This window comes from Cellvibrio sp. GW822-FHT04B05 (assembly GCF_058800985.1).
Genome location: NZ_JBXAMU010000001.1, coordinates 1,225,364 through 1,283,034, shown reverse-complemented (window position 1 = coordinate 1,283,034; position 57,671 = coordinate 1,225,364). Strand labels below are relative to the sequence as shown.

The window sequence follows — 57,671 nt, the reverse complement described above, 5'->3', positions numbered from 1 at the left end:
TAATAAAGCAGTTTGATAAAACAGCTGTACATCTTCCGACGGCAATTGTTGGGCGAGTTGCATAATCCGCTCGCGATCACCGTGGCTGTTATCCACCGCTTCCGGCAATGCCTGGGCAATCGCAATGCGATGCAACACCGCCAACATTTCAGCGAGTGCACTGGCATAATCCGGCGCTTGCTCGGACATCTGCTCTACCGCTGCCAATACCGCCCTTCCATCCAGTGAAACCAAGGCGGTGACGATATCGTAAACCGCTGTCTGGTCAATCGTGCCGAGCATGGTGCTAACTTCGGCCTCGGTAATCTTGCCCGAACCATAGGCAATGGCCTGGTCAGTCAAGCTCATCGCATCGCGCATACTGCCATCGGCTGCGCGCCCCAAATGCCAGAGCGCCGCTTCTTCAAACGGCACCAACTCCTCGTTCAACACAAACTTCAAATGCTGGACGATGCGCTCGGGATTCATATTTTTGAGATTGAACTGCAAGCAGCGCGACAAAATCGTCATCGGCAGTTTTTGCGGATCAGTAGTCGCCAGCAAAAACTTCACATGTGGTGGTGGCTCCTCCAGGGTTTTTAGCAAGGCATTGAAACTGCTGTTGGAGAGCATGTGCACTTCGTCGATCAGGTAGACCTTGTAGCGGCCCCGAGTGGGCGCGTACTGGACGTTTTCCAGCAGCTCGCGGGTATCTTCTACTTTGGTGCGCGAGGCAGCATCTACTTCGATCAAATCAACAAAACGGCCTTCGGCAATTTCGCGGCAACTGGCACATTGGCCGCAAGGTTCGGAGCTGACGCCGGTTTCGCAGTTCAGGCATTTGGCCAGAATACGGGCGATGGTGGTTTTACCCACGCCGCGGGTGCCGGTAAAAAGATAAGCATGATGCAAACGATTGTGGTCCAGCGCGTTGATCAATGCCTGCAGGACATGCTCCTGCCCGACCATTTCGCGAAACACACGCGGACGCCACTTGCGTGCCAGGACTTGATAGCTCATGCCGATTGCTGCTCTCTATTCAAAGAATGGGGCTGTTTGCAAAAAACAGGGCGCGATTATAGCGACCAATACCGGAAATAGACACCAACCCGAATAGCGTAAACGGGAATGAATAGAAGCAAAAACAGACAAGTTTGGTAAGGAAAGAGCGTGGAAGTAAAGCGAAAAGATTGGAGGCGACCTAACCAGCCACACCCCGGCACATAACTTACTGCTACCGTTGCTCCCTTCCGGGCCTGGCGGGGTTTACAGATCGTCATTGCGAGGGGACCGGCTAGATCACCATTACAGCTTGCTAATCTCATCAGCCCAAGTGGAAGCGGCCAGCGCAAGAGGCGCGCATTATCATCAGTTTGCACTGCCAATGCAAGGCACAATTTTTCTGGTCATGATTTAACCGGAAGAGAGCAATGTCTTGTTATTGAAAGATTTTATTAGCATGGCGCCCATTGCAATTCCTTTTTCCGCCACTATCAACTAGGCTTCAAACAGTATTTTTCTTCATGACAAAAACCACAACAACCCAATCCCATCGTTCAGGAGCATTTCTATGGCAACAGTGACCCTCAAAGGAAACCCTTTTAACACTAACGGCAACTTGCCAGCGTCGGGCAGCAAAGCTCCTGAATTCAAATTGGTAAAGACAGATTTATCAGAAGTTTCCTCAGCGGATCTGGTGGGCAAGCGTGTAGTACTGAATATTTTCCCCAGCGTTGATACCCCTACCTGCGCCCAGTCAGTCCGTACTTTCAACGCGCAAGCCAGCGCATTGAATAACACTGTTGTTGTGTGCGCATCACAAGATCTACCTTTTGCATTGGCTCGCTTCTGCGGCGCAGAAGGTTTGGACAAAGTGATCCCTGCCTCTGCATTTCGCTCCAGCTTCGCAGCAGACTACGGCGTAAAACTGGTAGATGGTCCGCTGACTGGTTTAACCGCACGCGCGGTGGTTGTGTTGGATGAAGAAGGTAAAGTGTTGCACACCGAATTGGTGAGCGAAGTTGCCCATGAGCCTAACTATGATGCAGCATTAAAAGCGCTGGCTTAATCGTCAACCGATTTAAAATTGATCCAGAAAACGCTAGCTCTTTGCTGGCGTTTTTATTTAACACGGATTAACTACCAACGCTTGTTGCCATACAAAAAGCGCTATCAATAAAGCACTTAATTACCAATCGCTCTGAAAAATTCGCTATTTTCCTTTGCTTCCGCCTGCCCCACTCTTTAGACGCTGCCTATACTCAACCGTAAGGTTTGGAAAGTGGCCAGCGTTAATACAATGGAGCCGATTCAGGATGTCACTGCAGGAACATACCAGAAGTAACCAACCCAATTACATCAAGGATCTGCTCGATGCAGTGCCCGCTGGAATTATTGTTACGCGCCACAACGGCCGTATTAATTATCTGAATGCGGAAGCGGAAGGTTTGTTTGGTTACTCACGCAATGAGCTCATCGGCCAAAGCATCGATTTGCTCCTGCCGGATCGCTTCAGTCATAACCACGCACAATTGCGCCAAAGCTATATTGACCAACCCTCCACACGCTACATGGGCGCCGGGCGCGACCTTTACGGCAAACGCAAAGACAACACCGAGTTCCCGTTAGAAATCGGTTTACGCTCGCTCGTTGCCGATGGCGAACAATTAATCGTGGCTACCATCGTCAATATTTCCCGTCGCAAACAATTGGAGGAACGCCTGGTAAAAATTATCGATGCCTCCCCCTACGGGCAATTATTGGTGGATGAGCGCGGAATCATCCAACTGATTAATCCCAGCTTGCTAAAACTGTTTGGTTACCACAAAGAAGAACTGCTCGGTAAATCGATGGATATTCTGCTGCCCGAGCGCTACCGCGAAGGCCACGAAAAATTACGCATTGGCTATTTACAAAAACCAAGCCTGCGTGCGATGGGTTTGGGCCGTGATTTAACCGGTCGCCACAAAAGCGGGACCGAAATTCCCATCGAAATTGGTTTAAGTCCGGTGGAAAGTGATACCGGCAATTTAACCCTCGCGGTAGTCACCGATATTTCCGAACGCAAACGGCTGGAATTGAATCTCAAACAAGCCAACGCCCACCTGGAAGAATTCACTTATGTTGCCTCGCACGATTTAAAATCGCCACTGCGTGGCATTAGCGATTTGGTGGAGTGGATTAACGAAGACTTGAACAATGTCGCGCCCGCACCAGTGATCAAAAATATTGAGCGCATCAAAGTGCGCATCGGGCGTATGGAGCGATTGATTGATGACTTATTACTCTACGCCCGCGCAGGCAAACGTGCGAAAGAATCCGCCGCTGTCGACGTGCGCGCACTTATTACCGATATTATCGAGATGCACCCTATCCCGCCCGGCTTTCAAATCCGGCAAGACATCAGCATTAATGAAATTAACGCGGCAAAAATTCCGCTTGAAACTGTATTGCGCAATTTATTCAACAACGCATTAAAACATCACAGTGGTTCCGACCCGACAATCACCATCAGTGCCGAAGCGAGCGGCAGTTATTGTTTATTCAAAGTAATCGACAACGGGCCCGGCATTCCTAAAGCGGCACAGGAACGGGTATTTCGCCTATTCCAAACCCTTGGCAACAACGAGACCAGTGGGAGCGGAATCGGTTTGGCATTAGCCAAACGGCTTACCGAAAGCCACGGCGGACAAATTGAACTGATCAGTAATAGTGATAACCGAGGCTGCAGCTTTCATGTGTGGTGGCCGCGATTTGCGAGGAAAGATATCGATGAATAACCCAGCCAAAGTCAATATTTTATTGGTCGATGACGACGACGTAGCCGCAGAATCCGTCGTGCGCAGCCTGCGCAAAAACACCATCGACTTCCCTATTACACTGGCGCGCGATGGAATCGAAGCACTGGAAATATTGCGCAGCTCACATACCGACCTGAGCATTCAAAAACCCTATCTCATTTTGTTGGATTTAAATATGCCGCGCATGGATGGTTTTGAGTTTTTACAGGAAATTCGCAGCGATAAAAACTTGCACGACTCAATTGTCTTTGTATTGACCACTTCGGATTTCGACTCCGACAAAACCCGCGCCTACAACGAAAATATCGCCGGTTACATGGTTAAATCGGCGGTCGGCCCACAATTCGCCAAGTTGGCCGCGCTACTCGACAATTATCGCACTACTGTGGCATTACCAATTTGATCAAGTGCATAAAAGGGACAGGCGATGGTACTTGAAAATGTATCGGACAAATCGATCAATCTTCTCCTGGTGGAAGATGATGATGTAGACCTTGAAAAAATCTTGCGCTTACTCAAACAAACCCTGCTCAAATTAACTATTGTAGAAGCCAACTCTGCCGCTCAAACCCTGGCATTAATCAATCAACAACAATTTGATTGTGCGATTCTCGACTATCAACTCAAAGATGCGATGGGCTCGGAATTAATCACCAAAATCCAGGACCACAGAAGCGCTCCCACACCTATTATTATGATCAGCGGCAATAGCGATGAGCGCATCATTGCTGATGTGATGCGCGATGGCGTGTTTGATTATTTACCCAAACGCCATCTGGATGCCGAACAACTGGTTAACACCCTGCAAGCCGGCTTGCACTGGGCAGAGTCAGAGCGATTGTTAAAAGAAGATCGCATACGCTTCAACCAACTTGCCGAAGGCCTGCCGCAACTCACCTGGACCTGCCTACCCAATGGTTCATGTGATTTTTTAAATCGCCGCTGGTGCGAATACACCGGCATTAGTGAATATGAACAACTGGGTTACGGCTGGTTGCAACAAGTCCATCCCGATGACCACGACAACCTCATGCAATCCTGGTTGAAGGCAGTGAATACGGGCGACGAAATGTATGGCGTCTTTCGCATTCGTCGCCACGATGGTGAATACCGTTGGTTTGACTCGCGCGCGACGCCACAAAAAGATGATGATGGTGAAATTATTCGCTGGCTGGGCAGCAACACCGACATCACGGATATTGAATTAACCCGGCAAGCACTGAGCAATAGCGAACAACTTTTTCACACTGCATTTGATTATGCACCGCTTGGGATGATGATGGTCAGCGTGGATGGTACCACTATCCAGGCCAATCCCGCCTTGCGGCAACTGTTGGGCTACGATTGTGATGCCACTACTATTTTCATGCCTAAGCTACTTGATTTGGTTCATGCCGAAGATGCGAATATCATGCAATTCCAATTGGAAAAGCTACGCAGTGAAAAATTAGCTTTTGCACAATATGAAATACGACTGCTTGCAAAAGATAACCACACAGTACCGGCGCTGATCAGTTTGGCATTTATCAATAAATCCGCTGGTGAGCCTTGCTACCTTTTGCAGATTTATGATCTCTCTGAACGCAAACGCTACGAATCACAACTGATTAAACTTGCGCATTACGATCAACTCACCGGTTTGGGCAATCGTGCAAAGCTGCATGAGGAAATTGAATTCCTGATCCAGAAATCGCGCCGCAACTCTGCACCTTTTGCCGTTCTGTTTGGCGATCTGGATCACTTCAAACAAATTAACGATGGTTTGGGCCATGAGGCGGGGGATCAATTATTAAAAATGGTAGCGCGCCGCTTGCAAAAAACCTTGCGCCACGAAGATAGTATCTGCCGATTGGGCGGTGACGAATTTGTCGTGCTTTTACAAGAGGTAACCAGGTTTGAAGCGGTTGTTACCGTCGCTGAAAAGTTGATTAAAAAAATCAACAAACCCATTCGCCTGGGCGCCAATAAAGTGCATGTGGGCATAAGCTTTGGCATTGCACTTTATCCAACCGACGGCGACGATGCAAAAACCCTGCTGCGCAATGCCGACAGTGCACTCTATGACGCAAAAGCCAAAGGGCGCGGTTGCAGTCAACTTTATCGCAAAGAATTAACCGAATATGTCCACAACCGTTTGCGCCTGGACAATGATTTACGCAAAGCCATTAATAACAATGAATTTGAACTTTATTACCAGCCCATTATTAATTTGCAAACCAATCACATTGCCTCAGCAGAAGCCTTGTTGCGTTGGCGTCACCCCACACGCGGCATGGTTCCGCCAAACGAATTTATTCCTTATGCCCAGGAAAATGGCCTGATCCTTCCAATTGGCGATTGGGTGATCAAACAAGCTTGTGCTGACGCTGCCGAATGGCATAGCGCCGGATTTCCGCTCACTGTGTCCATTAACGTTTCGGTCAGGCAATTTGAACAGAACAATTTGCTTGACCTATTTTCTGCCGCATTGAAAGAATACCGGATTCCGGCCGATAAGCTGGTAGTAGAAATTACTGAGCAAATGTTTCTGGAAAATACCGAAAATAATCTGAAACAAATCAGCGAACTTAAAAGTATTGGCATCCGCATTTCGCTGGATGACTTTGGCGTTGGCTACTCATCACTCAGCTATATTGTGCGTTTTGCACCCCAGTATTTAAAAATTGACCGCTCTTTTGTCAGCCGGATAGGCGAGGCAAAAGAACATGATGAAATGGTGAATGCGATTATCGGCTTGGGTAAAATTATTCCGATGAAAATCGTCGGCGAAGGGATAGAAGAAGAAAGTCAGCGCGATTTTTTATCCAGCCGCGGCTGCAACCTGGGACAAGGCTATTTATTTTCACGCCCGGTACCACAGGAAAAATTACTGGATTTGTTGCGCAACAGCAAAACCTAGTTAACTTGCACAACACCTTGCAAATTATTAAGGCAATGCGTTTTTGCCAAGTGTAAAAAATCCTGCACAAAGGGTGTCATTAATTGTTCTTCACGTACAGCGGCGTAAAGTGTAGGCCAAATACCTTTGGCACCCGCCGAACGCACATTGATTAATCCCTGCGCTACATATTCTGCCAATACCCAATTAGGCAGCGCACATACACCGCGACCACTCGCCACCAACTGTACCATCATCAAGGTTAATTCTGATGTGCGTACCGTTTGAGGTTCAATACCGGCCGGTTCCAAAAACTGTTTGAACACATCCAGGCGATCGCGCGCCACCGGATAGGTAATCAGCACTTGATCGGCGAGATCATCGGGCTGCAAAAATTGCTTTTCGGACAATGCATGATTATTAGCAATAGCGATGTGCATTTCGTAACCAAACAGCGGTACATATTCAACGCCCTTGATCGCTTGCGGATCAGAGGTGATCACCAAATCAATATCACCTTGCGCTAATGCAGGCAGAGGCTCAAAGGTAAAACCACCGGAAAAATCCAGCTCAATTCCCGGCCATTGGTTGCGGTAAATATCAATGGTGGGCATTAACCAGTTAAAACAACTGTGGCACTCAATCGCCATATACAGGCGCCCCGCTTCACCGTGCACTAATTTTTTTACATCGCGCTCGGCTTCGCTGACTTTGGCAATTACTTCATCGGCCAATAATAGAATCCGCTTACCTGCCTCGCTAAACCGTAATGGGCGACTTTTGCGGATAAACAGCTCACACTCAAGACGCGATTCCAACTCTTTAAGCTGATGGGAAAGCGCTGATTGGGTGAGGAATAGGCGCTCAGATGCCTCAACCAAACTGCCCGTTTCACGCAGTGCGATCAGTGTTTTCAGGTGGCGGATTTCAATCATAGCGATGTGCTCATGTAGGTTGGGCAGCCATGCCCAACACCGAATAACCCGACCTTGGACATGTTGGGCATGACTGCCTAACCTACATCATAACATTAATAATTTTCACCTTTTAGCTGAAAATTATCAGTTTTATTCATGTTAATGATTCCACAAAATGATTTCATGCGGATCCTTGCATGGATTCCGGCTGATTAACCGATTTAATGGGATTTATGCGATGACTTCTCCAGTGACTTTTCCGACGGCCTTACCGGTAACTACACACATTGCACAAGAGACGCTTAAGGTTTAACCCCTGCTCAAGGATGAGTTTTTTATTATTTTCCTGTTGGTAAATTACCACGTCCACTGCCATACCACACTGGCTTCACGGCCCCGACCGGGTACACCGCCAGCCACACCGGCCCCTTGCGGCGGAGTTGCGTAGTTGGTATCCAATGCATTTTTGATCGCCATCGCGATGCTGGTGGAGCGATTGATGCTATAGCGCAATTGGCTATTACCGTACCAATAAGAATCCAGCGTTTCGCGCTGGCTACCCAATAAATACTGACGCTCGCTGCGGTACACCGCAGACAGATTCCAATTCCATTTACCGCGTTGGTAATTAGCACCCAATGAGCTCAGCTCAGCGGCTTCACGAAAGGCATTAGCGGGCAGGTTATTCAGGCTGGAATAATTACCACGCAGCATCCATTGCGGATTCACTTGCCAATCGAGCCTTATTCCTCCACCCTTGCCTGCTTCATCAGCACCGTTGATATAAGTGCGCGTGCTGCCGATAAGGCCAACGCTGATCGGGTTTTGGTAGGCGTTGTGATAGGCGCTGGTACTCAGGGTAAGCTGGCTCCATGTCGCCACCCATAACAGTTCCCAACTTTTTACCACTTCGTTATCCAGTCCGGGGTTGCTCACCAATGCTGCACTATTGATTAAATGCGTCTCGCCAAATCCGGGGGCGCGAAAGGCTTCGCCATAAAGCAGCTTGAGTGTGTGTCGGTCATTGAGTTGATGCACCACCGCCAAACGAGGGCTGGTATGGCCGCCGATAGTGTCGTAATGATCATACCTCACCCCGCCAACCAAGCGGGTATCTGCCGTCAGGTTGTACAACCACTGACTGTAAAGGCCACTGATATCCCGTTGCGCGTCCAAGCCCACTTGGGTGGGATGGTTAAAATCCCCGTAATACCGGATGGGATATTCGCGCCGGGCAAATTGCGCTAAATCATAATTGGCATTGGATCGCGCATCCGTCTGGCGTTCGCGCAGCCAATCACCACCCAGTTGCCAGCTCAACTGCTCGCTGATATCCAGATCATTAGCCAGATGAAGCCGAAAGGAATCGCTCGCCAGTGATGCTTTCGTCAGCATGGGTTCATCACTCGCCGGTTGGCTGATGCCGCGCAATGCACCTGCCGGTTGGAGCATGGCATGGAATTGCTGTGCTGCTTTTTGATAACTAAAAGAGGCGCTCACTTTCCAATAATCAGCCGGAATAAAATCCTGCTCTATCCGAAAATGTTGCGACGCCTGCCGGGAGTAATTAAAACCATTGCGGATTCTTTCCAGGGTATAAAAATCCTCGCCGCGGATATCCGATAGAAAAGCATCTACCCGCGTATGGCGATAGTGGATATTCCAATCAATGACGGCTTCCGCTCGCGGGTCGCGCGTATCCACGTTCCCAATCCGGTACTGCTGTCCCTGGTCTTGCGCAAAATGTGCATAAAGATTGGTTTCCCAATCACCGGAGCGGTGGGCGAGATTAAGGTCAGCCTTCCCCCGTTGCAGCTCACCCACACCCAGGCTCAACCGATTTTGTTGGCGACGACTGATAATATTGATCACCCCGGTAAACGCTCCCGAACCGTAAATCGCCGAGGCCGGTCCGCGAATAATTTCGAGACGTTCAATATTGGCGAGCGGAAATAAAGTCAGGGTGCTGTCGGCTCCACCCGAGCGAGGATCGGAAAAGACGCGGCCATCAACGACGAGCAACACTTCACGCGCACGGCCACCCTGCCGGCGGCCACGCACACTGTAGGTGTAATTGACTGCATTATCAGCGTTGCGATGCGTCTGAAAACCGGGCACCTGATCCAATAACTCATGCAAGTAATCCAAGCCCAACACGTCCAACTGTTCACGGGTATAGACACTTGTGGATGAGGGAACCGTTTTTATCGAATCCTGGCGCAGGGTCGCACCGGTAATGCTCACTTGGAGCAGTTGCTCCAAATCCATTTCCAGTAAAGTAGATTCATCTGCCTTCAGCGGAAATGAAACGCTGATCAGGGCAAAAGAGGATAAAAGCCAGGCGGTAAATGTCTGCATCATGTCGCTATATTAAATTTACTCAGAACTAAAAACGCCATTCAACTTCCGCACTGAACTCGCGGCCTCGATTAGGAATGCCGTCGGGTTTATTAAGGCTTTGGGCGGGTGTTGCAATGTCTTCATCGATAATATTTTTTACTTGTAACCGCAGTTTGTAGCGCGGATTAAATTGATATTGCCACTGGGTATTCAGCATCCAGAAATCATCCAGCGTTTGTTCTGTTGTATTGGTGATGGGCGTCCGGCGTTCATCCTGATAAAAACCGAGCAAATTCCAATTCCATTTTTCTGCAGCGTAATTCACTTCAAACGATGCAGTCTGCTCCGCTTCGCGAAAAGCGCTATCGGGCACATTCATGTGCGTAAAAGTAGAACGTAATGACCAATGGATTGATAAATCCTGTGTCCATTCGATTTCCACACCGTGACTTTTTTCGCCATCGCCATTGCGATAAGTACGGGCGGCGCCGATAAATACCGATTCAATCGGATGTTCGTAACGGTTTTGAAATAACCCGACACTGAGGCTGGTCGCTTGCCAATTCCCCATCAGGATCAGATCCCAGGTTTTGACAATTTCATGGGTCAGGTCGGGATTGCCAAACAGCAATGGATTATTGATTAATCCGGTTTCAGCGAGAGTCGGCGCGCGAAACGCTTCTCCATAGAGCAACTTCAAACTGTAGGTATTATTCAGTTGCTCCACCACCCCCAAACGCGGGCTGACACGGCCGGTGAAATCGGAGTATTCATCGTAGCGACCACCGAGTACAAGGCGGGTTGAATCGCGCAGGCTCAACAAATACTGTACATAAACGCCGATGTTGGTGAGCGATTCTTCGGTTCCTAACGGGAATAGCTTGCCTTCATCACCATAAAAAGTAACCGGGAATTGTGCATTGCTAAGCTGGATCAAATCAAAATTGCCGAGGGCTCGCGCTTCTGTTTCTTTATGCCGCGCCCATTGCATACCCCATTGGGCGCTGGATCGCGCATTGATAGACCAATCGTTGGCGAAAGTAAAACGCCAACTGTCACCCGCCTGGGTCGCATCCCCCCAAAAAGGTTCTGAACTACTGGGACGGCTAATAGGCCGCAAGGCGCCGGGGCCGGTGACGAATAAATTAAAATCGTAGCTAAATTGCTGATAGCTCAAGGTGGCTTGTGATTTGGTATCGGGAAGCCACTCGAAACCCTGTTCGATTGATATATGCATCAGCTCGCGCTCGTTGGCGTTGTAGCCGTTGGCGATATTATCGGACTGATAGAAGTCGTGGCTCCTGGCACGGTTGTAAGAAAAATCGATGCGGGTTTTATCGTCCTTGAGCGAGAGATCAGCCGCAACTTGCTCACGCGGATCACTGGTTTGGGTGGGCTGGCCACTAAAGGTATCGGTAACCGAGAATTGCTCACCATTATCTTTATACGCGTGCACAAACACATCGGCCTGCCAATCACCAATTGATTGATTCCAAAAACCTTCGAGTTGCCGGCGATCCTGCGAACCCGCAGTGAGCGCGAGGGATTTTTGCTGCTTGCGCGTCACAATATTGATGACGCCGGTAAAGGCCGAGCTGCCGTAGAGTGCCGAACCCGGCCCACGGATTACCTCAAGCCGCTCGATACGCGACAGCGGGTAAAGTGGCAAGGTGATATCCGGGCTGCCAGCGCGGGGATCGTTCACCACTTTGCCGTCGATCAGCAACAGCACCTCAAGAGATTGCTGGGCGGTGCGCCTGCCGCGCGCGCTGTAGGTGTAGGCAAGCCCGGAACTGGCGTTGCGGTCGAATTGGAAACCAGGCACCAGATTAAGTAATTCGTAAAGGTAATTCATGCCCAGCCGGTCGATATGATCACGGGTAAAAACAGATACGGCAGCAGGAACGGTTTTAAGGGTTTCTTCGGTGAGGGTGGAGCCGGTAACAGGAACATTGAGCAGTTGTTCGAGGCTTAATTCGAGATAAGCGAGATCATCTGCTCGGCTCCCGGCGGAGAGCAGGCATAGCAATGTAACCCCATAGCACAGGGTTCGGCGCTGACGCAGGTGACCTGTGTTCCTGACCATAGCTAAATCCCTCTGTTTCTGAAGATTAGTAGATGAAGCCGGTTGCTACCAGCGCCAATCCACACCCAGACTTAACTCCCGACCACGGTTGGGAATACCGGCCGCGATGGTATTGCCTTGTGTCGGCGTAAAATAAGTTTCATCGAGCACATTCTTCGCCTGGATACTAATCCCCCACTCCGGGCTCAACTGATAGCCCAATTTACTGTTGACCAACCAGACACTCGCCAGTGTATTGCGCGTGGTGGCCGGGGCGAGCGTTTCGCGCTCATCCTGATAAACCGCCGTCATATTCCAGTTCCAGCGCTGGTATTTATAGTTGAGCATCAAGGACGCCAGTTGATCCGCCTCACGCAGGGCAGAATCCGGCAACTCGGTAAAATGGGTGTAGGTGATGCGCGCGATCCAGGCATCACTCAACTGTTGGCTGGCTTCAAAACTGATGCCGCCGCTGCGCTCGCTATCACTGTTGATGTAAGTCCGCGTAGAGCCGAGCAAGCCGGCGATAATCGGTTGATCGTAACGGCTGTAAAAACCGTTAAGACTAAAGCTGCTGCGCTGCCAATTTCCCATCCAGATAAGGTCCCAGGTTTTGACTAACTCGTGTTTCAAATCGGGATTGCCTACTATACGAGTGTTATTGATCAACCCGGTCTCACTCAAGGTAGGTGCACGGAACGCCTCACCGTAAAGGAGTTTAAGGGTGTGGTTGCCAGTCAGTTGCTGCACTATGCCCAAACGGGGGCTGAGGTGCTCGGCAATGTCTTGATAATCGTCATAGCGCAACCCCAGCGTCAGGTTGGTGCCGCTTTTTAGTTGATGCAAATACTGCCCGTATACGCCCATTGATTGCTGCGACTCTTCCCTGCCAATGGCGACCAGTTGTAAATCATCGCCGTAGTAGCGGATCGGAAAATCGCGCGCGACATAGTGGGCCAAATCGTAATTGGTGCGCGCCTTGGCGTAGATCTCTGCATCTTCGCGCACTTCAATCCCGAACTGGCTGCTCGAATGGTCATTGATACTCCAGTCATTCGCCAGCGCCAGCCGATAGGTTTCCCCTTTGATTTGTGCCCTGACTAAAAAAGGCTCATCGCTGGGCGGTATGCTTTGCGATCGGAGCACCCGGTAATCAGCCACTTCCGTGTGCACGCGCTGATAGCCATAACTGTAAGCAAAAGTGAGTGTGGATTTAATTTCAGGCAGCAGATTGAAACCCTGCTCCAGGCTTAGTTGGCTAAAGCCTTGACCATTATTGTTGAAGGCATTGCGCACCCGCTCCAGCGAATAAAAATCATCGGAATCGGTATGGTTGTCCGTTATCCGCAACTGCGTGAATTTATAACGCACTCCCAGATCGAGGTTGGTACTTTGCACTGGATCGCCGCTGGCGATTGGTTGGGTGGAATACAGATCATGCAACCCGAAGGTTTGACCAGCATCTTTATGGGCGTGAGCGTAAAAGGACGTTGCCCAATCGCCGCTTTCCTGTCCCCAAAGGACATCAATTCCTCGCCGCTGTTCAGACCCTGCCGTTACCTGCACTTCTGCCACGCGCTTGCGGGTGATCACATTTATCACGCCGGTAAATGCGCTGGAGCCGTAAAGTGCTGAGCCGGGTCCGCGAATAACTTCCACCCGCTCGATTTGCGCGACAGGAAAAAGCGGGATCACGGCATCGCTACTGCCGGTGCGGGGATTGGAAAAAAGCCGCCCATCAACCAGCACTAAAATCTCGCGCGCCTGCGAACTGTTGCGACGGCCACGCGCACTGTAGGTGTAATTAACGGCGTTATCACCCACCCGGCTCACTTGATATGCCGGTACCAGAGTGAGCAATTCGTGGAGATAATCCACCCCCATAACGGCGATCTGCTCATGGGTAAAAACGCTCACTGCCGAGGGCACGGTTGTAAGTGCTTCATCGCGTAAAGTCGAACCGGTGACACTGACTTGTAACAGCTGTTCCAGATCCATCTCCAAATAATCAGCCGCTGCAGAGGCTTCGCCAAATAAGCTCGATAAAGAGCCGATCAACAATAGGTATGGAGTTTTTCTACCGCCTTGCTTCATTCGGTCGCCAGCCATTGTTGTAACCAAGCCTCAAACTGCGCAGGTGGTAAGGGTTTGGAAAAGTGGTAACCCTGCATCAAACGACAACCCTGGCTTGCCAATAACGCGTACTCTTCGGCGGTTTCCACGCCCTCGGCAATGGTCTCCATGCCGAGCGATTCCGCCAAACGGATAATGGACGTGACAATTGCGAGGGAGGCGCTGTCGGACTGCATATCGCGCACAAAGGATTGGTCGATCTTGAGGATGTTGGCCGGCAACCGGCGCAAATAATTGAGGCAGGAAAATCCGGTACCGAAGTCGTCGATGGCGATGCGATAACCCAAATCGCGGAATGCCTGTAGCACCTGGATCGACACCTCCATATCGCTCATCAACATGGATTCAGTCAGCTCCAGTTCGAGCGAACTGGGCTTGGTGCCCGCATCAGCCAGCAAACTTTGCACCTCGGCCAAAAAACCGGCCTGATGGAATTGCAATGCGGAGATATTGACGCTGATAACGAGGTCGGCAAAACCGGCTTGCTGCCACGCATTGACTTGCCGTGCGGCTTCGGCAATTACCCAGGAGCCGAGCGGGATAATCAACCCGATTTCTTCCGCCAGCGGAATAAAATGGTTGGGTGGCACCAATCCGCGTTCGGGGTGGCGCCAGCGCACCAACGCCTCGGCGCCATAGAGGGTTTTGCTGCCCGCCACAATTTGCGGCTGGTAATGCAATTCAAACTGGCCGTGCTCCAACGCCGAGCGCAAATCGTATTCCAACTTCAATCGATCAAGCGTACGCGCGTTCAATACCGGTGTGTAGAACTGGTAATTGTTGCGCCCTTTTTCTTTCGCCAAATACATGGCCGCGTCGGCGTTTTTAATCAGGGTGCTGGGGTTGTCGCCATCGTCCGGATAAACCGCAATGCCGATGCTCGGACTTAAATGCAGCGGCATATCTTCAAGGCTGTAAGGGAGTAATAATTCTTCGCGCAATTTAATGGCGACTTCTGCCAAACTCCGCTCGTCGCGCACACGCGGTAACAGCACCACAAATTCATCACCGCCCAAACGCGCGACTGTATCGTCGGTGCGGATGGCGGCACTTAAGCGCGCTGCAGTTTGACGCAAAATTTGGTCGCCTGCGGCATGGCCAAGTGAATCGTTAATGTTTTTAAACCGATCCAGATCGATAAATAACAGGCCGACTTTTTCGTTGCGCCGTTTGGCGGTATTAATCGCCATTTCCAACCGGTCATTCAGCAGTGCGCGATTGGGCAGCTCGGTCAAACTATCGTGATGCGCAAGAAAATCAATTCGCTCGCGGGATTTTTTGCGCTCGGAAATATCGCTGAAAATAGCGATGTAATTTTCCGGTTGCCCTTCACTGTTCAGTACCTGGCTAATGGAATACCAGGTGGGAAACTTCTCGCCGTTTTTGCGTTTATTAATTAATTCGCCCTGCCAGTAACCGCGCTCTTTTAAAACAGATACCAGATTGCGGAAGAAACTGTGTGAATGCAGTTGGGTGCCGATTTTAATGGTATCGACTCCCAGCACTTCCTCCTCGGTAAAACCCATGATTTTTTCGTAGGTTTTATTAACCAAAATAATGTTCAGGTTGGCATCGGTAATCAAGATCGCTTCGTTGCTGCCTTCAAATACCTTGCCCCACAAACGCAGTTCCGCTTCCTGTTGTTTGCGCTGGGTAATATCGCGGATCACCATCACCACTTCTTCTTGCTCGCGCAGGATCACCCGCGCTTCCCACGTGCGTGTTTTTTTTGCGGTCTGTGACCAATCGAACTCGACCAGTTGTTCGCCTTTACCGGCAAACACGCGGCGGATATGCGGCGCAAGAATCCGGTACACCGGGCCGGGCAAATGTCCCTCGCCAGTGATGGAATCATAAACCACCCACTCTTCCATCTCATTCACATAAGCGCCAACTTGCATATCGATCACATGACCATCGCGGTCAATGCGCATGATGATGTCGGGAATACCGGCGAGCAGTGCGCGGGTTTTGCCTTCGCTTATACTCACATCGTGAAACGCTTGGTTCGCGCGCAAAATAAATTGGATGCGGTACGGCAGCGTGCCCCAGCTGACGGGCTTGGTAATAAAGTCGGTCGCGCCTGATTCATAGGCTTGGTGGATAGAGTTAATGTCGTCCAGTCCCGTCACCATCGCGATAGGTAAATCGCGGCCGCGGGGATGCGCTAAAAATTCGCGGCAGAGTGCATAACCATCACCGTCCGGCAGGAGCACATCAAGCAGAATAATATCGGGCGTCTGTTCAGCAAAACGCGCACGCGCACTGGCGCAATCGGCCGCTTCCACGACTCGATAACCTGCACGCTCCAGAGTGATACAAGTGGTCAAACGCGCGGCTTCATCGTCTTCGACTACCAGCACCAGGGTGTTCAAATCATCCTCTTGGGGAGCAATACCTGTGGGTTTCAATTCTTTCACGCGCCTTGCTCCCCTCGCTCCAGCTCAACCAGCCCCTGCAGCGATAACTCGTAGAGTGTTTGGATACTTTGCATGTGTTGTTCGACTTGCTCCAAATTTCCCTGGCGCGCCCGTGCCTCGCATTCGCGACAGGCTGCCGCTAACTCCACCAGCCCGAGGTTGGCGGCACTGTTTTTAAAGTTGTGCGCAATTTTATAGAGCCCGTCGGCATCCCGTCGGGTGACAGCGGTTTGCAGCTGCTCGATCAATGCAGGGCTGCTGCTGCGGAACAATTCAATGATGCGCAGTAACAATCCCTCACGCAGGTCGCGCAATTGGCGAATTACGCTTTGGTCGATTTCCACCGGCGAATTTAATACAGACGACTTGAGTGCGGGCGCAGGCGTTGTGGATCGAGTCGTCCCTGCCGAGGTACTCCCCATAGACGCCACCACTTGCACCGGACGCGCAGGCAACCAGCGCGTTAACAACTCATGTAATTGATCCTGTGAAAAAGGTTTACTGAGGTAATCGTCCATTCCGCGCGACAGGCAATGTTCGCGGTCACCACTGATGGCATTGGCGGTAAGGGCAATAATCGGAATTGCCGGCAAACCCAATTCGGCTTCGCGCTCACGGATGCTGGCGGTTGCTTCAAAACCATCCATGATTGGCATCTGGCAATCCATCAATACCAGATCGAAACCTTCCAATTGCACCAAATCAAACGCTTCGCGCCCGTTATTGGCGATGACCATGCTCAACCCCATGCGTTGCAGCATGGCGCTCGCCACCTCCTGATTGACGGGATTATCTTCTGCCAACAATACGCGACCGATTAATTTGGTTGGCGCGCCGCCGTTAGCTGCCGGTTCAATCGTGTGGAATTTGCGGGTTAAGTCACCGGCAATGACTTGCGCGATCAAGTTGTGCAATTCCGATTGGCGCACCGGTTTTAACAATAAGGGCGCGCGCTCTGCCACTTCCGGGCGCGCCGCCATGCCGGCTGAACTCAGCACAATAATCGCCAGACTGTTAAACCGTGCATCGGCGGCCAGCGCATCGAGCAGTTGCCCACCGTCCATGTCCGGCATACACCAATCGGTCAACATCAACCCAAACGGCGTACCCGCTTGTTCATGTTGCTGTAGAAGGCTCAACGCCTCTGCGGCGGAGGCCGCCATCACCGGCGCCATACCCCAGGATTTAAGCCAATACTCCAGAATCTCGCGGTTGGTCGGGTTATCGTCCACCACCAGTGTGTGCAATTGACCAAAGCCGGTCACCAGTTGGTAATCACGCGGATCGTTAACCATTTGCAGCTGCAAGCGGAAACTGAAATAACTGCCCTTGCCCGCGTCGCTGTGCAGACAAATTTCACCATCCATCATCTGTACCAGACGCTGTGAAATCGTCAGTCCTAAACCGGTGCCGCCGTATTTCCGCGCCATGGAGGAATCGGCCTGGGTGAAGGATTGGAACAAACGCGCCTGCTGCTCGGGGCTAATACCGATACCGGTATCGCGCACGCCAAACTCCAGTTCCACCAACCCATCGCGTTCGGCGATAAACTGGACATCAATAGTCACCTCACCTGCCTCGGTAAATTTGATTGCATTGCTGAGCAAATTGGTGAGCACCTGCCCCAACCGCGCTGAATCACCCACCACAGAAAGTGGTGGCAACGGCGTTTTGCACAGCAGTTCAAGATTTTTCCCCTGGGCAATAGGGGCGTAACGTTCGGCGATATCTTCCACCAGCAAATTCAGTTGGAAAGGACGGTATTCCAGTTCCAGCTTGCCCGCCTCGATTTTGGAGAAGTCGAGGATGTCGTTGATGATCAACAGCAAATCTTCGCTTGAACGGCGCGCTACCCGTGCAAAACGGCGCTGTTTGGCATCCAGCTCGGTGTCCATCAGCAAACCGGTCATGCCCATGATGCCGTTTAACGGCGTGCGGATTTCATGGCTCATCACCGCCAAAAATTCACTCTTGGCTTTGCTGGCGGCCTCGGCTTGTTCACGCGCAGTTTGCAGTTCGATGGTGCGCGCCAATACGCGCTGCTCCAGCAATTCCTGATTAAGACGCAGCTCGGTATCCTGGGTTTCGATGCGGTCGAGCATGGTATTGAAGCGTCGGGTTAACACACCCACTTCATCCTGCGTACCGCGCTCAGGTACACGCGCCTGGTATTCACCATCCTGACCAATTTTTTGCGCAACTTCACTGAGATTACCTAACGGGCGCAAGACCGATGAAATCAACGCCCAGGTCAATAATCCGCACACCAGCAACGCCACCATGGCAATGACCAGTACCCACAAGACTTGGTCATAGAACTGGTTGCGTAAGGGATCAAGCGTGACATCCAGCTCCAGTTGTCCCAGATGCTCACCTTCCCAGAACACCTTGGCGATAATTTTTTGGGTATCGCCCGCGACCGGATGATCCTGGTAGACGTGATACTCGGCCAATTGTTGTTGGTCGTTAAGTAACAGGCGCGCCGCTAGCACTTTCGGCTCCACACGCAAGGCAGCAAGGGTTTTCTGCGCTGCATCGTTGTCGTTAAACATACTCGGCGCCGCGAGGTTAAGCGCAGTCGCTTCAGCGAGGATTTGCAGTTGGTTGTTTACTTGATTACTGATGTAGTTGTACTGCTGCCAGGTACTCGCCAACGCCGCACCCAATACTGCAAGGCTGGTCAGCAACATCGCCAGCAGACTGATTTTTCGCGCAAGTGTCCAGGTTCTCCGCATGTCAGCTCCCCTTCACCGGGCGTTTTTTCGCCAGTTTGAGCAATTGACTGCTGACCTTGACCCCGGCTTGCTGGATCGCGGGATCATTAATGACAAATTCGATACGGTTGTCCTGGGTGCGCAGCAATGCAATCCCCACCCGCTCATCGTTTGCGTCGGCCTCGTCCATCACCAGCAAAACACCGGCAGGAAAAGGTTGCGGCAGGGGCATATTTGCACCGGTTGCAGGCACATAGAGTAATTGGCAGGAATTTACCTGCGCGACGATATCCTCAAGGGTATCGATATACACAACGTGGATACGCCGGTACTGGTAGGGTTTATTGTCCAATTGCTCCAGCGATTGGCGCGTGACATCCTGCGCACCCAAAGCGCACAAAGAAAACCTATCGCCCTTTAACTCCGGCCATTCGATAAATTTGAGGAAATTGTACACAAACGCCACGCGTAAGCCCGCTTCCGATGCCTGGGCTGACGCCACCAAGCAATGCGCGCCAAGGATTATGCCCAATCCCCAGCGCAGCATTAACTGGCCAGCTAACCCTATACGCCTTACAACCAAAAGCACCTCCCCGATGCACGCCCCAAGCGTTATAAAACGCCAGCCGACCATAAGGATCATGGCCAGCGCTGATGATAGTTTTTATAAAAGGAATAATATCCAGAGTAAATCAGTGTCTTGAGAATAGCCTAGAGATTGGTAGTTGGCGAAAATCGCGCCGCGAAAACTGACAAAATAAGCCTTTGGGGATGGTATTATGCCCACCCTCAGAATTAACCCCATGGCGCTTTTATGTTGTTGTTTGTCGATAACCTCACCAATGTCGATTTCAGTTTCCTCGATCCGCAACGCGGCCTGCTGGGTGAAACCTGGCTGGCGAATGTGCGCCTCTTTGGCGAACTGGATGAGCAGGGCATGGTGTGCGATTTCGGCACGGTGAAAAAAGTGCTGCGCCACTGGCTGGACACCGAGCTGGATCACCGCCTCGCCGTACCGGTGAACTCCCCTGATATCCGCATTGAAGAAGACGGCGAGTTTTTGCGGATTCACTGGCAGTTTGGTAGCGAAGATGAATTCCTCAGCACCCGCTCCCCGCGCAATGCTATCGCCCTGGTGGATGCGGAAGTGCTCACGCAAGAAACCGTTGCCGCCTGGTGTATCACCCAACTCAAACAACAATTCCCGGATAGCGTCGCGCACCTGGAATTGGACTTTACCCTGGAGGCAATAGACGGTGCCTACTATCACTACAGCCACGGCTTGAAGAAGCACCTCGGCAATTGTCAGCGCATCGCCCACGGCCATCGCTCGCGTATTGATATCTGGGCCAACGGCGTTAAATCGTCCGCGCTGGAACAGCGCTGGGCAGAAGAGTGGAAGGATATTTATATCGGTACACGCGAAGACTTGCTGGCCAAACCGCAATATCAAGGCGCCGCTTATTATCACTTCGCCTATGAAGCCGAACAGGGTCCGTTTGAAATTATCCTACCCCAACGCTGCTGCTATTTAATTGATACCGACAGCACCGTCGAATTTATTGCGCACCATATCGCGCAAAAAACCCGTCAGGAAAATCCCGAATCATTTATTCGGGTAAAAGCTTATGAGGGAATTAACAAAGGTGCGATTGCCGAGGCTTAAGCCACTCAGGTTAGAGTTCAAGCATTACGTAACAGCATTACAAACGGCACCACCGTCAGACCCGCCACAAAAATAATCGCCACAACCAATGCGATAAACCGTATTGGTTGTGCGCAAAAACGCTGCCACATACCGGGCACCTGTCCCGCTTCTACCAACTGCGCATAGTTTTCCTGCTGGCGAACAACACGTTCCGCTTGATAAATGCGGATGAGTTCGCGCGCTGCTGCTTCCTGCGTGCTGTCTGCCAACCAGATTGCATCCAATCCCACCCGCCAAAAGCCCGCATTGGTTTCGTAAAAATGTATGTCGTGATTGTTTAACAGGTCGCGTATATCCTGTGCTTCGTCATCGGGAACATTGCCAAGCTTGAAAAGTAAACGGGCCATAGGATTTTTCTTAGGTTGTTTTGTTGCACGTCGCACTGATAGGCTGGCGTGTGAAAGATTATAAATGTAAGCATAACAGCATCTATATGATCAGGGAGCATAATGACAGACGCGAGCTTTGCGATTGAGCCAGACAGCGGCCCTTGCCAGTTACAACTGCGCGGCGACTGGCTATTGGGACATACACCCGAGGGGGCAGCCCTGTGCGAGGCCATTCCGGCAGATTGTAAAACGTTGGCACTTGCCACGGATGAATTAGGTCATTGGGACTCAAGCCTCGCCACCGCACTGTTGCAAGTCGCCCGCTGCTGTGAAGAAAAAAAAATCGACTTCAATACCGAAGCAGCGCCCACGGCATTACAACAATTATTGAAACTCGCCACCGCCATCCCGCCTGATACCAGTAGTGGCGCCGCAAAACAAACCACCTTCGCCGAGCGCTTTCACAAAAATATGCAAGGTCACTTGCAGGAATTCAATGCAACCCTGATTTTTATCGGCGATGTCAGCCTCGCAATTGCCAAGTGGTTCCGTGGCAATGCTAAAACACGCCCAAGCGATATCGCGTGGTTTATTTATCAAGCCGGCCCTAAAGCCCTCGCGATAGTGACATTGATCAGTGTGTTGGTCGGAATGATTCTCGCCTACCTCGGTTCTGTGCAATTGCGACAATTGGGCGCACAGGTTTATGTGGCCGATCTGGTTGCTATCGGCATGGTGCGAGAAATGGGTGCGCTCATGACGGCAGTTATTATGGCCGGTCGCACCGGTGCGGCATACGCGGCGCAGCTCGGCACTATGCAAGTGAATGAAGAAATCGATGCATTAAAAACTATGGGCATTTCCAGTATGGAGTTCCTGGTATTGCCACGTTTGCTCGCCTTGGTTTTTATTATGCCGCTGCTGTGCATTTATGCGGATGTCATTGGCATGATCGGCGGTGCGATGATCGCTGTGAGCATGGATGTAAGTATTGGCCAATACATATTGCAAACCCAGGGCGCGGTTGATTGGGTTGATATCACCACCGGTCTCGTCAAAAGTTTATTTTTTGGTGTGTTGATTGCGGTTGCCGGCTGTCAGGCCGGATTAACCTGCGGTCGCAATTCCGATGCCGTGGGCATGGCCACCACCAAAGCCGTAGTGCGCGCAATTGTTTATTTAGTCGTGGCCGACGCCGCCTTTAATATCCTGTTCGACAAATTGGGAATTTAACGATGAGCGAGACTATTCCTGCTGATGCTATTCCTGCTGAAAAAACACCGGCAGATAATAAGAAAAACAATGAGCCATCCGAACATAAATTGGATGATTATGTGAGCGTGCGCGATTTAAGCATCAGCTACGGCAGCCGTGTCATTCAGAAAGATTTGAATTTTGATATTCGCCAGAACGATATCTTTTTTATTATCGGCGGCAGCGGTTGCGGTAAAACCACACTGCTTAAAAGTATGATTGGATTGCTACCACCCAAAAAAGGCGAAGTGCTCTATCGTCTGGAGCAGGAAGGCGAACAACAGCACGTTAATTTCTATAAATCGGAAGAAAACACACGGTTGGAATTATTAAAAAAGTGGGGCATTACCTTTCAATCAGGTGCACTCTTTTCCAGCATGACGCTGGCAGAAAATGTTGCTCTGCCATTGCAGTTGTATACCGACCTCTCGGAAAAACAAATAGCCGAAGCTGTTGCCTATAAACTCGCGCTGGTTGGGCTGGGTGGATTTGAATCCTTCTTTCCCTCGGAAATCAGCGGCGGCATGCACAAACGCGCCGGTCTTGCCCGCGCTATCGCGCTCGATCCGCAATTGCTGTTTTTCGATGAGCCCTCTGCCGGTCTCGACCCAATTAGTTCGCTGCGGTTGGATCAGTTGATTGTGCAAATTTGCCAGGCGTTGAATTCGACTGTGATTATCGTATCCCACGAATTACCCAGTATTTTATCCATCGGAACCAATTGCGTTTTTCTCGACGCGCAAACCAAAACCATGCTCGATAGCGGCGACCCAAGGGAACTGTTGCAGAACAGCAAAAACAATAAAGTTCGCCAATTTTTAAGTCGCGGAGAAACCGCGACCCAGGAGTCTTCATGAGTAACCGAAAAAATCCCTCGTTTGTCATAGGCTCATTTATTGTGGGAGCGACGATACTGACTTTTGCCTTGCTGATCTTTTTTTCCGGCGGCAATATGTTTACCGACAAAGAGCGCATCGTCATGTACTTTGATGGCTCGGTACAAGGTTTGGTAACCGGTGCACCCGTCAAATTGAAAGGTGTGGTCGTCGGTGAAATTACCGATATACGCATTCATTTTCAAAATGAAGAACCGGTGATTCTCACTACCGTGACCGCCGAATTGGTAATGAAACGTATCCATAAAAAAGGCGCCGCTATTACTGAAGAGTTTTTTGAAGAGGCAATCAAAAACGGCTTGCGTGCACAACTTAATTATCAAAGCTTTCTCACCGGCTTACTGTATGTCGAATTGGATTTTTTGCCCAACAGTCCATTGAAATTGTACAAGCTACAGGATGACCATATTGAATTGCCGACTGTTTCCACACCGTTTGAGGAGATTACCAAAACCATCCAGGAATTAAATTTAAAAGGTGTAGTGAAAAATATTGATGGTTTAATCCTGCAAGCACGGAATATTGTGGACAGCGGCCAAATTCAAGCAACCCTGGCAAGCGTTAGCACGGCGGCAGATTCCATTACTATCACTTCGGAAAACCTGAATAAAGAAGTGCTGAAATTCAACAGCACGCGCAAAGAGTTAGATATCTGGCTAAAAGAAATGAATAAACAAACACCGGAGCTTGCAAATAAGGTCAACAGTAATCTCGTTGAATTGCAAAAGACGTTGGTGCAATTCAATAAAGCGGCCGACACTATCAACAATACTTTTGCAGAAGACACACCCTTGGTTAACCAACTCAACTCCACCCTTGAGGAAGTGAGTCGCTCAGCAAAAGCCTTCCGTAGTTTAAGTGAAACCCTGGAGCAACAGCCTGAATCCCTGTTGCGCGGAAAACAAATTCGGGATGAGGAATAACCCCATGATAAAACACATTATTGTCATCACCGCCCTGTTCGCCTTATGTGCCTGCCAGCATTCGCCGCGCAAAGAATATTTTGCATTGAATGCGGCAACCGCAGAAGCAAATTATAATTACAACAATACCAATATCGAAAAAGTGGTCGGCATTGGCCCGCTGAGCATCCCCGAATATTTGCAGTACTCGCGCATCAGTTATTGGAAAACGCCACTGCAATTATCCCTGCTGGAAAATCAATTTTGGGCTGAACCGCTGGAACAAGGTATCAGCCGCGTACTGCGCTTGCATGTGCAGGCGGCACATCCGCAATGGCGTGTGGTGCAATTTCCCTGGCGTAGTAACCAGCGCCCTGCTTACACCGTCAGAGTGGATATCCAACGTCTGGATGCGTTTCGCGATCATGCCATCATTGAGGCGGGAATAGATACTATCGATACGCAAACTAACAAGATCATTGCCAGCAAACAATTCAGTTCACGTGTGGATTCGTCCAGCAACTCCGCCGACATAGCGCGCGCTTACAGCGAGTTATTGCAACAGCTAGCTAACGACATCAACAAAATGCCGTCCTTAACCGGTAAATAGTTTTATTGATATTGGTTAGGGAGCCCCGGATTAAAATTGGAAAAACCTGCCAGGTATAAATTATGTCAACTGATCGTTTGCTACCCGAACCACTGACAATTTTGCGCGAATTAGCGAATGACCTGCACTGGAGTTGGAACCATGCCAGCGATGAAATTTGGCGGCAACTCAATCGCGATATTTGGGAGAGCACCGGCAATCCGGTAAGCGTATTGCAATTCACCAGCGATCAAACCTTGCAACAATTGGTAAACGATTCCGGTTTTATGGATGAGTTACAGCAATTGGTTGTCGCACGGCAACGCTACCTCGACGAACCGGGTTGGTATAAACAGCGTTATCCCGAATCGCCGCTGCGCACTGTTGCCTATTTCAGTATGGAATTTGGTTTGTGCGATGCCTTGCCACTGTACGCCGGTGGCTTGGGTATGCTCGCGGGTGATTATTTAAAAACCGCGAGCGATTTGGATTTACCCTTGGTAGGCATCGGGTTGCTGTACCAGGAAGGTTATTTTCGCCAGAGTTTTAATCCGGACGGTTGGCAGGAAGAAACTTATCTCTACAACGATCCCGGCAGTTTGCCGCTGCAGCCATTGCGCGATAGCGATGGCAGTTGGATGGATATCGAAGCGTCTTTTTTGTGTCGCGAAGTCAGGTTTCGCGTGTGGGTGGCGCAAGTCGGACGGGTAAAACTGTATTTGCTGGACAGCAACCATCCTTGTAATCAGCCGCACGACCGTGGCATCACCAGCAAACTCTATGGCGGCGGCAGCGAGCTGCGCTTGGTGCAGGAAATCGCGCTGGGTATTTGCGGCTGGCGATTGGTGGAAAAGCTCGGGCTGGATATTGATATCTGCCATCTCAACGAAGGCCACGCGGCATTTGCAACGCTGGAGCGCATCCGCAGCTTCTGCGAAAAACACAAAGTGGATTTCTGGCATGGACTCTGGGCAACCCGCGCCGGAAATGTGTTCACCACCCATACACCGGTCGCTGCCGGATTCGATAATTATTCCACTGAATTATTGCGCCGCTATGCAGGCGAACCAGCGCTGGCAATGGGCGTTGCTCTTGATGATGTATTGGTGCTTGGTCGCCTTGACCCCAATGACACAAATGAACCCTTCAACATGGCTTACCTCGCCATGCGCACCTGCGCGCGCAGCAATGGTGTCAGCCAACTGCACGGCGAAGTGAGCCGGCGCATATTCCAGCCATTATTTCCGCGTTGGCCCGCCCGTGAAGTGCCGGTCAGCCATGTCACCAACGGCGTCCATGTCCCGACCTGGGATTCACCCGAAGCCGATACGCTCTGGACTAATGTCCTCGGCGAAAACCGCTGGCGCGATGATTTGGCCAAGCTCGATGGCGATATATTGCAGCAAGTAAGCGACCAACAACTCTGGGATATGGCAGCGGTTGGTCGAACGCGGTTGGTCGATTACGCCCGCCAACGCTTCACTCGCCAGTGGCGTCATGAAACCCGCAGCAAAACCCTGCAAGACCTCATCAGTTGTGCGATTCCCGATGAAATGCCGCTCGATCCCAATATTCTCACCCTCGGTTTCGCGCGCCGCTTTGCCGAATACAAGCGCCCCAACCTGCTGCTGCAGGATCCCGAGCGCTTGGTGCGATTGCTGACCAATACCAAACATCCGGTGCAATTAATTGTCGCGGGCAAAGCCCACCCGGCGGATAACATCGGCAAATCCAAACTGGCTGGTTGGCAGCAATTCCTGGAGCGGCCGGAACTTGCGTCGCATCTGGTATTCCTCGAAGACTACGACATCACCTTAGCGCAGCGTTTAGTGCAAGGCGTGGATGTGTGGGTGAATAATCCCCGTCGTCCCTGGGAGGCAAGCGGCACTAGCGGAATGAAAATACTGGTCAACGGCGGATTGAATTTATCCACATTGGATGGCTGGTGGGCGGAAGCTTACCAACCACAATTCGGTTGGGCTCTGGGCGATGGCAAAGAACACGATCCTGCACAAGATATTGCCGACGCTGAACAACTTTATCGCTTGCTGGAGGAAGACATTATTCCACGCTTTTATGCGCGCGATGCCGAAGGCTTGCCGCGCGATTGGCTACAACAAATGCGCGCCAGCATGACGCAACTCACTCCGCGTTTTAGTAGCAATCGCATGCTGCAAGAATATCTCGAGCAACTGTATTTGCCTGCCGCCACCGAGCACGCCGCGCGCCTTGAAAATAATGCCGAGCTCGCCCAATCGCTTAACGAGTGGACACGACATTTGCACCACCATTGGCATGAAGTCCACATCGGTGAGCATACCCTGCACGAAACCACCCAAGGTTGGCAGTTGGATGCCACGATTTATTTAGGAGCAATTGCTCCCGAGGCAATCGCCGTCGAAGCTTTCGCCGATGCCAAAGAGACATATCCCAGTCAGATAATTACTTTGACGCTCACCCGTCCCGGCATTGCCAATGCCCACCATTACACAGGCACCTTGCCGAACGAACGCCCGGCGGACGACTTCACCTTACGCGTCATTCCGGCAAATGACCATGCGCGTATACCTGCTGAAAATGCGCTGATTTGTTGGCAATCCACATAAAATTTGCGCAACCACACGATTTTAGCCATCTTAAAAAATGATGGGCGCTCAATAATGAGCCCCCATAATTCTTTACAGTAATTCTATATAACCTCTTCTACAGATTTTTTAGCATTAACGATAAGTTGATCATTTTTCTGGATAATAAAATCATCAATAACCAGATAATCAATTTTAGTGCGCAAGAAAGTTTTGATTGCATCTGCCGGACTGCAAACGATAGGTTCACGATCATTAAAAGAAGTATTGAGTAACAGCGGAACACCTGTCCGGGCTTTAAATGCAGATATCAGCGCATGGTATTTGGGATTCGTACTGGCATTCACCAATTGTATACGGCTGGTGCCATCCACATGAGTCACTGCCGGAATCTGGCCACGCCGATTCGCATGTACCGGATATGCCATCAACATATAATGAGCAGCATCAGCATCTTTCTTAATATCGAACCATTCTTTTGCATCTTCTTTCAGTACACTCGGGCAAAAAGGGCGATGATCCTCGCGATGCTTCACCAGCAGATTCATTCGTTTAACCATATCGGCATCACGTGGATCGGCTAGCAAACTGCGATTACCCAACGCGCGTGGGCCAAATTCCATCCGTCCTTGAAACCAACCGACTACTTTACCTTCCGCAATCAGTGCAGCAACCTCGTCAGCGACATTATCTGTTTTTTGATAATTAACATCGAACATTTGTAGCGTTGCCAGTATTTCCCCCGAACTATAAGAAGGGCCAAGATAAGTATCCTGCAATTCAAAGGCGGGGTTTTTCTTGCCATAAAAAATATTATGGTAAGCATAGAGTGCTGCACCTAATGCAGTCCCTGCGTCGTTTGCGGCGGGTTGTATATAAATATTCTCAAACGGCCCCTGCTCAAACATCACCGTATTCGCTACGCAATTCAACGCAACACCACCGGCAAGGCATAAATTTTTTGAGTTAGAAAGCTGGCTGGCATGCTCTACCAAATTAAGTAAAATTTCGGTAGTGATTTTCTGTAACGATGCGGCCATATCCATATATTCTTGTGTAATAGCGGCCTTGGGTTGTAATACGGGCAAACCGAAAAGCATTTCAAAAGTAGAAAAATCATTCGTACGGAAACGGCAAATATTGATATCCATTTCAAAACCATCAGGTTTCACGGCAATAAAATGGCGAAACTGCGCAATGAAACGCTCAGGATCACCAAATGAGGCAAGGCTCATTACCTTACATGCGTCATATGCACTCATACCAAAAAACATAGCGACCTTTTCCCAGAGTAAGCCCAGGGAGTTCGGATAACTGATTTCCTTCATAGTAAACAGCCGCCCTTCACGCCCCACTCCAATAGTGACGGATTCACACTCCCCTATTCCATCAATAGAAATAACAGCGGCATCATTAAACGAGGATGGATAATAAGCAGAAGCAGAATGGGCTACGCAGTGGTCAACCCACATAAATTGACCTTTAAATCCCAACTCACGAATGTGATCTGGAATACTAATCAGCTTTTTGTAGAATTTTTTCTCGCCTTCTACTGTGCCCCAGTCATCTTCCAATACTTGATCGTCCGGATTGATATTATTGTGCAAACGCTTTAAAGGGTTAAACGAAAAAGCAATCACATCGATATCCGATAAAGCCAGGTTACCCATCTCAAGGCACATATTGATTGCCTGCATTGGAATTTCATTGGGATTATCGGTCAGTGCTGGCTTGGCGTGCTTGATACGATTTAACCGCTCTTCCTCTACAGCGGCAATAATGTTGTTATCGCGAATTAACGCGGCTGATGATTCATGATAAGCACAGTTTAAACCTAATATATTAATCGACATGACTCCCTCTCAAAAAAATAATTAATTGCCCATGAACAACGCCATAAGACATAAAAAACCTGATTCCAAATCCAGCTCTAGGTGAGTTTGCTACAAGTTTCTTTTGTGGCCAGCTATTGGTTTTTAATAATGGTGATATTAGCAACCCAAGGGGGTTTCCCAAGGCTCATATATTTTTGTTGTGCGTGTGATACGCAGCTCGGGAGGTGCATTTTTTCGATACTTTAAAATACACATATGAAGATGGGTTATACCATCCGTTGCGGCAGTTTTTTTCATGTCATTAATGACGCTTTTATCCTGGCCAAAAATACCGGTGAAACGGTCAACGAACGCACTGTAGGTAATAGGTGCAAGATCACAAATAATCTCAAGGCTGCCATTAAGCAAATATTGTTTAGCGCAATCGACCAACATGGTGGGCTGTTCCTGATCACCTGGAGCCATGGTGACAATTTGTAATACCCCGCCCTCTGCCAAGTGGCGATCCGCGCCTTTCAACATATTTTCAAGGAAAGTGAACCCATAAATTCCAGCCGCAGAATTGAGGTAATACGACATTCCGGGAGGCGTTGGCTCAAAGGGTGGATTAGAGATAATGAGATCGAATGTCTCATCTTTGACAGGTGCAAACACATTTTCGACATTGCCATCGCGAATATGTAATTGGTTATTCACGCCATTAATAAGCGCATTAAAACCGGCATATAATTTAGCTTTGGAATTAATTTCCAGGCCAATAACATTATTAGCGCCATGTTGCAATGCAAAAATACTGAGCACTCCGGATCCGAGACCAATTTCCAACACATTGGCGTTTTGCATATCCCCGGGAGCTAAATAATCCATCATGAAATATTGTTCAGGTTGCATAGGTATAACCTGATCAATTCCCTGATATCCAAAAGGATCAGTAATTACACTCAAGCCAGAATCTGATTGTTGTTTAATTCTGTCGACTTTTGCCAACCATCCTTTACTGCATAAATCTATTGTTTCTCCCGTAAAAAAATACTTATTCTGTTCACCTTGAAGGCTATAAATTTGTACATCAATAGTTTCGCTCATAGCAGTTCCTCTTATGGTCCGTTATTACGCCATAGATCCATCACTACTCCGAGCCGCTTGTGGTCATTGTGAAACTAACATTTTAAAAATGTTTTCTTATGCACAGTTTAATGAATCCCTTATTAGAGCCCATTAATACTGTTTATATTGCTTTCTTAGTTATCAGTTTATTCTTCAACAGAAAAACAAACTTACTATATTGCTGCCAATATCAGTACAACAATAAATTATCATCCTAATAAATGAACATGTAAAAAATGTGACCGCCCTTGAGGGGAAAGCAATATAGCAAAGATTAAATTAATATCCCAAAAAATAATTTGTTAAAATTTTATTTTAGCTTAAAAACAGAAAAATGATGAATTACGCGACCAAATTATTTATCTGATGCAAAAATTTAATTAATTTTAAGCAGCATTAAAAGAACATATTCTGTTATATTTTTAACAACAATCGGTGTTAATAAAAATTACCACCTTATAAAAATTTACCTTGAGTAAATTTACATTTCTGACCACCACACAGTTAGTAATCCAGTATTTTATAGATTGTATGTTTGTTGCCCAGCAACACTCTGTACTTAAAACAGCAATTATTGTTGTTTAAGCCTGTTGTGTTATGTGCACTCGATTTCTCTTGCTCACTCATTTACCGGAGTATTTTTAGCGTAGAGAATTACATTTAATTACAGTCAAACAATAGCTTTCTGTGATAGGTGCATTGCTAAATGGATATTGTCAATTCCGATAAATTACCGCTAACGTCTTCCCAACTGGATGTACTGCTTGATCAACAACGGATTCCCAATTCCGGTCTTTATAATATTGGCGGATATTTCCAATTAACGGGCAACATTGACATTACTCAACTCCAACGGGCTATCGCTGAGGTCATTAGCAGTGAATCAGCATTTGGCATTCGGCTGGATATGGAGGGTGAAGCACCTTACCAAGGTATAAGTGATGGATTGGTTGATGTCATTCAAATATTGGATTTTTCTGGTGAAAATCCTGGCACTAATGCCATGGAGTGGGTTAAAGAAGATTTTTCCAATAATTTTATACTGACCGGAAAACTCTATCGTGTAGCACTACTGACCTTATCTGAGCACTCATGTTGGCTATACTTGAAGGCGCATCATTTGATCATGGATGGTTGGAGCTTTTCGCTTTTTATTGAGCGGGTTTTAAACAATTATTACAATATTTGTGCTAACAATACCAATATTGAAAAATCGGCCAAAGGTTTTTTGGAATACATCGCGGCACAATCATCCGCAATTATCGATAACAAAAAGCATCAGGACTATTGGCAATCACGGTTGGTAGATTTACCGCCACCGCTGTTTTCACCCATTAAACATAATCCAACCTATACAGCAAAGGCAGCCAGCCTCCGTCATCAATTTACTTTCAGCGCAACAGAAATTGCTCCTCTGCTGCACCTTGCCCGGGAACAACAATCCAGCGCTTTTCATGCATTCCTCGCGCTTGTATACAGTTATTTTTTACGTGCCTATGCGACTGATGAGGTACTTATAGGCACTCCCATTCACGGACGTTCAAGCGCTGCAACAAAAAACATAATTGGAATGTTGGCAGGCACCTCACCAACACGCTTATCTTTTGGTACACATAATGGTTTTGCACAGATTGTTTCTGCAATACGACAACAACTCAGGCAGGATTTTCGTCACCAGAATTATGCGATCGGCAATATATATCGCGATTTACAGTTAGCCGCACAAGGGCGTGATCGTTTATTTGACGTTTTTGTTTCTTACGAAAACTTTGCCTACAACACACTCAACACACCTGAACTTGATGTCCGCCCTATTCCTTTGACGCATGGACAGGATCAAGTACCTTTTAGCCTGTTCATTCGCCAATATGACGCTGATGGTACATTTGAATTCGATTTGCAATTACGCAAAGATTATTTTTCTGCTGGTGATGCATTACTCATAGAACAACGTTTTCGCCATTTGCTCAAGATTGTCATCGCTCGTCCTGATCTGGCGTTGCACAAACTGCACTGGCTACCTGAGAGTGAAATACTTACAGTACAAACATTGAATAGTATTTCACCGAAAATTGAATCCAATGTGCATATCTTGACGCAATTTGCACAAGCAGTTGTAACACATCCACATAAACCGGCTGTTATAGGTACGGATAAAACCCTTTCGTTTAATGACCTTGATCAAGCATCTACTGAACTTGCCCATTGGTTGATACAAAAAGGAATTATCAGCGAACAGTTGGTTGCTGTATGTATGGATCGCACTACTGATCTGTTAGTCGTACTCATTGCTATCTGGAAAGCAGGTGCTGCCTATCTACCATTAGACCCTTCATATCCTGAAGAACGCTTGCACCTCATTTTACGACACTCGGCAGCAAGCCTGGTGATTACCCAGCAACAGTACCAGGAATTTTTTGAGCAAAAAAAATTATCCAATACCGGCTTGTCCAGCAAGAATCTATCCGTTTACAACTATCCACCCAATGAACAACTGAATTCAATCAATACCGGCAATACCATTTTTTCGCACAATCAATCTGCTTTGGCCTACGTTATCTACACCTCTGGATCAACCGGAATCCCCAAAGGAGTAGCCATCGAACATGGTAGTCTTGCCAATTTCCTTGCGGCCATGTTGCTTACACCGGGCATCAATGAAAACGACATATTATTAGCAGTGACTACCATCAGTTTTGATATTCATATCCTGGAATTATTTTTACCACTCGTGTCTGGCGCCACTATCGTCCTGGCGGATAACGAACAAATACGCGATGCATTTGCGCTTTGCCAACTGATGCAACAACATCGAGTCAGTATGATGCAAGCAACTCCCGCCACCTGGAAAATGCTTTTTCATGCAGATTGGCAACCACAGATTCCTTTTAAAGCACTTTGTGGTGGTGAGGAATTACCGCTTGCACTGATGGAAAAATTTCAATGTATACCTGCAATCGAATTATGGAATATGTATGGCCCTACTGAAGCAACGGTGTGGGCATCAGTTGCATGCTTAAAGCACGTGAGCGCGACCGATATTCATTTAGGAAACCCATTACCCAACGTAGGTTATTTTGTATTGGATCGCTTTGGTTATCTCACCGGTTTTAATTTACCCGGCGAGCTTTACATCAATGGCAAGTGTCTGGCACGCGAATACGTGAATGATCCGGAAAAAACCAATGCCAGTTTTTTATGGCACCAACTTCCCGGCCAAACGCCGCAGCGCTTTTATAAAACAGGAGATCAGGTTGTATTGCGCGATGACCTTACCCTGGGCTTTCGCCAACGTACCGATGATCAAGTTAAGGTGCGCGGTTACCGGATTGAGTTGGGTGACATAGAAGCCGCACTCAGTCGTCATCCACAAGTCAAAGACGCAGCAGTAAAAATTTGGGGCGATCAGCGGCAGGAAAATTATCTGGTTGCCTATTGTGTAACTGATTCAATATCATTGACCGAAATTGATGTAGTCAATTTTTTAGAAAAATCCCTGCCTGATTATATGATTCCATCAGTTATCTGTTGGCTGGATGTATTGCCATTGACACCTAATGGTAAAATAAATCGCAAGGCATTACCTGAGCCGGAACGGCAACTCATTGATCCCGCTTTGGATGCACCGCTAAATCCTCTGGAAAAACAATTAGCGGAAGTTTGGTCAATATTATTACAAGTCCCACAAGTAGGCAGGAGTGATGATTTTTTCCGCTTAGGTGGTGATTCCATTATCAACATTAAAATAATTAACCGGCTGCGCAAATCCGGTGTTGCTATTGAAGCCGCTGATATTTTTCAATATTCGCGATTGGCCGATTTAGCCCGACACATTACATCGCGCAACACAACCACCGGAATTCACTATCAATCTATACCACACAATAATATTGCTAATGATTGGAGCAAATTTCCATTAAGCACAGCTCAACAACGGCTCTATATTCTGCAACAATTGGAGGGAGCAGAAACCGCGTACAATATGTACGGTGCTTTTTTGGTGTCGGGACCACTGCAGGTCGAACGACTTGAGCAAGCGTTCGTAACCATGCTTGAACGTCATCCGATACTGCGCAGCCGTTTTAGTGGACGGGATGGTAACTTGTATCAGGAATCAATCCCGATCAATGCTTTTCCGATAGTGCAAAAATCACTTCCGCACAATACCGATACCCGCAATATTAACCTGTGGCTACAGCAAGCCCTGGCAACATTTGTCCAGCCGTTTGATTTATCACTAGCGCCCTTACTGCGCGCTGAATTATGGATAGGGAATAGTAAAGCAATACTGTTTATCGATATACACCATATCGCTGCCGATGGACTATCGATCAATATTTTCCTGCAAGAATTATTTACCAGTTACGATCAACAAATACTGCCACCACTCAACACGCACTATTCTGATTTTACTGCCTGGCAGCAGGATTGGATGAAGAGCCCGGCCTTTGCAAGTGCTGCACATTACTGGCACACGCAATTTGCAAGTGATATTCCGGCCCTGGATTTTCCCTGTGATTATGCACGTCCTGCGTTACAAACATTTACCGGAAAACGCCTCCGCTTTTCAGTCAGTCGTGTCCTTACACAATCCATCAAGGCACAAGCAAAAACTGAAAAAGTCACCTTGTTTATGTTGTTATTGGCTGCTTATAACCTGTTACTTGCCAAATATACAGGTCGCGATGATATTGTCGTAGGAACTCCGGTGAGCCGCCGCCCGGATGAACGCTTTCAGAAGATGATAGGGATGTTTGTAAACACCTTGCCATTGCGCAATTACCCTGTAGCCAGCAAAACATGGAAAACTTTTTTACAGGAAATAAAAACTGTTTGCAGCGGTGCATTCCAACATCAGGACTATCCCTTTGAAAAACTCATTGAACAGCTCGCACTGACGCGTGACCCCAGCCGCAATCCGCTTTTTGATTGTGCATTGGTTTTACAAGCAGAAGAGATAGCAAAAATTAACTGCAGTGAGCTGGCTGTGGACATATTGCCCATTGATTATCATCAAGCCAAATTTGATTTGACGCTTGATGTTGTTGATCATGGTGAGGAACTGGCGTTTACGTTTGAGTATGCAACACAGCTTTTTAATGAAACGACGATCCAGCGACTCGGCCAACGATTTATTACATTGCTCGACAACATAGTAACGCAACCTGATGCCACATTGGGTGAGTTAAGCATTATTAATAGCGATGAACACGACATATTATTGAACAGGTTTAATAACACCTGCAAAGATTATCCAGACAATCAAACCCTCAGTTCAATATTTGAAACACAGGTTACAAAAACACCCGTACAAGTTGCGGTGAAGTTTGCCGAAAAATCGCTCACATATGCTGAGTTAAATGCAAAAGCCAACCAACTGGCGCGAGCACTTCGCGAGCGTGGTGTTGGGCGCAATCAGATTGTTGCGGTAATGTTGGATCGCAGTTTGGAATTACCGGTAGCGATTATTGCTATCCTCAAAGCGGGGGGAGCTTATTTGCCCATAGCGCCCAACTTACCGCGCGAGCGTATCAACTATATGTTGGCTGATAGTGGTGCAACACTTCTGCTTACTGCCCGTGCACATTCAGACCTGTTTAATAACAATAGCGTTGTCGATGAACTATTTGATGCTTACAGGGATAATTATATTTGTGTTGATGATAAAAACCTCTATACAGGCTCAGAGACAAATCTTCCTGCCTCAAGTAGTCCACAAGATCTGGCTTATTTAATTTACACCTCAGGTTCAACCGGTCAACCTAAAGGAGTGATGATTGAACACCGTGCAGTTGTGAATCGCATTTACTGGATGCAGGCCAATTATCCACTCACCACAAGTGATGTGATTTTACAAAAAACACCTTATACGTTTGATGTTTCTGTGTGGGAACTTTTTTGGTGGTCATTTGCGGGAGCTTCGGTGTACTTCCTCGCACCCGATGGTGAAAAAGATCCGCAGCATATTTTTTCCTGTATTGCTCAGGAACGTATTTCAGTACTGCATTTTGTTCCTTCCATGTTAACTGCATCGCTGGAGTTTCTCGCAGCGCACTCACAAAACGGCGAATCTCTACCATGGGATTTAACCAGTTTGCGTTATGTGTTTGCCAGTGGTGAAGCATTAAACCCTCCACAAGTAGAAAGTTTTAATGCGCTTGTTCACCGGCATTCCGATGCGCAACTCATTAATCTTTATGGACCGACCGAAGCAGCGATTGATGTAACTTATTTCAATTGCCCGGTTGCTGGTACAGTCAAGCGAGTTCCTATCGGAAAACCTATCGATAACATACGCCTATATATTCTGGATAACGAACAACGATTGACACCGCAAGGAATTGCCGGCGAGTTGTATATTTCCGGTATCGGTGTGGGACGTGGCTATGTGAACAAACCGGAATTAACCAGCGAAAAATTTCAGGCAGATCCCTTTAATCCGGACGCACGCATGTATCGCACCGGGGATTTATGCCGCTGGCTGGATGATGGCAATATTGAATATCTGGGGCGCCTTGACCATCAGGTAAAAATTCGCGGTTATCGTATTGAACTGGGAGAAATAGAAACACGCTTGCTCAGCCATCCACAGGTGCGTGAAGCAGTTGTAGTTGCGCACAAAAATAACCACAACCAAACCGGTCTCTGTGCCTATCTTGTGGGTAGATCCATGCTTGATAGCGCGGAGGTGCGTCAGTATCTCGCTCATGCTTTACCGGATTATATGGTGCCACACCATATTCTGGTATTGGAAAAAATGCCCTTGAACGCCAGCGGAAAAATAGATCGAAAACAACTACCTACACCAGACTATAACACCCCTGCTGTTGAGGTAATTACACCTCAAGGTGAACTCGAAGACCAATTATTGCGCATTATGCAAACATTGTTGGGAAGCGAAAATGTAGGAGTTACTGATAATTTTTTCCAATGCGGTGGTGATTCTATCCGTGCCATCCAGTTTTCTGCACGCGCAGCACAGGCCGGTTTACAACTGGGCATCAAGGAGATTTTTAAATACCCCAACGTACGTCAATTAGCATCACAGCTTGAGCATAGCAAGCAACAAGAAAGCATCGAATTAGCACAGTGCGGCACATTTGGTTTGACGGCAATCCAGCAACGCTTTTTTGAACAAGATTTACATTCACCGGAACGCTATTGCCAATACGTCATCCTGCAAGCCAAGCACATCCAGCGGGAAATATTGCAGCAATCGCTTAACCTACTCTTGCAGCAACATGATCTATTGCGAGCCGGATTTATCACTGCAAGCACAGGCCAATACCAACTACATATTCCCCCATTGGAAAATGATTACTGGCAATTACATATTGTTAACATAGATAAACCACAGCATCCGACCAGTATATCAATCGACTCAGCGCTGTCGCAGCTACATAAAGACTTGCAAGAAAAAATCCGGCTTGATGGTGCGTTATACGCCGCTGGAATTTTATCAACACCAACACAGGATTATGTTGTTTTAGTGATTCATCACTTGATCATTGATGGCGTTTCCTGGCGCATATTACTGGATGATCTTGCCAGTTATTACGATGCGCTCTGCCATCACAAAACCCCCACGCTATCACTCAAAACCAATAGTCTTGGTCATTGGGCTGAAGCGAGTGCGCATTGCGCACAGGGTTATTATCTGGAGCGACAACTGGATTATTGGCAACAGGTACAAAAAACAATTTCACCTGCGTTGATTTATGCAAATACTGATCAATCCCCCTGTGGAACTAACGCTGGTGAGCGCCGTATCCTGCGGTGTTTTTCTGCAACACAAACACAACCCCTGCTGGTAGATGTACATCGCGCTTATGGCACTGATGTGCAGGATTTACTAATCACAGCCTTGGTACTTGCATGGCAACAATGGACAGGGAAAATAACAGTGGCCCTGGATTTGGAAAGCCATGGCCGCGAATTGCCCGGCCAGGATTTATCAGTCACACGCAGCCTTGGCTGGTTTACGGCACTCTATCCCTGGACAATTTCCATTGCTCCGGCAACACCACTGGATGAAATTATTCCATTGGTCAAAGAACAACTTCGCCGTGTTCCCAATAATGGTGTGGGTTATGGTTTATTAAAATACTGTGGTTCAGAGGCGCAACGACAAATGCTCGCTGGTCCCTCCCCGGATGTTTTATTTAATTATCTTGGACACATTGATCTTGAACCATCAGCTGTGTGGCAGCTATTGCATACCGGGCTGGATTCTGCACCGGAAAATACCCGTAGCCATATGTTTGAAATTAACGCCATGATCCGCAGTGAACAACTTGAACTGCACATCACTTACCCTGGTGAAGTCTATTTAACAGAATCTGTGGCAGCACTTGATCGACTATTTAATGCACAGCTCGAACAATTGATTACGCATTGCCTTTCACGAAGTATCAACACTATTACCCCAAGTGACCTTGGCGATGCAAATTTGTCACCCACTGATTTACGCAAATTACAGATGCGTTATGCCCAGCATGGAAACATCATAGCAATTGCACACCTCACACCTACCCAACAGGGAATTTTATTTCATACACTCTCAGAACAAGGCTCACGTCAGAATCTTTATTATGAGGAATTAAGTTTTTATATCACCCAATCATTGGATACAGATTTATTACAGCAAGCATTGGATCATCTGGTGCGTAAGCACAGCATATTGCGCACGCTCTTTGTAACAGAGGAATTGCCGGAACCACGCCAGATTGTATTTGAAAATTTGGCAATACATCTGACCACAATTGATATTGACCATCTTACGCCTGATGAGCAGGATATATTTTTACAACAGCAAAAAGACACTGGGCGGGCACAAGGTTTTGATTGGCAACAATCCTTGTTACACCTACAGTTATTTAAAACACATGCTCATGAAACCCTGCTTCTATTGAGTTTCCACCATATTATTTTTGATGGTTGGAGCTGTGCATTATTTATTGAACAATTACTTTCAACTTATGCAGATTTGATGCAGGGCAAAAAACCAGTAGGCTCCGCAAAACCCTTTGTAGATTATCTGCATTGGCAGACACAACAAGATATTGGTTCGGCACGGGAATACTGGCGCAACTATTTGGCAGGTTTTGAAAATAAAATCCAGTTGCCAGGAGAAGTTTCGCTCTTGGAATCAGCTTACCAAGCCTATGAAATAGACTACCATTTAGATAATTATTATCTCACTGGCTTACAAACATTAGCCGGACGCCATCAGGTAACGCTCAATACACTATTGCAGGCAGCCTGGGGATTATTGTTGCAGCGCTATAACAATACTGATGACGTATTGTTTGTCAGTGTTGTCTCCGGTCGATCTGCAGCGATTGAGGATATCGAGCAAATGCTGGGATTGTTTATCAACAGCATCCCGGTGCGTATTACTGCACCTGAGGCTGGCAACAGCGACTGGCTACAATCGTTACAAACAACAATGCTGGCATCGGAACAGCATGCATTTTTGGGACTTGCAGATATTGCGCAAGCAAGTGCCATCCCAACAGATTTATTTCGCCATCTATGGGTATTTGAAAATTATCCCGTCGATCAAACCCTTATTGCCAAGGGAGATTTATCAGGTCCTGCAGAGTTATCCATTGAACGCATCAGTTTATATGAACAAACCCATTACGATTTCAATTTACTCATCCAACCCGGGGAGCAATTGCACTTTCGCTTTAATGTGAATGCATTGGTCCACCCGCCTGCAACGCTTGCGCTTATAGCGCAACACTTATTGCAGCTCTTGCGTCATTGGGTAGACACCGGTTTTATCAGCAATACCGATATGATTCCTGCGCCCGCTGAAAAAACAGAATTAATTGCTTTAGGCTCAGGTGCATCTTATTGCCCTCCCCCACTACCGGATAATTTATCGCTGCGCTTTTTAGCACAAGCAAAAGAATCGGCATTACGCCCGGCAATTTTCGATGGGCAGCAACAATTCTCTTATATAGAACTACAACAAAAGGCAGCGCGCGTAGCACAGCATTTACTAACGCAAGGTATTACACCGGAAATGCCAGTAGCACTGTTGGCAAAACGTTCTACGGGAATGATCGCTGCATTAATGGGTATAGTGCAAACCGGTGCAGTATTAGTACCAATTGATCCCAGTCTTCCACACGAGCGCATTATTTATATGCTCAGGGATTCCGGGGCAACATTCTTGCTCATTGATGAAACTAAAACAGAACTGCAACAGCAATTGCCAGATATGTTGCAACTGGACATTAATACGTTATTGGAAAACCATTGCACAGAAGCTCCCCCCTTACCTGTATTCAATAGCGACAATTTGCTTTACATCATCTACACCTCGGGTACGACAGGCCAACCGAAAGGGGTGATGCTTGAGCATCGCAACTTGTTGGCGCTATTAGATAGTCAAAACGCAGAACGCATATTGGATTTCAGTGGGAAAGTATTGCAATTTGCCACGCACAGCTTTGATGTTTGCTATCAGGAAATATTCAGTACCTTGCTCGCCGGTGGCTGTCTTTATGTGATTGATGAACAACTGAAAAAAGACGTGGATTATTTGTTGGATTTTATTGGGCAACATCGCATAGACACATTGTTTTTCCCTACGGCTTATTTGAAATTTTTATTCTCCTTGCCCAAGTGTGTGATGCACATGCCAGACTCGGTACGCCATATTATTACCGCTGGCGAACAGTTATTAGTTTCTCCAACATTGCGTCAGTATTTGCAGCAGAATTCTGTGTATCTTCATAATCATTATGGTCCTTCGGAAACCCATGTAGTGACTACCCATGTGTTGCATGCCGGTGTTCAGATCGATGATATTCCGGTGATTGGCAAACCGATTAATGGCAATCGCATTTATCTGCTGGATAAACAAGGTCGAATTCAACCTCGCGGTGCACTGGGGGAAATTTGTATCGCCGGTGCCAGTGTGGGGCGCGGCTATTGGCATAACACCGAGTTAAGTGCGCAAAAATTTGAATGCGAAAGCGGCTATGGTGAAAGCGCCGATCGTGAAAGAAACTATAGCAACACATTTGGTCACGCTGATCGACTCTATCGTACCGGGGATTTGGGTTATTGGAATAACCAGGGTGAACTGGTGTATTTGGGCAGAAGCGACCAGCAGGTAAAAGTGCGCGGGTATCGTATTGAGCTGGGTGAAATTGAAGCTTGTCTTGGCAAATTTCCCGGTGTGCGCGAAGTGGCAGTGATCGTTAAGCGTGATGCGCAAGGCGAGAATTATTTGCTGGCGTATGTAGTACTGGACCATATTGCACAGAATCCCATGATAACTAATAGCGATCTGATCATAACGAAACTCAAAACTTACATTGCCAACGAATTACCCTCTTATATGGTGCCTGCATTTTTTATTCCGCTTGCGCAATTACCCATCACCAACAACGGCAAGCTGGACCGTCGTGCACTGCCTGCACTTGATCAATTGGAGGCATCAGCAGAAAACAATCAACCAACCAATTTTATCCAGCGTCGTTTGGTTGAACACTGGCGCCAGATCCTGGGCATACAATCGCCCGGACTCGACACGGATTTTTTTGCAGTGGGCGGCCATTCACTGAATGCCACTTTGCTTGCAGCGGCTATTAATCGCGATCTTGGAGTAACGCTTACGCTAAAACAGCTATTTACTTTACGCCAGCTCGGGCAGCAAGCCGACTATATTGAACAGCTACAATTCGAGCAAAAAAAGGCTACGCACACCGATGAAATAAATACCGGAATTACGAAAAATATATTGATCATTCCACATGCTGACCAAAACAGTAATTATCCGTTATCACCAGCCCAACAGCGACTTTATATCTTCGACCAATTGGCAGGGTTAAATACCACTTACAACATACCTTTTGTTGCAAAGCTGGCAAGCGAATTGGATATCGATCTTTTGGTGGATTCACTCCAGCAATTGATTGCGCGCCACAAGGTACTGCGCACCTCAATTACCATCGATAAAGGGCAGCCGCGTCAATTAATCCGGGAATCAAAATTTACTCCTGAATTTCTTCGGGTAAAACAGAAAAATATCGATTCAATCATTACTCAATTTTTACAACCTTTTGATTTACATCGGGAGTCCCTGATACGCATAAAACTCCTGCAACAGCAGGAAACCAACGAACATTGGTTGCTCTGGGATATGCACCATATTATTGCTGACGGTGTGAGCCTGGAAATTCTGCTACGCGAATTGATGATGCTTTATCGAGGGGAGAAACTTCCTGCACTGGATTATCATTACACCGATTTTTCACTCTGGCAGGCGCAGTGGCAACAGAGTGAGCACTATGCACAACAGCGCGATTATTGGCTCAACCAATATCGGGAATTACCACCTGCGCTGGAATTGCCGAGTGATTATCCGCGCCCATCCGAACGTATTTTTACCGGTGCGGAAATTTATTTCGAGTTGGATACCGAACTGGGTCTTGCCCTTAATGAATTTGCGGACAGGATGGGTATCAGTGTGTTTTTGGCGAGCTTTAGCGCCTATGCACTATGGTTGTCGCGCTATACCGGCGAAACAGATATGGCAATCGGAACACCCGTCTCTGGCCGTAGCATTGCAGAATTTGCACAGACACCAGGATTGTTCGTTAACACCCTGGCGCTTCGAATAAAAATAAATGAACAACTCAGCGCGCAAGAACTGGCGCAGACACTAGCAGCACAATTATTGGAGAGTCTACAGCATCAGGATTATCCGTTTGACGCACTCGTCAGTGACCTGCAACTCGCGCGCAATCCAGGTCGTAATCCTCTCTTCGATACCATGTTTTCGCTGGGGCGCGATCTGCTCGCCGGTACCGGGGCAGAACAACTTTTTCAACCGCAACCTATCACTGTAAAAGACGCCAAGTTTGATCTTGCGTTCAGCCTTAATGAGCATGCAGGTCATTACCAACTGGCTATCAACTATGCGAACTCACTCTTTAAACCCGAGACTGCTGAACGCATGGGGCAGCATTATCTCAACTTGTTGCGCCAAATGCTGGAACACCCCACTCTGCCACTTGCTAAATTAAATCTATTGTCCGTTGCAGAGTACCAGCAGCTAACACTGGAATTTAATAACACCCTCAGTGATTATCCAGATACAAGCAGCATCCCGGAATTATTTGAAAAAACAGTAGTGCAACATGGTGATTCCATCGCCGTGTGCGATAAATTTACGCAGATAAGTTATTGTGAATTGAACGCGCGAGCTAACCAGCTCGCCGCTTATTTACGTAACCGAGGACTTCTATCACAAGCGATAGTCGGGGTAATGTTACCGCGCACCAGCGAGTGGATTATCACTATGTTGGCCGTTTTAAAAGCCGGTGCGGTGTATATGCCAATTGCTCCCGGTTTACCATCTGAACGCATCCGCGCCATGTTGCAGGATGCTGGCGCAACCTTGTTGTTATCGACCAGAAACCTGATAGCTGGAGAAGGTGTACAGGCGAATGGGGATCATTGGGATACATTGTTGCTCGAACAAATTGCCAATCAGTGCAGTGAATTATCAACCGAAAATTCGTCGACTGCGGTGACACAAGCACAGAATCTTGCTTATGTAATTTACACCAGTGGTTCTACAGGAATCCCTAAAGGTGTGTTGATTGAACATCGCGGAGTAGTGAATCTCGCCACTTGGGCCGGACGCGAATACGATCTGAAAAACAACACCCGTTTCCTGCAAATGACTAATATCGGTTTTGATGTGTCGATTGAAGAAACCTTAGTACCACTCTTGAATGGTGCCAGCGTATTTATCATTGACGATGAACAGAAAATGGATAAGCGCTGCTTCAGGAATTTTATCCAACAACATCGAATTCAAATCGCGGAAATAGTGCCCAGCTTATTATCCGATTACATTGCCAACAGCGAACGATTGAACTCGCTCAATATTATTATCACGGGCGCTGAACGTCTTGATCCGCAACTCAAAGATCAGGTACTGTCGCTGGGTTATCAATTGCATAATGTGTATGGCCCAACCGAAACCACCGTCAACGCAACCAGCAAACGTTGCCAGTATGGTGTTGATACCATCGGCAAACCCATGGCCAATTCATTAGCCTATGTATTGGATTCACAGGGGCGTCTCCAACCAATTGGTATTCCGGGAGAACTCTGTGTCAGTGGGGTCAGTCTTGCGCGTGGCTACCGCGGCAATCCTGAACTCACTGCTGAAAAATTTGTGCCCAATCCTCTGCTTCCAGGGACACGTTTATATAAAACCGGTGATCTGGTGAAATGGACAAATGATGGCGAAATACAATTTATTGGCCGCATAGATCATCAGGTAAAAATTCGCGGCTATCGCATTGAATTGGGCGATATAGAAAGCCGCATGTCAGCAATAAATGGCATTGTGCAAGCAGTCGTTATTGTACGCGATGAACATAATAGAGGGACTTACCTGTGCGCCTATTACACAGGGCAACAAGAGTTTGATGTGGTCTTTTTACGTGCACAATTAGCCATCTGGCTACCGGATTATATGCTGCCATCACACTATATTTTTCTGGATCAACTACCCTTGACTCTCAATGGCAAGGTCGATAAAAGCTCCCTGCCAGCACCTACGTACAATATTGGTTTACGCAGTCATTATCGCGCACCGGATACGGCTATCGAACAGCAATTAGCGCAACTCTGGGGCGAGCTATTAGGTGGAACAAATTACAGCGCAACCGAGAACTTTTTTGATGCCGGTGGCCATTCATTGCTTGCTATTAAACTGTTGACTGCAATTAACCAACAATGGCAAATGTCGCTCACGCTCGCTGCACTCTTTAGTAATCCGGTATTGGAAACCCAAGCTGAATTAATTTCACAAACATTACTACAGCCTGACAGGATTTCACTCGCAGACACTGCTGTGCCTGATTACTGCCGCCTGTTGAACAACAGTGGACAACAACCCTTATTTTTATTTCCACCTGCACTAGGTGAAAATATTATTTACACCAATCTCTCCCTCGCACTGAACGAATATAATTTCTATTGTTTTCGCTATCTGGATGATCCAGCACGGCTGCACCATTATGCAGATACCATCACCCGTATCCAACCTGCAGGTGATATTTATCTATTCGGCTATTCCGCCGGTGGTAATCTCGCATTCGAAGTGGGCAAAGTATTGGAATCACGAGGACGTCAGTTGGGTGGATTAGTGTTGCTCGACAGTGTGCGCCGCCGAGCTAATACACGCTTAATCACGCGCGAACAAATTCATAAAGATATTCATCTGGCCTTCGCGCAAAACCAGCTCAACCTGGATGATTCATTTATCACTGGACTGGTTGAAAATGCCTATCACTATGGAGTTTATATTGAACAACTGATTAATAGTGGTTGGTTGCGCGCACCGATCTATTTAATCAAAGCAGGGATAGAGAGCGACACCGAAAGCGATTATGGTTGGAGTGAACTGACAACCCATTTATCTATTCACAACGGAGCAGGAGAACATTTGCAAATGCTGGCTATTGGTAACAATCTCAATCACAACAGCCAGGTTATCAGGGACTGTTTACAGAGGGAACGGGAGCAGGACGATAGTTATTCCATTACCATTCCCACCCTGACAACTATTGAGTAAACAATAATGGAATAAAGTGACGGGGAAGATCGGTAATCGCCACACTGGCCTTACCCTGCCATTTTATTTCTATCCGGGATTTACAAATCCTCACTAACGGACACCTATCCGGCATTGGTATAGTACTGTTAATAACCATTCATCTTATTGAATACTACCTTTCTACTGCTTCCGTTTTTTACAGTGCTCAAGAGTTTTTATGCCCGCCATTGATATATCCACTGCTGCACCTGCTCCATTTTCTGGAATTGCCCAACAAATATCCACTCGCTTTGCGTTTTTAATTACCGGCCTTGCTATGTCCGCGTGGGCACCATTAATTCCGTTTGTAAAAGCGCGACTGGTCATCGGTGAATCCACATTGGGTTTATTAATTTTGTGCTTCGGTGTTGGTTCGCTTATCGCAATGCCACTCACCGGTTTATTGGTAAACCGTTACGGTTGTCGCCACGTTATCACCAGCAGCTTGCTCTTGATGTGTTTGAGTCTAGTGTGCCTCGCTATCTCTCCCGGCATTCCGGGTATGGCATTAAACCTGTTGATTTTCGGCATGATGCTCGGCGGTACTGATGTCGCTATGAATATGCAAGCGGTTGTGGTTGAAAAAGCCAGCGGCCGCTCAATGATGTCCGGCTTCCATGGTTTTTATAGCTTGGGCGGGATATTTGGCGCAGTAGTGATGAGCGCACTATTATGGCTGGGTTTATCGCCATTTCACTCGCTGATAAGTCTCGCTGCCGTTTTATTATTAATGCTGGCTTATTGCGCGAAAGATTTCTTGCCCAAAGGTAGTAACGAAAACAGTAATGGCGAACGCGAACCGTTTTTTGTATTGCCGCGCGGCAAAGTATTGCTGATCGGCAGCCTGTGTTTTATCGCATTCCTTTCCGAAGGCGCAGTATTGGATTGGGGTGCCGTCTTTCTCACCGGCATTCGCGAAATTGATCCAGTACATGCCGGTTTGGGTTACGCCTGCTTCTCTGTTGCCATGACCATTGGCCGTTTCACCGGCGACAAAATTGTCAATGCACTCGGCGGCACTCGCGTTGTACTCTGGGGTGGACTCTGTGCCGCAACCGGATTTTTATTAGTAGTCTTCGTGCCTTTCAGTGCTGCAACGTTTATCGGCTTTACCCTGGTCGGTGTAGGTGCATCCAACATAGTGCCGGTATTATTTACTGCTGCCGGTAATCAGGATTCCATGCCAATGGGCCTGGCAATTTCCGCCGTTGTGAGCATGGGTTACGCAGGATTATTGGTTGGCCCGGCCGCAATTGGCTTTATCGCCGAGTTAAGCAGTTTGAATGTCTCCTTTACAATAGTCGCGTTAGGATTAATTGCATTGACAGCTTGTGCGAAGAAAGCGACCAAAAAATAAAAATCGGCTTGTTAATCAAGTATTGCTTTAATTGTATCTTCGACTTACTCATATCTCTATCGCTTCATTTAATACTGAAACTGCTGCGCTATAGCGTCGATAATCGCTTTTTGCTGATGAAGATCTTCTAGCAACATAGCAGTTTCCTCAACATATTTACCCTAATTAAAGTCTCGCAAAAAAATATCCTATATGCTTTATGAATAACTGCAACACGAAATGCTCTTTTTTAGATTATCAAGGCTCGACTGAAGCGGCGACAACTGCGGGCGCGTCAACACTGTTCGCCTTTGAACCGTTCGGCGCGAGACGAAATTCCAACTGGTTAAGTAATATCTCAGAATCTCAACTTTCAAGTTTGAAAAATGAAAGCGCTCAATTGCCCTCTGCTGGTTATACAGGGCAGGAAATGCTTGATGAAACTGGATTTATTCATATGAACGGTCGCTTATATGACCCTCAGTTGAGCAGGTTTCTTTCTCCCGATCCTTTAGTTCAAGATTTTAGCGACAGCCAGAGTTGGAATCGATATAGCTATGCATTCAACAACCCCTTCAAATATTCCGATCCAAGCGGGTATCAGGCAATTCCAACAGTAACGCTTAATGGGTGTGGTGAAGAGTGCCAACGTCGAGCGCAAGCTCAATATTTTATAGACATGCTCACCAGGGCTGGAATGAGATTCAATGACGAAAGAAAGATCGAGTATCAAAATCAAGTATACGATCCATATGATCCTGACTTGCTGAATAAGTTAGTCCAGCAATCTTTCGATGTGGATGCCGGCGACGCTAACACAATAATTGCGGCATTAGCTGAAGCAAGCAATAGTGGCATAGTATTGAGTATTGTTAGCAACGTTAAATCAACAACTAAAAATTTTGACGAGGGGCATGCATTTTTGATGACAGTTGATCGAAACGGCAAAAAAACCACATATGGATTGTGGCCAGATTGGCACAGAAGAGTAACAGACAAATCTCCTACCAACACTGATGTAAGAGTTAATATGGAGTTGAAAGATCGAGTTGCCGAATCCAAATCATATAAGTTGACTAACGGGCAGGTCAGGAAGTTAAGTATCTATGTAAACACCTATGATGAATGGTCCTATCTTCATAATTGTACGGACTGGGCACGCGATGGAATTTCCTTCGTCACCGGTGAATATTTGGATGTTGATAACTATTTTGGATTCGAGACTCCAAGGGAATTAAGTAGAAATATAGAGACTCGTCCCCCCCAGTAAACCAATTAGGAATATAGAAAAATGATTCATTACGCACTCATTTTATGTGTGGCATTTCTCCTAGTAGGATGTAGCGACTACAGGGAAATCGACAAAAAAGAATACGACGAGTTATCTGAGGAGGCAAATCATAACTCAGCCGAATGGTGGAATATCGTTAAACAAGATGAGAATTACTATTACATTGAGCGTGGTCGCTCAATCAGATCTCCAGACCAATACATTCTTCTGAGTAAACAAAAGGTTTCTATCGATCAAGACCTTAGTGATTTACCAACTCCGTTAAGGTCGGAAGCGGTGAGGTGGAAGTAATGTTACATCCGCCTGGCTAATAATTTGAAACTAGCCCTGAAGCTTCAAATTATTAGCTTAAAGGTGGCGGGTCAAATCGCGCCTACTTATTATCCTAGTGGGAAATTCTTGATTAGTGCCTAGTTCGGCATCATGTCTACGATACGCATAATGCAAAACCTCTATAGCCTGAGCCTCAGTTAGATCAGAACGAATGATTGCACATCCTCAACAGACCAAAAAATGCAGATCTATCGAGCTTTTTACCGAGAGAACACCACCGTCTTGGTGCCGTTCAACAATACACGATGTTCAGCATGCCAGCGCACCGCGCGGTTGAGTACAACCGCTTCGGTATCGCGCCCGATCTCTGCCATTTCGTCCGGCGAGTTAACGTGCGATACGCGCTCTACGGATTGTTCGATGATCGGGCCTTCATCCAAATCGGCGGTGACAAAATGTGCAGTGGCACCGATCAATTTTACGCCGCGCTCAAATGCTTGATGATAAGGTTTTGCGCCTTTAAAGCCGGGCAGGAATGAGTGGTGGATATTAATTGCACGGCCATTTAATTTTTTGCACAAGTCATCAGAGAGAATTTGCATGTAGCGCGCAAGTACTAAAAATTCTGCCTGCAAATCCTGCATCAGTTGCCACAATTGCGCCTCTTGCTGCACTTTGGTATCGGCAGTGATTGGCAAATAATGGAATGGCAATTGGTACCACTCGGTCAGGTCGCGCATCACATTATGGTTGGACATCACACCGACAATTTCAACCGGCAGCGAGCCATTCTTCCAGCTATTCAACAGCGCATTCAAACAGTGCCCCCACTGGGAAACGGCAATCAGCACGCGCGGCTTGGCATGGCTATCAAAAATATTCCAATCCATTTGGTATTGCTCACCCAGCGGTTTAAACAGCGAGCGAATCTGCCCAAGGTTATAACCTATGGGGCACTCAAATACAGTGCGCATAAAAAAACGGTTGCTGGTTACATCCTCAAACTGTGAGGACTCTTTGATATTGAACCCGAGGGTCGCAAACAGCGTTGCAACAGCCGCGACCAGGCCTTTGGAGTCCCGGCAACTAAAGGTTAAAACGATTTCTTTTACAGCAGACATTACATGAATTCCCAGTAAGCAGTTCGAAGGTCACTTCGAAACCCGGCAGTCAAATTGATAAAATAGTCGCCAAGCCTACGGGATTGCGCGGGGGTAATTCAAGTACCGGTTTTTTATTCAGGACCCGGGCTCGGTATATGAAACGCCCTGGTGATGGGAATAGCGAGATTTAAAATGTTCGTCCAAAAATTCCGCTGTAACAGCGGCGGCGGGTTTGATATAGGGCTCGTACAACCAGAAGGTATGGGGAGTATTTGGCAGTGTAACCACCCTGGTGGGAATATTATAGATTTTCATTTTCTCGACCATTTCATCGCGCCCGACATGGAAACGTTCCTGCGCACTGTTCAGGTACAGGATCGGCGGACTGGTTTCGCCGACATAATAAGTCGGCGAGGCGTCATGCCAGAGATCGCGTTTTTCAGCGTAACTGCCACCAAACCAGGAACCGGCCGATGACCGACCTACCCCCGGCACATCTTCATATTTGCGCGCTTCGGCGGAGGTAAAGTCGGACAGACCATCGATATTCAGGACTAACTGCACATCGCTGGAAACACTGCTGTCTTTGGCTTGCGGATCAAAACGCACCAGACCATTGGTCATTCCTGTCAGGCTGGCAATTTGCCCACCTGCTGATGAACCACCTACCGCAATTTTTGCAGGATCAACCCCGAACTCGACCGCATTGATGCGCAACCAGCGAATCGCAGCTTTCACATCGTAAACTGCGGCTGGATATTGTGCCTCTGGCGCTAACCGGTAAGTGATGGTCGCCGTTACATATCCCGCTTTGGCCAATTCAATCGCCATAGGCGTGAGATGTGTGCGATAGCCCGAGCGCCAGCCGCCGCAATGAACAAGAATCACACCGGGGACGGGTTTGCTAGCGGCATCCTCCGTCAGTTGCTTCGGCATGTATAAATCCAATTGCAGCTCGCGATTGCCGTAGCGCACATAGGTGATATTTTTTCTCTCGATAACATCACTGGGTACTGCTGTGCTTGCAATTTTAATCTCGGGAAAACTTTTCACATCCAGGGTAAAACGATTTTCTACCGTGTAGGTGTTTGCATAAGGTGCCGGTGCTGGCGGAAGCGACGAACAGGAAGTAAGGCAGCTAATAGACAGCGCAATCGTTAGTAAATTAATCAGTTTCATAATATCACTCGCTATGTGCCCGGCATGCTTGACCAACCTGGAAGCCGGTTAGATATTAACGCGGTCCATGCGCTATATACATAGCAAAACCTCAGATCCGAACAATCATCAAGAGGATAAAATGAATCAGCTTTCCCGGTTCACCAATTCCTTGAATGCCACCGCAAGGCGTTGATAAATTGCTCCGGGGCACTCTGGAATTTTGCGGCCATCCGCGTACCCCACCGGAATTAATTCTGCACCGGTGCCGGTAAGGAAACATTCGTCTGCGGTGAATAAATCGTAAGGTGCGAGTGGAGTTTCGCGGAATTTAATACCCAATTTTTCTGCAAGTTCCAACACAACCTGACGGGTAATTCCATCGAGAGCACCTTCAATAACGGGTGGTGTCAGCAATTCACCTTTCTTGATGATAAAAATATTATCTGCACTGCCCTCTGCAATCCGGCCTGCGCTGTTCAGCAAAATCGCTTCATCTGCACCGGCATGAGTGGCTTCCATACGCGCAAGAATATGATTGAGATAATTTAAACTTTTTATACGTGGATCAAGACCGTCTGCGCTTAAACGACGAGTGGCCGCGATAATGACTTTTGCGCCTTCGTTGCGCACACACTCGCGCACCATGTGCAAACTGTCCGCGATAATAAATAGCTGCGGCGAATGACAGCGCGAGGGATCTATGCCCAATGGCCCAACACCGCGCGTAACAACCATGCGCATATAGCCATTTTTTGTCGACGCAGCAGCGATGGTTTCCACTACTGCTTGGGTGAGCGTTTCAATGTTGTATGGAATTTCCAATGCAATCGCGCGCGCAGAAAGAATTAACCGTTCCAGATGTGCTTGCAGGCGAAACGCGCGGCCATTGTAAAAACGAATGCCTTCAAATACACCGTCACCGTACAAAAGCCCGTGATCAAAAACAGAAATATTCGCCTGTTCAGGTACGACCAATTTTCCATTTAACCAACAAACAGGAGCGGGCTTTATAATAGCGGATTCCCTATTAGTAACCTCTGGACTAGCAGCAGCTAAATTAGCCATGGAATTCTCCAGTTAACATGGTGTGTGCTTTGCCAGTGAGATAAACACGCTCGCCTGCCCATTCAATCGTGAGTAAACCGGTGCGCGCCGATGCCTGAAATGCTTGCAGGCGCGCTTTGCCCAGACGTTGTGACCAATAAACGGAAAGCAGGCAATGGGCAGAACCGGTAACGGAATCCTCGGAAATACCAACGCGCGGCGCAAAGAAGCGCGAAACAATATCCAGCTCCGGTTTATCGGCAGGTGCCGTGACAATCAGACCGCGTTCAGTGAAGGCACTGATCAATGCATCATCCGCCTGGAAATTGTGCACTTGCCCGGCGGTCTCCAGTACGACGATATGGTCGTCGCGACCGCGACCGAACCAGGCCGGTGGTCCACCCAAGAGCTTCAGCAAAGGCTCTGGTAATTTTCTGATAAGGGTCGGAGAGTCGGCGGGGAAATCCAGCCGGATGCTGCCACCTTGACGCACAGCTTCCAGCACACCGCTGCGGGTGCGGAATTTCAGCTCCGCTGCTTTCTCGCCCACCTCATGCCAGAGTGCGTGGGCGGCGGCCAAGGTGGCATGACCGCAGAGACTGACCTCGGTAGTGGGCGTAAACCAGCGCAGGCTCCAGACATCGGATGCTTGCTTAAGTAGGAATGCGGTTTCGGCTTGCTTCATCTCTTCAGCCACTTTTTGCATCCAACCGGCTGAGCGCTCCTCTCGCAACAGACAAATACCAGCGGGATTGCCGGTGAATAGTCCGTCAACAAATGCATCAACGATATAAAGGGGCTGCGCCATGATTCATTTCTCCTAATCCATATCGAACTACATATCGAACAACGCGATATGTTTGGCAGTGTATTTTTTTACCCCAATACAGTACAGTTTCAAAATAATTTAATTGATACGGTACAGATTATTAAAAAATTAAACTGTACTTATACAAGTTGCTTAAAACTGTACCTATGAATCCAGTGGAGTCGCGATGGACATTCTCTACCGCAAACTTGCCGATGAACTGGCCAGCCTGATTAACGCCGGAGGATTTCAAGCCGGTGACCGCATGCCCGGTGTGCGCCATCAGGCGCAGCTGCGCGGATTAAGTATCGCCACGGTAATTGCCGCCTATCGCCAGTTGGAGGATTGGGGCTTGCTGGAGGTGCGCAACCGCTCCGGGTTTTATGTTAAAACCAAAGCCGCGTTAGCAGTTCCGCCACCGCGGATTGTGGTGACGACCATGCGTCCTGCCCCGGTTACCGGCCAGGATATGGTGCTGCAATTGGTGAAGGCGGCAAATAATCCGACTATCGTGCAATTGGGCGCAGCAGTGCCGGCGGCAGAATTTTTGCCGACCCGCGCTATCGAGCAGGCACTGACCAAAGCCGCGCGGCAATATCGCGTACGTACGGCGAATTATGAGTTTTCACCCGGTGCACCCGAATTGCGTCGCCAGTTGTCGCGGCGCCTGGTCGATGCCGGTTGCGCGGTTCATCCGGACAATCTGGTCATCACCAATGGCTGTCAGGAAGCACTGACGCTTGCCTTGCGTGCGACCACAGTGCCGGGTGATGTGGTCGCGATCGAGTCGCCCACGTTCTACGGTTTGCTGCAGGTGATTGAATCGCTGGGGCTGGAAGCGCTGGAAATCCCCACCAACCCACACTCAGGCATGTCGCTGGAGGCATTGGAATTGGCATTGAGCCGCTGGCCGATAAAAGCCTGTGTGGTCACACCTAATTTCAGCAATCCACTTGGATGCCTGATGCCGGATCAGCACAAACATAAGTTGGTGGCGATGCTCAAGGCACGTGAAATCCCGCTGATTGAAGACGATATATACGGTGACTTGAGCTTCAGCCATGCCCGTCCTTCACTACTTAAAAGCCTGGATGACAATGTGATCCTGTGCAGTTCCATCTCCAAAACCCTGTCGCCCGGTTTGCGCGTGGGTTGGGTCGCGCCGGGGCGCTATCAGGACAAAGTCGAATACATGAAATATGTACTTAACCTGGCGACGACTACCATCCCGCAATTGGCGGTAACCGAGCTGCTGGAAAACGGTCAATACGAGCGCCATTTGCGCCGCGTGCGCGGTGATTATGCGCAGGCTGTAGCGCGGATGACGGAAGCGGTAATCCACTATTTTCCCGAAGGTACCAAAATTACGCGGCCGAAAGGAGGTTTCGTGATTTGGCTGGAATTGCCGGGTGCGGTAGACAGCTTTTCGCTGGCGAGAAAAGCGTTGGAGCAAGGAATCAGTATCGCGCCCGGCCCTATTTTTTCGGCCAGCCAGAAATACCGGCAATTTATCCGGCTTTCTTGCGCATGCGAGTGGAATAACAGAGTGGATCGCGCGTTGATGAGTTTGGCGGGGCTGCTCCGCTGAGCAGGAACAACCCATGCCCGAATAAAACTAAAAGTGAAAACTGCTGGTGAAGGAAAATAAATCCGCTTCTTGCTCGTCGAAATAAATCCGGCGCAAACCAAGTCCCAAACCTACGCGTTCAGTTAGTGGCAGCTCAAATTTGAGTCCCACTAATGGATCGTTGCCTTTGTCATTGTCAACCGAGAACACATTGCTCGCTACGCCAATCTTGCTGCGCCATGCAAACACACCAACTTCGGCAGAGACTTTAACCAATGAATTCGGAGTCAGCATTACGCCTTGTACTAACGTAAGACCTTCGGCACTCAAGGGATAACTGGCCGCAAAATCGCGGGAAAATGTATTCAAATCAGTATTACCGGCCAAGGTGAGATCGACTTTTACATCGCCCAGGTCCAGATAACCCAGTTCGGTGTAAGAGATACTGTTCCATTGGTGGCCGAGTGCCAGATGGTATCCCACCCGATTTTCATCGTAGCGGCTCAACACAAAGTCATGCCCGGCAGCAACAACTGCCGTTGTGAAATCGTCCTCTTCCTGGCTGCTGGCCACACTGGAAATATCCGCGCGCAGATAAAAACCTTTGTTGTCAGTTGCCTGCGTATTAACGGATGCTAACAGCATGGCAAACAGCGCAATCCATATAGGCTTTACACGCTTTAACATCATCAGACCTCCCAATAACAGCAACCAAAATCCGCCCATTGCACCACCACCTTTGGATTTAACCTCGACCGGTGGTTTTGGTGGTTCTACTGGTGGCTCCGGCGGTTCTGGAGGTTCGACCGGTAGAGCAACACTGACAGCACCCGGATCAGCAATGGCAGAGTTAACCAAACCATCGTCATCATTAGGGCCGCCGTCTTCGATGGTAAGTTGTACGCAGAGATAGCCTTCGATCAGACCCGCAGTCCATTCCGGGTTACCCGGAGGTGGACAATAACCGGGGTTACCCGGTGCCGAGAAGATAGTGTTATTAGCGTTTTCAATAAAGCTGACCCAACGACCTTTTTGATACTTGCGATAGACCGCATCAGCCGGTATGGCGGCCTGTTGTGGAATCACAACACGTATACTTTGGCCTGGCGTTGGCAGATCACGAATAACAAAATCGAAGATACCGCCAACTGGCTTGAAGGCATTATCGACAATCACCTCACCCAGCTCACCTATCTCATCATCGAGAATTTGTACGCCGCCTGAAGTGCTGCTCAACGCAAACTGACCAAGACCACAACGCACACCCGGGTCGCACTCAATCAAGTAAGAGCCGGTTACATTGCCAACCTGCGGCAGCACGTTGTTTGACGGCATGTTATCCAGATAATCAGGAATGCCGTTGCCCGATGTATCACCATAGCCTTCCGTCAGGTCATCAATACCATCACCATCGGTATCAACATCTGCACTCAGTACCGGAAGGCTCTGTACAACGCGGAAGTAGAGCTGCATGTTGGCGCTGGCGCCGCCTGAGTCAGTTACGGTTAGCTGCACCTGATGACGACCAGTCAAACCAGCAGGATCGAACACCAACGTACTATTGACTGGATTGCCATCAATATCACCCAATACCCTATCGCTAGCAGACCAGTCATAACTATGGGTATCGGTTGGGTTCAAATCAGTCACAACCGCCATCACTGTTACCGGCCCACCTGTTGGAATGATTTGAGTTGTGTTAATGCCACCCTGGCTAAGATGCAGCGCCAAGGTTGGAGCAACATTCCCCTCGCGGATACTGATCATATGGCGGTTGCTCACACCGACATTTATATCGCCGTCCAGCCGCACTACCAGGAAGCTGTCACTCAATCCGGTGGGCGCAGTCAACTGTACAGGGATAGCAACATCCAGTTGCCCCGGAGCGGTGAAGTTGGCAACGCCATTAACCAAATTGTGCTCATTACCGGAGGCGGTACTACTCCCGTCAATCACATAGGGTATCGATAGTGGATAGGTTGGCGAGCGGCCATTGAGGATGACCCGGAATTCCACGGTGCTGCCGCGAATGGCAATTTGCGATTTGCTCATGGACACCAGCGGCTTGACATCCACCGTCTGGATTTCCGCTACCGATAGTCCGGCCGCATTGGTAGCAGTCCATACCACCTCATGGCGACCTGGCGGTAACAACAGGTTTCCATTCGCATTCAAACCAGCAGGACGCGCTGCACAACAAGCATTACCGCTGGTCGTATCGCTGGCCAGCTCAGCCACGGCTTGATCCAGCTCAACCTGGGTTGCATTTGAGTTGAGTCCGATTAATCGACGTAAAGGAATCGGCGTGTAGAGTCCGGTCGCATTAACTTCAATATTCGCCGGAACCAGTAGCACCGGTGCAAGCGGATTGGCCGTACTCAATACCTCAATTGCGAAGGCAGGCAAGCTGGCAGTTAATACCCCATCCGATACAGTAATGACGATACCGGTAGTAGTACCAATATCGGCTCTTACCGGAGTACCGGTAAGCGCCCCCGTTGCCGTATCAAAACTTGCCCAAATGGGTTTGTTGGCGATGCTGAAGGTCAACACATCGCCCACATCCACATCACTCGCGGTCGGAGTGAAGCTATAGGCAACATCCTGATTCACACTGGTGGTTGGTGTACCGCTGATTACCGGTGCATCGTTCACGTTCACCACAGTCAAATCGAATGCTGGCAAGCTAGCGCTTAAGGTGCCGTCGCTTACGCTGATAATGATTCCCGTAGTTACACCGATATCTGCCTCAATCGGCGTACCGGTTAGTGCACCGGTTACGGTATCGAAATTGGCCCACACGGGTTTATTCGCGATGCTGAAGGTCAACACATCGCCCACATCCACATCACTCGCGGTCGGAGTGAAGCTATAGGCAACATCCTGATTCACACTGGTGGTTGGTGTACCGCTGATTACCGGTGCATCGTTCACGTTCACCACAGTCAAATCGAATGCTGGCAAGCTAGCGCTTAAGGTGCCGTCGCTTACGCTGAT

30 protein-coding genes and 1 other RNA gene (1 of these 31 cut by a window edge) are annotated in these 57,671 nt (G+C 48.2%); 14 read left to right on the top strand and 17 right to left on the bottom strand.

The genetic code is table 11. The features are described 5' to 3' along the window. Together dnaX and ffs are read right to left on the bottom strand one after the other, a co-directional pair. A protein-coding gene (gene dnaX / locus AC1RJL_RS05140) for a DNA polymerase III subunit gamma/tau (RefSeq protein ID WP_492911667.1) crosses the window boundary here: on the bottom strand, nt 1-999 show its 5' portion. It extends 993 nt beyond the left edge of the window; 999 of the gene's 1,992 nt are visible here — the first part of the coding sequence; the start codon lies at nt 997-999; the stop codon falls past the left edge of the window. 180 nt (nt 1,000-1,179) lie between these two features. After that, nucleotides 1,180-1,275: signal recognition particle sRNA small type (gene ffs, locus AC1RJL_RS05135), an RNA gene on the bottom strand. 274 nt (nt 1,276-1,549) lie between these two features. Between ffs and tpx the strand changes: the two genes are divergently transcribed. From tpx to AC1RJL_RS05115, 4 genes are all read left to right on the top strand, one after another. Continuing rightward, nucleotides 1,550-2,047 carry a thiol peroxidase gene (gene tpx / locus AC1RJL_RS05130; protein WP_492911666.1) on the top strand — a complete coding sequence of 166 codons (498 nt, stop codon included), beginning with the start codon at nt 1,550-1,552 and terminating at the stop codon, nt 2,045-2,047. Nucleotides 2,048-2,294: 247 nt separating this feature from the next. Beyond that, a complete protein-coding gene (locus AC1RJL_RS05125) occupies nt 2,295-3,758 on the top strand; it encodes a sensor histidine kinase (protein ID WP_492911665.1) in 1,464 nt (487 codons plus the stop codon). After that, nucleotides 3,751-4,182, top strand: coding sequence for a response regulator (locus AC1RJL_RS05120; RefSeq protein WP_492911664.1), 432 nt, complete (start codon nt 3,751-3,753; stop codon nt 4,180-4,182). The genes AC1RJL_RS05125 and AC1RJL_RS05120 overlap by 8 nt, the downstream gene beginning before the upstream one ends. A gap of 24 nt (nt 4,183-4,206) precedes the next feature. After that, nucleotides 4,207-6,678: an EAL domain-containing protein gene (locus tag AC1RJL_RS05115; protein WP_492911663.1), complete on the top strand. Its 2,472-nt coding sequence runs from the start codon at nt 4,207-4,209 to the stop codon at nt 6,676-6,678. Here the strand turns inward: AC1RJL_RS05115 and AC1RJL_RS05110 are convergent. From AC1RJL_RS05110 to AC1RJL_RS05080, 7 genes are all read right to left on the bottom strand, one after another. Beyond that, complete coding sequence (locus tag AC1RJL_RS05110) at nt 6,675-7,592, bottom strand: LysR family transcriptional regulator (RefSeq protein ID WP_492911662.1); 918 nt, start codon at nt 7,590-7,592, stop codon at nt 6,675-6,677. The two genes, AC1RJL_RS05115 and AC1RJL_RS05110, sit on opposite strands and share 4 nt — an antisense overlap. A 339-nt stretch (nt 7,593-7,931) precedes the next feature. Continuing rightward, complete coding sequence (locus AC1RJL_RS05105) at nt 7,932-9,935, bottom strand: TonB-dependent receptor plug domain-containing protein (protein ID WP_492911661.1); 2,004 nt, start codon at nt 9,933-9,935, stop codon at nt 7,932-7,934. Nucleotides 9,936-9,960: 25 nt separating this feature from the next. Then, the gene (locus tag AC1RJL_RS05100; RefSeq protein WP_492911660.1) at nt 9,961-12,000 is read right to left on the bottom strand and encodes a TonB-dependent receptor plug domain-containing protein; all 2,040 of its coding nucleotides are present in this window, start codon (nt 11,998-12,000) and stop codon (nt 9,961-9,963) included. A gap of 45 nt (nt 12,001-12,045) precedes the next feature. Next, the gene (locus AC1RJL_RS05095) at nt 12,046-14,088 is read right to left on the bottom strand and encodes a TonB-dependent receptor plug domain-containing protein (RefSeq protein WP_492911659.1); all 2,043 of its coding nucleotides are present in this window, start codon (nt 14,086-14,088) and stop codon (nt 12,046-12,048) included. Further along, nucleotides 14,070-16,532, bottom strand: coding sequence for a two-component system response regulator (locus AC1RJL_RS05090; RefSeq protein ID WP_492911658.1), 2,463 nt, complete (start codon nt 16,530-16,532; stop codon nt 14,070-14,072). The genes AC1RJL_RS05095 and AC1RJL_RS05090 overlap by 19 nt, the downstream gene beginning before the upstream one ends. Continuing rightward, on the bottom strand, nt 16,529-19,267 hold the full coding sequence (locus tag AC1RJL_RS05085) for a response regulator (protein ID WP_492911657.1): 2,739 nt from the start codon (nt 19,265-19,267) through the stop codon (nt 16,529-16,531). Before AC1RJL_RS05085 ends, AC1RJL_RS05090 begins: the two co-directional genes overlap by 4 nt. Nucleotide 19,268: 1 nt before the next feature. Continuing rightward, the gene (locus AC1RJL_RS05080; protein ID WP_492911656.1) at nt 19,269-19,829 is read right to left on the bottom strand and encodes a YfiR family protein; all 561 of its coding nucleotides are present in this window, start codon (nt 19,827-19,829) and stop codon (nt 19,269-19,271) included. A gap of 231 nt (nt 19,830-20,060) precedes the next feature. Here AC1RJL_RS05080 and AC1RJL_RS05075 point away from each other — a divergent pair, with 231 nt between their 5' ends. Further along, nucleotides 20,061-20,912 carry a 6-carboxytetrahydropterin synthase gene (locus AC1RJL_RS05075; protein ID WP_492911655.1) on the top strand — a complete coding sequence of 284 codons (852 nt, stop codon included), beginning with the start codon at nt 20,061-20,063 and terminating at the stop codon, nt 20,910-20,912. A gap of 17 nt (nt 20,913-20,929) precedes the next feature. Here AC1RJL_RS05075 and AC1RJL_RS05070 read toward each other — a convergent pair whose 3' ends face one another. Beyond that, nucleotides 20,930-21,301, bottom strand: coding sequence for a DUF6164 family protein (locus AC1RJL_RS05070; protein WP_492911654.1), 372 nt, complete (start codon nt 21,299-21,301; stop codon nt 20,930-20,932). A 102-nt stretch (nt 21,302-21,403) separates the two neighbouring features. On the opposite strand from AC1RJL_RS05070, the gene AC1RJL_RS05065 reads away from it, so the two are divergent. The 5 genes from AC1RJL_RS05065 (at nt 21,404) to glgP (ending at nt 27,530) form a co-directional block, all read left to right on the top strand. Further along, nucleotides 21,404-22,516, top strand: a complete 1,113-nt coding sequence (locus tag AC1RJL_RS05065) for an MlaE family ABC transporter permease (RefSeq protein ID WP_492911653.1) — start codon at nt 21,404-21,406, stop codon at nt 22,514-22,516. A 2-nt stretch (nt 22,517-22,518) separates the two neighbouring features. Beyond that, complete coding sequence (locus tag AC1RJL_RS05060; protein WP_492911652.1) at nt 22,519-23,394, top strand: ABC transporter ATP-binding protein; 876 nt, start codon at nt 22,519-22,521, stop codon at nt 23,392-23,394. After that, a complete protein-coding gene (locus AC1RJL_RS05055) occupies nt 23,391-24,356 on the top strand; it encodes an MlaD family protein (RefSeq protein ID WP_492911651.1) in 966 nt (321 codons plus the stop codon). Before AC1RJL_RS05060 ends, AC1RJL_RS05055 begins: the two co-directional genes overlap by 4 nt. A 4-nt stretch (nt 24,357-24,360) precedes the next feature. After that, nucleotides 24,361-24,945: a PqiC family protein gene (locus tag AC1RJL_RS05050; protein WP_492911650.1), complete on the top strand. Its 585-nt coding sequence runs from the start codon at nt 24,361-24,363 to the stop codon at nt 24,943-24,945. A gap of 62 nt (nt 24,946-25,007) precedes the next feature. Then, nucleotides 25,008-27,530 (top strand): alpha-glucan family phosphorylase, encoded by a 2,523-nt coding sequence (gene glgP / locus AC1RJL_RS05045; protein WP_492911649.1) that lies wholly within the window; start codon nt 25,008-25,010, stop codon nt 27,528-27,530. Nucleotides 27,531-27,613: 83 nt separating this feature from the next. Here the strand turns inward: glgP and AC1RJL_RS05040 are convergent, their stop codons facing one another. Both AC1RJL_RS05040 and AC1RJL_RS05035 read right to left on the bottom strand, forming a co-directional pair. Next, nucleotides 27,614-29,362, bottom strand: a complete 1,749-nt coding sequence (locus AC1RJL_RS05040) for a carbamoyltransferase family protein (RefSeq protein ID WP_492911648.1) — start codon at nt 29,360-29,362, stop codon at nt 27,614-27,616. 138 nt (nt 29,363-29,500) lie between these two features. Continuing rightward, nucleotides 29,501-30,430 carry a methyltransferase gene (locus tag AC1RJL_RS05035; protein WP_492911647.1) on the bottom strand — a complete coding sequence of 310 codons (930 nt, stop codon included), beginning with the start codon at nt 30,428-30,430 and terminating at the stop codon, nt 29,501-29,503. A gap of 727 nt (nt 30,431-31,157) precedes the next feature. Here AC1RJL_RS05035 and AC1RJL_RS05030 point away from each other — a divergent pair. The 3 genes from AC1RJL_RS05030 to AC1RJL_RS05020 all read left to right on the top strand — a co-directional run bounded on the left by AC1RJL_RS05030 (nt 31,158) and on the right by AC1RJL_RS05020 (nt 48,697). Continuing rightward, on the top strand, nt 31,158-46,070 hold the full coding sequence (locus AC1RJL_RS05030) for a non-ribosomal peptide synthetase (protein WP_492911646.1): 14,913 nt from the start codon (nt 31,158-31,160) through the stop codon (nt 46,068-46,070). Nucleotides 46,071-46,269: 199 nt separating this feature from the next. Next, nucleotides 46,270-47,448: an MFS transporter gene (locus AC1RJL_RS05025; RefSeq protein ID WP_492911645.1), complete on the top strand. Its 1,179-nt coding sequence runs from the start codon at nt 46,270-46,272 to the stop codon at nt 47,446-47,448. A gap of 199 nt (nt 47,449-47,647) precedes the next feature. Continuing rightward, on the top strand, nt 47,648-48,697 hold the full coding sequence (locus AC1RJL_RS05020) for an RHS repeat-associated core domain-containing protein (protein ID WP_492911644.1): 1,050 nt from the start codon (nt 47,648-47,650) through the stop codon (nt 48,695-48,697). 554 nt (nt 48,698-49,251) lie between these two features. Here AC1RJL_RS05020 and purU read toward each other — a convergent pair. The 4 genes from purU to AC1RJL_RS05000 form a co-directional block, all read right to left on the bottom strand. Then, on the bottom strand, nt 49,252-50,112 hold the full coding sequence (purU, locus tag AC1RJL_RS05015; RefSeq protein ID WP_492911643.1) for a formyltetrahydrofolate deformylase: 861 nt from the start codon (nt 50,110-50,112) through the stop codon (nt 49,252-49,254). A 117-nt stretch (nt 50,113-50,229) separates the two neighbouring features. Beyond that, nucleotides 50,230-51,273, bottom strand: a complete 1,044-nt coding sequence (locus tag AC1RJL_RS05010) for an alpha/beta hydrolase fold domain-containing protein (protein WP_492911642.1) — start codon at nt 51,271-51,273, stop codon at nt 50,230-50,232. A 126-nt stretch (nt 51,274-51,399) separates the two neighbouring features. Further along, nucleotides 51,400-52,320: a branched-chain-amino-acid transaminase gene (ilvE, locus tag AC1RJL_RS05005; protein WP_492911641.1), complete on the bottom strand. Its 921-nt coding sequence runs from the start codon at nt 52,318-52,320 to the stop codon at nt 51,400-51,402. After that, nucleotides 52,313-53,107 carry a PhzF family phenazine biosynthesis protein gene (locus AC1RJL_RS05000; protein WP_492911640.1) on the bottom strand — a complete coding sequence of 265 codons (795 nt, stop codon included), beginning with the start codon at nt 53,105-53,107 and terminating at the stop codon, nt 52,313-52,315. The genes ilvE and AC1RJL_RS05000 overlap by 8 nt, the downstream gene beginning before the upstream one ends. Before the next feature lie 187 nt (nt 53,108-53,294). Here AC1RJL_RS05000 and AC1RJL_RS04995 point away from each other — a divergent pair, with 187 nt between their 5' ends. Beyond that, nucleotides 53,295-54,695 carry an aminotransferase-like domain-containing protein gene (locus tag AC1RJL_RS04995; RefSeq protein ID WP_492911639.1) on the top strand — a complete coding sequence of 467 codons (1,401 nt, stop codon included), beginning with the start codon at nt 53,295-53,297 and terminating at the stop codon, nt 54,693-54,695. A gap of 27 nt (nt 54,696-54,722) precedes the next feature. On the opposite strand, the gene AC1RJL_RS04990 is transcribed toward AC1RJL_RS04995, so the two are convergent. Beyond that, on the bottom strand, nt 54,723-57,671 hold a 2,949-nt coding region (locus AC1RJL_RS04990), incomplete at its 5' end, for a thrombospondin type 3 repeat-containing protein (protein WP_492911638.1).

Coding starts and splice junctions, on each gene's coding strand:
- tpx (WP_492911666.1), top strand. CDS start 1,550: ATGGCAACAGTGACCCTCAAAGGAAACCCTTTTAACACTAACGGCAAC.
- AC1RJL_RS05125 (WP_492911665.1), top strand. CDS start 2,295: ATGTCACTGCAGGAACATACCAGAAGTAACCAACCCAATTACATCAAG.
- AC1RJL_RS05120 (WP_492911664.1), top strand. CDS start 3,751: ATGAATAACCCAGCCAAAGTCAATATTTTATTGGTCGATGACGACGAC.
- AC1RJL_RS05115 (WP_492911663.1), top strand. CDS start 4,207: ATGGTACTTGAAAATGTATCGGACAAATCGATCAATCTTCTCCTGGTG.
- AC1RJL_RS05110 (WP_492911662.1), bottom strand. CDS start 7,592: ATGATTGAAATCCGCCACCTGAAAACACTGATCGCACTGCGTGAAACG.
- AC1RJL_RS05105 (WP_492911661.1), bottom strand. CDS start 9,935: ATGATGCAGACATTTACCGCCTGGCTTTTATCCTCTTTTGCCCTGATC.
- AC1RJL_RS05100 (WP_492911660.1), bottom strand. CDS start 12,000: ATGGTCAGGAACACAGGTCACCTGCGTCAGCGCCGAACCCTGTGCTAT.
- AC1RJL_RS05095 (WP_492911659.1), bottom strand. CDS start 14,088: ATGGCTGGCGACCGAATGAAGCAAGGCGGTAGAAAAACTCCATACCTA.
- AC1RJL_RS05085 (WP_492911657.1), bottom strand. CDS start 19,267: ATGCGGAGAACCTGGACACTTGCGCGAAAAATCAGTCTGCTGGCGATG.
- AC1RJL_RS05075 (WP_492911655.1), top strand. CDS start 20,061: ATGTTGTTGTTTGTCGATAACCTCACCAATGTCGATTTCAGTTTCCTC.
- AC1RJL_RS05070 (WP_492911654.1), bottom strand. CDS start 21,301: ATGGCCCGTTTACTTTTCAAGCTTGGCAATGTTCCCGATGACGAAGCA.
- AC1RJL_RS05065 (WP_492911653.1), top strand. CDS start 21,404: ATGACAGACGCGAGCTTTGCGATTGAGCCAGACAGCGGCCCTTGCCAG.
- AC1RJL_RS05060 (WP_492911652.1), top strand. CDS start 22,519: ATGAGCGAGACTATTCCTGCTGATGCTATTCCTGCTGAAAAAACACCG.
- AC1RJL_RS05055 (WP_492911651.1), top strand. CDS start 23,391: ATGAGTAACCGAAAAAATCCCTCGTTTGTCATAGGCTCATTTATTGTG.
- AC1RJL_RS05050 (WP_492911650.1), top strand. CDS start 24,361: ATGATAAAACACATTATTGTCATCACCGCCCTGTTCGCCTTATGTGCC.
- glgP (WP_492911649.1), top strand. CDS start 25,008: ATGTCAACTGATCGTTTGCTACCCGAACCACTGACAATTTTGCGCGAA.
- AC1RJL_RS05040 (WP_492911648.1), bottom strand. CDS start 29,362: ATGTCGATTAATATATTAGGTTTAAACTGTGCTTATCATGAATCATCA.
- AC1RJL_RS05035 (WP_492911647.1), bottom strand. CDS start 30,430: ATGAGCGAAACTATTGATGTACAAATTTATAGCCTTCAAGGTGAACAG.
- AC1RJL_RS05030 (WP_492911646.1), top strand. CDS start 31,158: ATGGATATTGTCAATTCCGATAAATTACCGCTAACGTCTTCCCAACTG.
- AC1RJL_RS05025 (WP_492911645.1), top strand. CDS start 46,270: ATGCCCGCCATTGATATATCCACTGCTGCACCTGCTCCATTTTCTGGA.
- AC1RJL_RS05020 (WP_492911644.1), top strand. CDS start 47,648: ATGAATAACTGCAACACGAAATGCTCTTTTTTAGATTATCAAGGCTCG.
- purU (WP_492911643.1), bottom strand. CDS start 50,112: ATGTCTGCTGTAAAAGAAATCGTTTTAACCTTTAGTTGCCGGGACTCC.
- AC1RJL_RS05010 (WP_492911642.1), bottom strand. CDS start 51,273: ATGAAACTGATTAATTTACTAACGATTGCGCTGTCTATTAGCTGCCTT.
- ilvE (WP_492911641.1), bottom strand. CDS start 52,320: ATGGCTAATTTAGCTGCTGCTAGTCCAGAGGTTACTAATAGGGAATCC.
- AC1RJL_RS05000 (WP_492911640.1), bottom strand. CDS start 53,107: ATGGCGCAGCCCCTTTATATCGTTGATGCATTTGTTGACGGACTATTC.
- AC1RJL_RS04995 (WP_492911639.1), top strand. CDS start 53,295: ATGGACATTCTCTACCGCAAACTTGCCGATGAACTGGCCAGCCTGATT.